The sequence below is a fragment of the Staphylococcus simiae genome (assembly GCF_017357005.1).
Lineage (GTDB): Bacteria > Bacillota > Bacilli > Staphylococcales > Staphylococcaceae > Staphylococcus > Staphylococcus simiae_A.
The window spans coordinates 2,018,502-2,076,172 of record NZ_CP071589.1; the positions used below are offsets into that span (position 1 = coordinate 2,018,502).

At 32.3% G+C, this 57,671-nt stretch carries 47 protein-coding genes (1 of these 47 only partly in view); 11 read left to right on the top strand and 36 right to left on the bottom strand.

Annotated features, from left to right (window positions below):
• The 11 genes from J3R86_RS09310 to fdaB all read right to left on the bottom strand — a co-directional run.
• Nucleotides 1-108, bottom strand: the 5' end (the start) of a protein-coding gene (locus tag J3R86_RS09310) for a low molecular weight protein arginine phosphatase (protein WP_207517057.1). It extends 327 nt beyond the left edge of the window; 108 of the gene's 435 nt are visible here — the first part of the coding sequence; its start codon is at nt 106-108; its stop codon lies off the left edge, out of view.
• Nucleotides 105-1,151, bottom strand: a complete 1,047-nt coding sequence (locus tag J3R86_RS09315; protein ID WP_207517058.1) for an L-threonylcarbamoyladenylate synthase — start codon at nt 1,149-1,151, stop codon at nt 105-107. Before J3R86_RS09315 ends, J3R86_RS09310 begins: the two co-directional genes overlap by 4 nt.
• 254 nt (nt 1,152-1,405) lie before the next feature.
• The gene (gene prmC, locus J3R86_RS09320) at nt 1,406-2,242 is read right to left on the bottom strand and encodes a peptide chain release factor N(5)-glutamine methyltransferase (RefSeq protein WP_207517059.1); all 837 of its coding nucleotides are present in this window, start codon (nt 2,240-2,242) and stop codon (nt 1,406-1,408) included.
• Nucleotides 2,229-3,305, bottom strand: coding sequence for a peptide chain release factor 1 (prfA, locus tag J3R86_RS09325; RefSeq protein ID WP_207517060.1), 1,077 nt, complete (start codon nt 3,303-3,305; stop codon nt 2,229-2,231). Before prfA ends, prmC begins: the two co-directional genes overlap by 14 nt.
• Nucleotides 3,305-3,904 carry a thymidine kinase gene (locus J3R86_RS09330; RefSeq protein WP_207517061.1) on the bottom strand — a complete coding sequence of 200 codons (600 nt, stop codon included), beginning with the start codon at nt 3,902-3,904 and terminating at the stop codon, nt 3,305-3,307. The genes prfA and J3R86_RS09330 overlap by 1 nt, the downstream gene beginning before the upstream one ends.
• A 276-nt stretch (nt 3,905-4,180) precedes the next feature.
• Nucleotides 4,181-4,435, bottom strand: a complete 255-nt coding sequence (locus J3R86_RS09335) for a type B 50S ribosomal protein L31 (protein WP_207517062.1) — start codon at nt 4,433-4,435, stop codon at nt 4,181-4,183.
• A 117-nt stretch (nt 4,436-4,552) separates the two neighbouring features.
• Nucleotides 4,553-5,869, bottom strand: a complete 1,317-nt coding sequence (gene rho, locus J3R86_RS09340) for a transcription termination factor Rho (RefSeq protein WP_207517063.1) — start codon at nt 5,867-5,869, stop codon at nt 4,553-4,555.
• Between the two features lie 306 nt (nt 5,870-6,175).
• Nucleotides 6,176-7,603: an aldehyde dehydrogenase family protein gene (locus J3R86_RS09345; RefSeq protein WP_207517064.1), complete on the bottom strand. Its 1,428-nt coding sequence runs from the start codon at nt 7,601-7,603 to the stop codon at nt 6,176-6,178.
• A gap of 220 nt (nt 7,604-7,823) precedes the next feature.
• A complete protein-coding gene (locus J3R86_RS09350) occupies nt 7,824-8,165 on the bottom strand; it encodes a winged helix-turn-helix transcriptional regulator (RefSeq protein WP_207517065.1) in 342 nt (113 codons plus the stop codon).
• A gap of 90 nt (nt 8,166-8,255) precedes the next feature.
• Complete coding sequence (locus tag J3R86_RS09355) at nt 8,256-9,515, bottom strand: UDP-N-acetylglucosamine 1-carboxyvinyltransferase (protein ID WP_207517066.1); 1,260 nt, start codon at nt 9,513-9,515, stop codon at nt 8,256-8,258.
• 554 nt (nt 9,516-10,069) lie between these two features.
• Nucleotides 10,070-10,930 carry a class IIb fructose-bisphosphate aldolase FdaB gene (gene fdaB / locus J3R86_RS09360; RefSeq protein ID WP_002464752.1) on the bottom strand — a complete coding sequence of 287 codons (861 nt, stop codon included), beginning with the start codon at nt 10,928-10,930 and terminating at the stop codon, nt 10,070-10,072.
• Between the two features lie 218 nt (nt 10,931-11,148).
• On the opposite strand from fdaB, the gene J3R86_RS09365 reads away from it, so the two are divergent.
• Nucleotides 11,149-11,670, top strand: coding sequence for a DUF2529 domain-containing protein (locus J3R86_RS09365; RefSeq protein WP_207517067.1), 522 nt, complete (start codon nt 11,149-11,151; stop codon nt 11,668-11,670).
• A gap of 209 nt (nt 11,671-11,879) precedes the next feature.
• Here J3R86_RS09365 and J3R86_RS09370 read toward each other — a convergent pair whose 3' ends face one another.
• From J3R86_RS09370 to J3R86_RS09380, 3 genes are all read right to left on the bottom strand, one after another.
• Nucleotides 11,880-13,490, bottom strand: coding sequence for a CTP synthase (locus tag J3R86_RS09370; protein WP_207517068.1), 1,611 nt, complete (start codon nt 13,488-13,490; stop codon nt 11,880-11,882).
• Between the two features lie 337 nt (nt 13,491-13,827).
• Complete coding sequence (gene rpoE / locus J3R86_RS09375) at nt 13,828-14,361, bottom strand: DNA-directed RNA polymerase subunit delta (RefSeq protein ID WP_207517069.1); 534 nt, start codon at nt 14,359-14,361, stop codon at nt 13,828-13,830.
• Between the two features lie 111 nt (nt 14,362-14,472).
• Nucleotides 14,473-15,333 (bottom strand): GNAT family N-acetyltransferase, encoded by an 861-nt coding sequence (locus tag J3R86_RS09380; RefSeq protein WP_207518544.1) that lies wholly within the window; start codon nt 15,331-15,333, stop codon nt 14,473-14,475.
• A 361-nt stretch (nt 15,334-15,694) separates the two neighbouring features.
• On the opposite strand from J3R86_RS09380, the gene coaW reads away from it, so the two are divergent.
• A complete protein-coding gene (coaW, locus tag J3R86_RS09385; RefSeq protein WP_207517070.1) occupies nt 15,695-16,498 on the top strand; it encodes a type II pantothenate kinase in 804 nt (267 codons plus the stop codon).
• A 77-nt stretch (nt 16,499-16,575) separates the two neighbouring features.
• On the opposite strand, the gene J3R86_RS09390 is transcribed toward coaW, so the two are convergent.
• From J3R86_RS09390 to J3R86_RS09400, 3 genes are all read right to left on the bottom strand, one after another.
• On the bottom strand, nt 16,576-17,247 hold the full coding sequence (locus J3R86_RS09390; RefSeq protein WP_207517071.1) for a DUF2750 domain-containing protein: 672 nt from the start codon (nt 17,245-17,247) through the stop codon (nt 16,576-16,578).
• 212 nt (nt 17,248-17,459) lie between these two features.
• Nucleotides 17,460-18,656 carry an L-aspartate--L-methionine ligase LdmS gene (gene ldmS, locus J3R86_RS09395; RefSeq protein WP_207517072.1) on the bottom strand — a complete coding sequence of 399 codons (1,197 nt, stop codon included), beginning with the start codon at nt 18,654-18,656 and terminating at the stop codon, nt 17,460-17,462.
• Entirely contained in the window at nt 18,656-19,840 is a 1,185-nt protein-coding gene (locus J3R86_RS09400; protein ID WP_207517073.1) for a M20 family metallopeptidase, read from the bottom strand. The genes ldmS and J3R86_RS09400 overlap by 1 nt, the downstream gene beginning before the upstream one ends.
• A gap of 259 nt (nt 19,841-20,099) precedes the next feature.
• Here J3R86_RS09400 and J3R86_RS09405 point away from each other — a divergent pair, with 259 nt between their 5' ends.
• Nucleotides 20,100-20,561, top strand: coding sequence for an S-ribosylhomocysteine lyase (locus J3R86_RS09405; RefSeq protein ID WP_207517074.1), 462 nt, complete (start codon nt 20,100-20,102; stop codon nt 20,559-20,561).
• 554 nt (nt 20,562-21,115) lie between these two features.
• Here the strand turns inward: J3R86_RS09405 and J3R86_RS09410 are convergent.
• From J3R86_RS09410 to deoC, 4 genes are all read right to left on the bottom strand, one after another.
• Nucleotides 21,116-21,466 (bottom strand): DoxX family protein, encoded by a 351-nt coding sequence (locus J3R86_RS09410; protein WP_207517075.1) that lies wholly within the window; start codon nt 21,464-21,466, stop codon nt 21,116-21,118.
• Nucleotide 21,467: 1 nt separating this feature from the next.
• A complete protein-coding gene (gene deoB / locus J3R86_RS09415; protein ID WP_207517076.1) occupies nt 21,468-22,652 on the bottom strand; it encodes a phosphopentomutase in 1,185 nt (394 codons plus the stop codon).
• A 12-nt stretch (nt 22,653-22,664) separates the two neighbouring features.
• Nucleotides 22,665-23,966 (bottom strand): pyrimidine-nucleoside phosphorylase, encoded by a 1,302-nt coding sequence (locus tag J3R86_RS09420; RefSeq protein ID WP_207517077.1) that lies wholly within the window; start codon nt 23,964-23,966, stop codon nt 22,665-22,667.
• A gap of 224 nt (nt 23,967-24,190) precedes the next feature.
• Nucleotides 24,191-24,853, bottom strand: a complete 663-nt coding sequence (deoC, locus tag J3R86_RS09425) for a deoxyribose-phosphate aldolase (RefSeq protein ID WP_207517078.1) — start codon at nt 24,851-24,853, stop codon at nt 24,191-24,193.
• Between the two features lie 296 nt (nt 24,854-25,149).
• Here deoC and deoD point away from each other — a divergent pair, with 296 nt between their 5' ends.
• The gene (gene deoD, locus J3R86_RS09430; protein WP_207517079.1) at nt 25,150-25,860 is read left to right on the top strand and encodes a purine-nucleoside phosphorylase; all 711 of its coding nucleotides are present in this window, start codon (nt 25,150-25,152) and stop codon (nt 25,858-25,860) included.
• A 343-nt stretch (nt 25,861-26,203) separates the two neighbouring features.
• Here deoD and J3R86_RS09435 read toward each other — a convergent pair whose 3' ends face one another.
• The 6 genes from J3R86_RS09435 to J3R86_RS09460 all read right to left on the bottom strand — a co-directional run bounded on the left by J3R86_RS09435 (nt 26,204) and on the right by J3R86_RS09460 (nt 31,674).
• Complete coding sequence (locus J3R86_RS09435; RefSeq protein ID WP_207517080.1) at nt 26,204-26,650, bottom strand: Dps family protein; 447 nt, start codon at nt 26,648-26,650, stop codon at nt 26,204-26,206.
• 211 nt (nt 26,651-26,861) lie between these two features.
• Nucleotides 26,862-27,275: a thiol-disulfide oxidoreductase DCC family protein gene (locus tag J3R86_RS09440; protein WP_207517081.1), complete on the bottom strand. Its 414-nt coding sequence runs from the start codon at nt 27,273-27,275 to the stop codon at nt 26,862-26,864.
• Between the two features lie 305 nt (nt 27,276-27,580).
• Nucleotides 27,581-28,954, bottom strand: a complete 1,374-nt coding sequence (locus J3R86_RS09445; protein WP_207517082.1) for an EVE domain-containing protein — start codon at nt 28,952-28,954, stop codon at nt 27,581-27,583.
• Nucleotides 28,955-29,231: 277 nt separating this feature from the next.
• Nucleotides 29,232-29,462 (bottom strand): calponin homology domain-containing protein, encoded by a 231-nt coding sequence (locus tag J3R86_RS09450; RefSeq protein WP_207517083.1) that lies wholly within the window; start codon nt 29,460-29,462, stop codon nt 29,232-29,234.
• A gap of 31 nt (nt 29,463-29,493) precedes the next feature.
• Nucleotides 29,494-30,432, bottom strand: coding sequence for a type I phosphomannose isomerase catalytic subunit (locus J3R86_RS09455; RefSeq protein ID WP_207518545.1), 939 nt, complete (start codon nt 30,430-30,432; stop codon nt 29,494-29,496).
• 588 nt (nt 30,433-31,020) lie between these two features.
• Nucleotides 31,021-31,674: an SDR family oxidoreductase gene (locus J3R86_RS09460; RefSeq protein ID WP_207517084.1), complete on the bottom strand. Its 654-nt coding sequence runs from the start codon at nt 31,672-31,674 to the stop codon at nt 31,021-31,023.
• A 138-nt stretch (nt 31,675-31,812) separates the two neighbouring features.
• On the opposite strand from J3R86_RS09460, the gene J3R86_RS09465 reads away from it, so the two are divergent.
• Both J3R86_RS09465 and czrB read left to right on the top strand, forming a co-directional pair.
• On the top strand, nt 31,813-32,133 hold the full coding sequence (locus J3R86_RS09465; protein WP_207517085.1) for an ArsR/SmtB family transcription factor: 321 nt from the start codon (nt 31,813-31,815) through the stop codon (nt 32,131-32,133).
• Nucleotide 32,134: 1 nt separating this feature from the next.
• Entirely contained in the window at nt 32,135-33,124 is a 990-nt protein-coding gene (gene czrB, locus J3R86_RS09470; protein ID WP_207517086.1) for a cation diffusion facilitator family transporter, read from the top strand.
• Between the two features lie 161 nt (nt 33,125-33,285).
• Here czrB and J3R86_RS09475 read toward each other — a convergent pair whose 3' ends face one another.
• Nucleotides 33,286-34,020, bottom strand: a complete 735-nt coding sequence (locus J3R86_RS09475) for a metallophosphoesterase family protein (protein WP_207517087.1) — start codon at nt 34,018-34,020, stop codon at nt 33,286-33,288.
• A 129-nt stretch (nt 34,021-34,149) separates the two neighbouring features.
• Here J3R86_RS09475 and J3R86_RS09480 point away from each other — a divergent pair, with 129 nt between their 5' ends.
• Nucleotides 34,150-35,271 carry a YtxH domain-containing protein gene (locus J3R86_RS09480; RefSeq protein WP_207517088.1) on the top strand — a complete coding sequence of 374 codons (1,122 nt, stop codon included), beginning with the start codon at nt 34,150-34,152 and terminating at the stop codon, nt 35,269-35,271.
• A gap of 178 nt (nt 35,272-35,449) precedes the next feature.
• Here the strand turns inward: J3R86_RS09480 and J3R86_RS09485 are convergent, their stop codons facing one another.
• The 3 genes from J3R86_RS09485 to glmS form a co-directional block, all read right to left on the bottom strand.
• The gene (locus tag J3R86_RS09485; protein ID WP_207517089.1) at nt 35,450-36,307 is read right to left on the bottom strand and encodes an HAD family hydrolase; all 858 of its coding nucleotides are present in this window, start codon (nt 36,305-36,307) and stop codon (nt 35,450-35,452) included.
• A gap of 67 nt (nt 36,308-36,374) precedes the next feature.
• Nucleotides 36,375-37,157 carry an ABC transporter ATP-binding protein gene (locus J3R86_RS09490; protein ID WP_207517090.1) on the bottom strand — a complete coding sequence of 261 codons (783 nt, stop codon included), beginning with the start codon at nt 37,155-37,157 and terminating at the stop codon, nt 36,375-36,377.
• 1,025 nt (nt 37,158-38,182) lie between these two features.
• Nucleotides 38,183-39,988, bottom strand: a complete 1,806-nt coding sequence (gene glmS, locus J3R86_RS09495) for a glutamine--fructose-6-phosphate transaminase (isomerizing) (protein ID WP_207517091.1) — start codon at nt 39,986-39,988, stop codon at nt 38,183-38,185.
• Between the two features lie 679 nt (nt 39,989-40,667).
• Here glmS and J3R86_RS09500 point away from each other — a divergent pair.
• Genes J3R86_RS09500 through J3R86_RS09515 form a run of 4 tightly spaced genes read left to right on the top strand, consistent with a single transcriptional unit; the run spans nt 40,668 to nt 45,818 of the window.
• Complete coding sequence (locus J3R86_RS09500) at nt 40,668-42,209, top strand: PTS mannitol transporter subunit IIBC (protein ID WP_207517092.1); 1,542 nt, start codon at nt 40,668-40,670, stop codon at nt 42,207-42,209.
• Between the two features lie 30 nt (nt 42,210-42,239).
• Nucleotides 42,240-44,267 carry a BglG family transcription antiterminator gene (locus tag J3R86_RS09505; RefSeq protein ID WP_207517093.1) on the top strand — a complete coding sequence of 676 codons (2,028 nt, stop codon included), beginning with the start codon at nt 42,240-42,242 and terminating at the stop codon, nt 44,265-44,267.
• Nucleotides 44,268-44,280: 13 nt separating this feature from the next.
• A complete protein-coding gene (locus J3R86_RS09510) occupies nt 44,281-44,715 on the top strand; it encodes a PTS mannitol transporter subunit IIA (RefSeq protein WP_207517094.1) in 435 nt (144 codons plus the stop codon).
• The gene (locus J3R86_RS09515) at nt 44,715-45,818 is read left to right on the top strand and encodes a mannitol-1-phosphate 5-dehydrogenase (RefSeq protein ID WP_207517095.1); all 1,104 of its coding nucleotides are present in this window, start codon (nt 44,715-44,717) and stop codon (nt 45,816-45,818) included. The genes J3R86_RS09510 and J3R86_RS09515 overlap by 1 nt, the downstream gene beginning before the upstream one ends.
• Before the next feature lie 224 nt (nt 45,819-46,042).
• Here the strand turns inward: J3R86_RS09515 and J3R86_RS09520 are convergent, their stop codons facing one another.
• The 5 genes from J3R86_RS09520 to rocF all read right to left on the bottom strand — a co-directional run bounded on the left by J3R86_RS09520 (nt 46,043) and on the right by rocF (nt 57,634).
• The gene (locus J3R86_RS09520) at nt 46,043-53,071 is read right to left on the bottom strand and encodes a SasC/FmtB family protein (RefSeq protein ID WP_207517096.1); all 7,029 of its coding nucleotides are present in this window, start codon (nt 53,069-53,071) and stop codon (nt 46,043-46,045) included.
• A gap of 367 nt (nt 53,072-53,438) precedes the next feature.
• On the bottom strand, nt 53,439-54,794 hold the full coding sequence (glmM, locus tag J3R86_RS09525; RefSeq protein WP_207517097.1) for a phosphoglucosamine mutase: 1,356 nt from the start codon (nt 54,792-54,794) through the stop codon (nt 53,439-53,441).
• Nucleotides 54,795-54,823: 29 nt separating this feature from the next.
• The gene (locus tag J3R86_RS09530; RefSeq protein ID WP_207517098.1) at nt 54,824-55,756 is read right to left on the bottom strand and encodes a CdaR family protein; all 933 of its coding nucleotides are present in this window, start codon (nt 55,754-55,756) and stop codon (nt 54,824-54,826) included.
• 1 nt (nt 55,757) lies between these two features.
• On the bottom strand, nt 55,758-56,567 hold the full coding sequence (gene cdaA / locus J3R86_RS09535) for a diadenylate cyclase CdaA (RefSeq protein ID WP_207517099.1): 810 nt from the start codon (nt 56,565-56,567) through the stop codon (nt 55,758-55,760).
• Between the two features lie 158 nt (nt 56,568-56,725).
• Nucleotides 56,726-57,634: an arginase gene (gene rocF, locus J3R86_RS09540; protein ID WP_207517100.1), complete on the bottom strand. Its 909-nt coding sequence runs from the start codon at nt 57,632-57,634 to the stop codon at nt 56,726-56,728.
• Nucleotides 57,635-57,671: the final 37 nt, after the last annotated feature.

Sequence of the window (57,671 nt, forward strand, 5' to 3'; positions counted from 1 at the left end):
AAATATGCCTCTAGATTCAAATTGATGCTCTGGAATTGTCGTTTGTGCCATACTTTCTGCTAAAGGACTACGGCAAGTATTTCCTGTACAGACAAAAATAATTTTCATATTGCTCTTCCTTCTACACTTTGATTACCAGCAGCTTTAGATATTCTATTGACAATAGCTTCTGTTTGATCATTCAATTCAAAACTATAAATATAAGCTTCTTTTATATCATCATTCTTATCGATGTCATGCAATATACTATACAATCTATGATTTGCTAAGCGTATATCTTGATCATTTTTACACAGTTCAATAAACTTGGCTTCTTTAGGTAAAAATTGTTGTTTATCTTTAGGTACTATAAAAGCTACTGCTGAGAAATCTGTCATCGGTGATTGTGCAATAGATGTCAAATTCGTGATCATCTTTAATGACGTCTCAGGTGAATAATGTTTGTATTTCATTCCAGGTGCTATTGGTTGTGATGTATTATTATAATTTGATTCAACTACACTGTTAGGTATCACTTGTTCAATCATCGTTGTAGTAATTGAACCGGGACGAGCAATTTTAAATGGAAACGATGTACAATCTAAAACTGTACTTTCTAATCCTTCTTCACTTTGATTAGCTTGAATTATGCCATCTATTCTACCATTCAAATCATGATATACATGTTCAAAAGTCGTTGGCGAAGGTCTACCACTTAGGTTAGCACTTGGAGCAGCCAAAGGTTCATTAATCGCTTGTAAAATTTGTCTACCAACTGAATGACTCGGCATTCTAACAGCTACAGACTCAAGTCCACCAGTCACTTTTGAACATAGGTAACCTTCTTTTAACGGTAAAATAAATGATATAGGTCCTGGCCAAAATGCTGTCATCAATTCAATGACTCTAGGATCAATGTTATAAGTAAAATCATGTAATTGTTTCATGTCATGTATATGTACAATAAGCGGGTTATCGGATGGTCTACCTTTTGCTTCATATATTTTGCTCACAGCTTGCTCATCTTTGGCATTAGCTGCTAAGCCATAGACTGTTTCAGTTGGCAAACCTATCAATCCACCTTGTTCAACAACGCTTTTAATCTCCTTAATATCTGGGTGTTGCGTTACATCATTATGAAATGCTCTCATATCCCATATTTTTGTTTTCATACATAACCACACCTTTCTTTTCAATCATAATATAATACAAAGAGGTTAAGACAATAAAGTTTACGATTCAATACAAACAATATACAACAATGTTGTTAAAATTATTTGTTATACAAGTATACTCACAGAAACATACAGTAATAGTTACTAATTTAAAATACTGTAAAGAGCTACTTTTATTGCGAATCTAGCTACCAGCGCACTGTATAGTGTACCAGAGCTTAACTTTTGTCCCAACCTCTTATTAATCATCATTACCATTTAAATGACACAATTCTATCGTGACCATTAATATCTTGCACTATATGCACATCTTTATCAGGATACTTCTGCAGAATTATATTTTTTAAAGTAGTTCCTTGTTGGTAACCTATTTCAAAGACCACCACGCCATTTGTCTTCATGACTAGTGGCAAATCATCGATTATTGATTCATAAACAGCATAACCATTATGTTCAGCGAATAGTGCTTGGTGTGGTTCGAACTTTGTGACAGTGCTCTCCATGGATGACATTTCACTTTTAGCAATATACGGTGGATTAGATATCAAACCATCGAGTTTAATATCTTCTGCAATTAATGGTTTTAGGGCATCTCCATGTAAAAATTGAATGTCCACTTTATGCTTTTCTGCATTACATCGTGCAATTTGGAGCGCATCTAAACTTAAATCAGTTGCTATAATTTGCAAATCAGGTTGCTCTTTAGCCATTGAAACTGCTAATGCTCCACTACCTGTCCCTATATCTGCCACAGTTTGTCCATTCTTCAAATTTTTTAAAAAATGTACCATAACTTCTTCTGTTTCAGGTCTTGGAATCAAACAATTACTATTCACTTCAAAATCTCTACCATAAAAACTAGCAAAACCAACAATGTATTGAATTGGTTCGCCAATAAGCATTCTTTGCAAAGCTAAATCAAATTTCATGATATCGGTTTTAGACATCTCATCATACATATGAACGACAAAATCTGTTCTAGTCCAATGAAATACATCTAGTAATAACCACTCTGCTCGTGTTTGTTCATACCCTTTTTGCTGCGCTAAATGTATCGCTTCATCTAATTTATCTTTATAATTCACCATTATTTAGTTCTTTCAACTTCTCAGTTTGTTCAGATAAAGTTAATGCATCTATAATTTCTTCTAAATGACCTTCCATAATTTGATTTAATTTTTGTAAAGTTAAACCAATACGGTGATCAGTTACACGACTTTGAGGATAGTTATATGTACGAATACGTTCTGAACGATCACCAGTACCTACAGCTGATTTACGTTGAGAAGCATACTTTTGTTGTTCTTCTTGAACTTTCATATCATATAATCTTGCTTTCAATACTTTCATTGCTTTTTCTCTGTTTTGAATTTGTGACTTTTCAGAAGAAGTAGCAATAACACCTGTTGGTAAATGGGTAATACGCACAGCTGAGTCTGTAGTGTTAACGTGTTGTCCGCCGGCACCACTTGAACGATAAGTATCAATTTTTAAGTCTTCATTTCTAATTTCAATTTCAACATCTTCAACTTCTGGTAATACAGCAACAGTAGCTGTAGAAGTATGGATTCTACCACCTGATTCTGTTTCTGGGACGCGTTGAACGCGATGTGCACCATTTTCAAATTTCAATTTACTATAAGCACCATGTCCAGAAACTTGGAAACTGATTTCTTTATAACCACCGTGATCACTTTCAGAGGCTTCCACGATTTCTGTTTTAAACCCTTGAGATTCAGCATATTTTGAATACATGCGCATAAGATCACCAGCAAAAATAGCAGCTTCATCGCCACCTGCTGCAGCTCTAATTTCTACAATAACGTCTTTGTCATCATTAGGATCTTTAGGAATTAATAAGAATTTCAGTTCTTCTTCAATTGATGGAATTTCATCTTTTAAAGCACTACTCTCTTCTTTTAACATTGCTATTTCTTCTTTATCATCTGTTTCATTTAACATATCTTCAATATCTACTAATTCTTCTTTTTTAGCTTTATAACTTCGATATACATCAACTGTTTTTTGTAAATCTGCTTGTTCTTTTGAATATTTACGTAATTTATCTGAATCATTTACAACATCTGGATCACTTAATAATTCATTTAATTGTTCATATCTCTCTTCTACTATATCTAACTGATCAAACATTATAATTCCTCCTTATTGTTGTCACTAGGTGCTACTATATGATGTGCACGACAACGTGGCTCATAACTTTCATTGGCACCAACTAAGATAATTGGATCATCTATTTTCGCTGGTTTACCATCTATCAATCTTTGCGTTCTACTTGAAGACGAACCACAAACTGCACAAACTGCTTGTAATTTTGTTACTTGTTCACTAACAGCCATCATTTTAGGCATTGGTTCAAAAGGCTCTCCTCTAAAATCCATGTCTAGTCCTGCAACTATTACTCGATGTCCATCTGACGACAATCTTTCAGCAATATTTACTATTTCATCATCAAAAAATTGTACCTCGTCTATCCCTATTACATCAACATCTGATAAATCATGCATCATTATTTCACGTGCACTAGATATATTAATCGCTTCAATGGCATTACCATTATGAGAGACCACTTTTTCTTTATGATAACGATCATCTATGGCCGGTTTAAAGACCACAACTTTTTGTTTAGCGTAAATGCCTCTTCTTAATCGTCTAATTAATTCTTCTGATTTACCACTAAACATACTTCCTGTGATACATTCAATCCAACCAGAATGGTAAGTTTCATACATTGCGAGTTCCACCTTTTTTCAAAACATAATCGTCTTATTATATCATATTTCAAATATTCATAAATGGCTTTTTACTAAATATCATTTGCAATATTTCTATATATTTATTATGTATATTTCTAATCAAATAATGTTCTCTACCAAATTGGACTGATACATAATTATTTACTTTTTATAAATCAGTCCTAGAAATGAGAGAACCATAAAAAAATAATAACCATAAAAAAACTGCCTACGTACCTATAATAGGTTGTAGACAGATCAAAATCCATATAATTAGTTGTCTGATTTAAGACCGAATTTTTTGTTGAAACGTTCCACACGTCCATCCGCAGCAGCGAATTTTTGACGTCCTGTGTAGAATGGATGTGAATCAGATGAGATATCTAAGCGAATAACTGGATATTCTTTGCCATCTTCCCATTCCATCATTTCAGAAGTCGTTTTTGTAGAACCACTTAAGAATTTAAAGTTTGTTGTAGTATCTAAAAAGATTACTTGATGATACTCAGGATGAATTCCTTGTTTCATTATTTTCAGCTCCTTTGCCCTGAACCATCTGGAACAGAGTTATTTGTGAGTTTTTACCCGATACTGTGTAATTATAATGGTAATTAATATAAAACGCAAGTCATTATCTAATGTTTCTTAAATTATTGGTCGACCAGTTTTTGTACTTTCTTCTGCAGATTTTTGTAATTGTTTAAAGAAGTCTGCGTTATTTTTAGAGCGTTTAAGTTTACGAATAAATCTTTCTGTAAAATCAGTCGAATCAGTAAATAAATTACGTAATTGCCATAATGTATCTAGTTCAGCCTTAGTAATTAATAATTCTTCTTTACGTGTTGAGCTTCTACCGATATCAATTGCTGGGAATATACGACGTTCTGATAATTTACGATCTAAATGTAATTCCATATTACCTGTACCTTTAAACTCTTCGTAAATCATATCGTCCATTCGTGAGCCTGTTTCTACTAGGGCAGTCGCTAAAATAGTTAAACTACCACCAGCTTCGATATTTCTTGCTGCACCAAAGAATGCTTTAGGTTTGTGTAAAGAGGCAGGATCCAAACCACCTGATAAAGTTCGACCACTTGGTGGTATAACTAAGTTGTATGCTCTAGCTAACCTAGTTATTGAATCCATTAAAATAATAACGTCTTCTCCAATTTCAACAAGTCTTTTTGCTCGTTCAAGTAATAATTCTGCAACTTTGACATGGTGTTCAGGTGGTTCATCAAACGTTGAATGTACAACTTCTGCAGATTCCACTGAACGTTCAATGTCTGTTACCTCTTCAGGACGCTCGCCGACTAATAAAATGAACAACTTAGCATCTGGTTTATTAATACTTATCGCATTAGCAATTTCTTTTAATAGTGACGTTTTACCTGCTTTTGGTGGTGCTACAATTAAACCACGTTGTCCTAAACCAATCGGTGTCACTAAGTCCATAATTCTCGTTGAATAGCTTGTTGAGTCAGTTTCTAATAATATTCTTTCATCTGGATATAGCGGTGTTAACGCTTGGAAATGAGGTCGTCTTTTTACTTCTTCTGCATTATGATCATTAACAAAATCTACTTGTAATAATCCATAATATTTTTCATTATCCTTAGGTTTTCTTACTTTCCCCGTTACTTTATCACCACGTTTGATTTCGAAACGACGAATTTGACTAGCGGAGATATAAATATCTTTTTCACCTTTAGAATAATTTACTGTACGTAAAAAACCATAACCATCTGGTTGGATATCGTCTAAAATACCTTCCATATAGTAGTTACCGTCTTTTTCCATTTGAGCTTCCATAATGGCTAACACGAGTTCTTTTTTATTTAATTTACTATAATTTGATAACTTAAGTGTCTTTGCTTTTTGAGTGAGTTCCTTAGTAGTGTAATTCTTGTACAGTTCGTGGAATGATTCATACTGAGGAGATGTACGTTCTCTTTCAGGCATATATTTTACACCCATTTCATTATTTTTTAGTTGGTAAGTAGTAAGATAAGCTTCAGTAAAATAGCACAATTCACCATTTTATAATATTTAGCTTAATCTGTTATAAATACATCAATAACTATAGCAAATTTTCATTTTAATTACAAAATAATTTTCAAAAGCCAAATAATTATAAGTAAATAATGAATTTCTGAATTATAGTTAGTTACTAGTAAAAAAGTAAGCTATCGAAAGATTACTTTTATCTTTCAATAGCTTGATATTGTAAAATTCATTCAAATATCTTATGACTACGTTAACGATATCCTATTTGTAGTACCCAGCAATTGATTTAACTTCTAGGAATTCTTCGATACCATAGTCGCCCCATTCGCGTCCTAAGCCAGATTGTTTATATCCGCCAAATGGTAAGTCAGGTTTTCTACCTGCCTCATTAATTTCAACTGTCCCTGCTTCAATTGAGCGTGCTACCTTACGTAATGTTTCTTGATCATTACCGATGACATAACCTGCTAAGCCATATTTTGTATCATTGGCAATCGCAATTGCTTCATCTACATCGTTATATGTGATAACTGACATTACAGGGCCAAAAATTTCTTCTTGAGCGATAGTCATATGATTATCTACATTGATAAAGATTGTTGGTCTAGCAAAATATCCTTTTTCAAGTCCTTCTGGTTTACCAGGACCACCATAGAATAATTCAGCACCTTCTTGGATACCTTTATCTATATAACTTTGAACTTGATCAAATTGTTTTTTACTAATGATTGGACCAACTTGAGTTCCTTCTTGTCGTGGATCGCCAACACGTACTTGGCTAAATTGTTGTTTTAATTCAGTTAAAAATTCTTCTTTAATACTATTTGGCACTAACACACGTGTACCAGCTGTACAAACTTGACCTGTATTATTAACAACTTTACCAGTTGTCGCTTTAGCAGCTTCTTTAATATCTACATCATCTAAAACGATATATGGAGATTTTCCACCTAATTCAAGTGATACTTTTTTAAAATCAGTAGCTGCTTTTTCCATAATTTTAGAACCTGTTGGACCTGAACCTGTGAATGACATCATGCGTACTTTTGGATGTTCACTTAATGGATTACCAACACCTTCACCGTCACCATTAACTAAGTTAAATACACCTTTAGGCACTCCAACTTTATCAAAGATTTCAGCTAATATAACTGCTGCAAATGGTGTTTCTTCTGAAGGTTTTAAGACGACAGGACTACCAGAAGCAAATGCTGCCGCTAATTTTAATGATGTTTGATTTGTAGGGAAGTTCCAAGGTGTGACTAAACCTGATACACCAATTCCTTCTTTAACAACTAAATCATCTCCACGACGTTCTTCAAAATTAAATGTATCTAAGGCATCTCTTGCTGCTGCAAAATGATTTAATCCCATTTGATAATGAACACGTTCAGACATTTCAAGTGGCGCACCTAATTCATCTGTAATAGCTTGAACGATATCATCTTTTCTATTTTCATACTCTTTGACAATTTTATCTAATAATTGTTGTCTTTCTTTCACTGACGTATGACGGAATTCTAAATAGACATTATGTGCCGCCTCTACTGCATCGTCAACATCTTGTTTATTACCTTTAGCAACTTTGCCAATTACTTCTTCATTCGCTGGATTAATGACGTCGATTGTGTCATTACTATGACTATCGACCCATTCACCATTAATATATTGTTTAGTATAATTTCTCATTTGTCTTTCACTCCTCAAGAATGATTTACTTTCTGTTTAACCATTATGCTGTTTATTCAAACATCATGGTCATTATCATACGTTTAATCTCTTGATATTGAAAATAATATGACTTATCAAAATCATAACAGTTATATTTGCACTTAGTTATTTTTCATAATAAAAAAAGTTACTTCCGATTCATATTACTGAGTCGAAAATAACTTTCAAATTTATAGCATTACTTAGCAGTTTCTTCTTGTGTTGCAGATAAATCCACATAATTTTGTGCCCATTCTTCAATAGGATGCAATGCTTGCGCAAGTGCCTGCCCTTTTTCAGTTAAGACATAGATAATTGCTACAGGACTTGTTGAAATGATTCTTTTTTCAACTAACTGCCAATCTGCTAATTCTGATAATTTGATACTAAGCGCACGTGGCGTAATCGTTTTTAAATCTCTCTTCATATCGGAAAAGTGTGCTGAATTGTCATTACATCTTGAGAGATAATTAATGATTAATCCATTCCAACTTCTACCAAGTATTTTGAAAGTTTCTTCAAGATACGGACATACTTCCATCATCTTCACCTCTCATACAAAATTGAAATAGAATGTAATATGACATTCTTGTTTGAAGTATATTTATTATACCACAAAACACACGCTTATTTATACTGTTTCAGTCCAAATATCTGCACCAAGTGATTTTAAATGTTCAACAATGTCAGTGTAACCACGATAAATATGATTAACGTTGTATATAGTAGTGATACCTTCAGCAATTAAACCAGCAATAATAAGACAAGCACCTGCTCTTAAATCACTAGCGTATACTTCTGCACCTTTAAGAGATGAAGGTTTAATTGTAGCAGTGCCTTCGTCTACTTCAATATTAGCTCCCATACGTTGTAATTCATCTACATGCTTAAAACGTTCTGGATATATCGTATCTGTGACAAATGACGGACCATCAGCCATAAATAATAATGGTGTTATAGGTTGCTGTAAATCAGTCGCAAAACCTGGATAAACTAAAGTTTTAACGTCAACATAATGATAAGGTGTGCTTTTTTTGATGATAACTCGTTCATCTTCTACATCTATTTTAACACCTAACTCAACAAGTTTAGCTATTAGTGTTTCAACATGTTTAGGAACAATATTATTTAACACCATTTCTTCACCACTTGCAGCTGCTATACACATATATGTCCCTGCTTCAATACGATCAGGTATAACTTGATATTCAGAACCGTGTAACTTCTCAACACCAGTAATTTTGATTGTTGACGTACCAGCACCTTTGATATTAGCACCCATACTAGTTAAGAAGTTTGCTACATCAACAACTTCTGGTTCTTTAGCAGCATTTTCTATTACTGTTTGTCCAGTGGCATGTACAGCAGCTAACATAATATTAATTGTTGCACCTACACTTACCATATCTAAAAAGATATGTGCACCTTTTAACTCTTTCGCTTCAATTTTCATCGATGTTTCACTAGATTCATCTATTTCTGCACCCAATGCTTTAAATCCTTTAATATGCTGATCTATAGGACGTGGCCCAAGTGGACAGCCACCTGGTAAGCCTATAACACATTTCTTAAAGCGACCTAACATCGCACCCATCATATAGTAAGAAGCTCTTAATGATTCGACTTTATTATTAGGTAGAGGTGCATTCTCAATTTCAGTGGTATCTACATTTAATTCAGTACCATTTAGCTCTGTTTTGATATTTAAATCTTCTAGTAAACTTACCAATGTCTCAACATCAGAGATTTGTGGCAAACCTTGCACTTTAACTTGTCCATGAGCTAATAATGTTGCAGGTATAATTGCTACGGCACTATTTTTGGCACCACTAATATTTACTTCCCCATTAAGAGTACGTCCACCTCTTATTTTAATAACCTCTTGAGCCATATCATTTTCTCCTTTGTCCGTTACTTTTTAAATTTTTGCATTATTAGCATTATAAATTAATTGCGCTTTGTTTGTAAAATACTTTATTTTGAACTACAAATTTAACAATAATTTATATAGTAATAAATATCATATTTTTAATATATGGTTTAATCTCATTTATTGCCATAGTCTTTAGACTGATATTTAATAATAAATACATAAAAGCCTTAAATTATTAGTAATTCTATATTCCCAGCTAATATTATTCACAATAATTATATCATAAAAAAATTATAGTATCGTAAATTGTGATAAAGAAAAGGTGATTATGGCTACTTTGCTAGACAATACGCCAATTAATGTGTCGCTAATTTCATTTTTTGAAGCAATACTAATTCAAAAATGTTTGGAATATTAATAATAAAATGAATCAAAAAAAGGAAAAAGGCATTAAAATATATCAACTTGATACATTTTAATGCCTAAAATTTATTTAAGAAATAATTATCTTAATATTTTTGCAATGTAATGAATGATTGATCATCCAATACATTTATAATATTTAAAAGTGATTATTTAGCACGGTTAGAAGTACCGAACTCTTTAATTTTACCTTTAACTGTTTCTTTGATCGCTTCGCGAGCTGGTCCTAAGTATTTACGTGGGTCATAAACAACTTTGTCGTTGTCTAAAACTTCACGAACTGCTTTAGCTGAAGCAATTTGGTTTTCAGTGTTTACGTTAATTTTAGCTGTACCAAATGGAATAGCTTTTTGGATGTCTTTAGTTGGGATACCAGTACCACCATGTAATACTAATGGTAAACCAGTTGAAGCACCGATTTCTTCCATTTCTTTAAATCCTAATTTTGGTTCACCTTTGTAAGGTCCGTGTACTGAACCTAAAGCTGGAGCTAATGCGTCAATGCCAGTTTTTTCAACTAACTCTTGACATTCTTTAGGATCTGCATAAATAACGCCGTCAGCAACTACGTCATCTTCTTGTCCACCAACAGTACCTAACTCAGCTTCAACAGAAACACCTTTATCGTGTGCGTAATCAACTACTTTCTTAGTAGTTGCTACGTTTTCTTCGAATGGGCTGTGTGAAGCATCAATCATAACTGATGTGAAACCAGCGTCGATTGCTTCTTTACATTTGTCAAAACTTGAACCATGGTCTAAATGAATAGCTACAGGTACAGTAATGTTTAAGTCATGCATTAAACCTTCTACCATTTTAACAACTGTGTAGAAACCACTCATATAACGAGCAGCACCTTCAGAAACACCTAAAATTACAGGTGCATTTTCTTCTTGTGAAGCTTCTAAAATTGCTTGTGTGAATTCTAAGTTATTAATATTGTATTGTCCTACTGCATAACCATTTTCTTTTGCATCAATTAACATTTCTTTCATTGAAACTAAAGGCATGAAAGTTCCTCCTTGAGTGCTTGTGCACGTATTTTTCAAAGTAATTATAACAAAGATTATGCATGATTGCATTTAAATATACAATAATAAATTTGCATTTTTCAAAAAATGCGATAGCTATAATAAATGCAAACGTATACATTATTATAAAATTTAAGTCGTTGCATTATAAGTTTCCATTATTTACAATTATTGAGTAAACAGAACGGAGGATATAAATGTCAAAAATTTTACACACACAACTTATTGGTATTTTTAATAGACTAGAAGATCAGTCCTTAGAAATTCAAATGGCAGCACAATGTTTAATGCAAGCAATTGGCGGAGAAGGCTATGTTTACATCAAAGGTTATGATGATTTACAATTTTTCGAAACATTTATATTACACAGTCATGAAAAAATGGACTCAAGTCGCACACTAAGAGATATTGAACACTTTAATACTATAGATTCGACGGATCGCGTATTACTATTTGCCCCAGAGTATACTGATGACGTTGCTAATGATTTGCAGCAACTCGTCGAACAAGATATTGACGTCGTATTAATTTGTAATAAACCTAAGTCTGATAACTTCCCTGACCATTTAGTTCATTTTATTAATTTATCTACACCAAGACCAATCGTTTATACAGAAGATTACGACAAAATTGTTCAACCTCATGCTATAGCATTAAATTATATTTATTACGATATTTATACACAAATGTTTGAAATGACTAGAGATTTAGAACTTTGAAATACTCTCTATTGATGTTATAACATCATGATAAAAAACTTGGCTCATTATTATTAAATATTGGTTCTCTCCCAAATTGGCCTGATATATAATTATTTTAAATTATTTACTTTTTATTTATCAGTCCTAAAAAAAGAGAACCTAAATATTAAAGACCGACTTCATCACTATTGTATAACGATGAAGTCGGTCTATTTTTCTAAAATATATTATTTAGATTGTTGGTGTTTTAATGATGCTTCAATAAATGCTTTAAAAATTGGGTGTGGACGGTTTGGTCTTGATAAAAATTCTGGGTGGAATTGACAAGCAACAAAGAAGTCGTTAGCAGGAATTTCTATCATTTCTACAAGACGTCCATCTGGGCTTGTACCAGAAATAACCATACCGTTTGCTTCTAATTGTTCTCTATAGTCATTGTTAAATTCATAACGATGACGATGTCTTTCTTCTATTTCAGCTTTACCATAAATATCTTGTGCTAAAGTGTCTTCTTTAATTGAACATGGATATAAACCTAAGCGTAACGTTCCACCTAAATCTTCGATGTCTTTTTGTTCAGGAAGTAAGTCAATGATTGGATATGGTGTTGCTGGATCTAATTCTGCTGAATGCGCACCTTCATATCCTAAGACATTTCTAGCAAACTCAACAGTTGCTAATTGCATACCAAGACAAATACCAAAGTATGGTACATTGTTTTCTCTAGCATACTTGATTGCACTGATTTTACCTTCACTAGCACGGTAACCAAATCCACCAGGTACTAAAATGCCATCCACATCAGCTAAATATTCTGCTACATTTTCATCAGTAACATTACTTGAATCAATCCATCGTACTTCAATATCCTTAGCAAATGGATAACCAGCATGTTTTAATGATTCAACTACTGATAAATATGCATCTTGTAAGCTAACATATTTACCTACAAGTCCAATAGTAATTTTACCATCTAGATTATTAACAATATCTAATAAATGTTTCCACTCATCAAGTTGTGTATCGTATTTAGCGTTAAGTTGTAAACGTTTAATAACTATATCATCCATATTTTGTTGGCTTAATTGTAACGGAATTTCATATAGTGAATCTGCATCGCGACATTCAATAACACTTTCTTTATTAATATCACAGAATAATGCAATTTTATCTTTAAGATCTTGAGTCATTTCATACTCAGTTCTAACCACGATTAAATCTGGCTGAATACCTAAACCTCTTAATTCTTTAACACTATGTTGTGTTGGTTTAGTCTTCATTTCACCAGCAGCTTTAATATATGGTAATAATGTACAATGCACGTACATGACATTCTCTTTACCTAAATCACTGCGTATTTGACGAATCGCTTCAATAAACGGTAAAGATTCAATATCCCCAGTTGTCCCACCAATTTCAGTAATGACAACATCAGCATTTGTACTCTCGCCCGCTAATAACAAACGTTCTTTAATCTCATTTGTAATATGAGGAATTACTTGAACTGTTCCACCTAAATAATCACCACGTCGTTCTTTTTTCAATACGTGTGAGTATACTTTTCCAGCTGTAACATTTGAAAATTTATTTAAATTAATATCGATAAATCTTTCGTAATGACCTAAGTCTAAATCTGTTTCTGCACCATCATCAGTAACAAATACTTCACCGTGTTGATAAGGACTCATTGTTCCTGGGTCAACATTTAAATATGGATCGAATTTTTGAATTGTTACATTTAGACCTCTATCTTTTAATAATCTACCTAGAGAAGATGCTGTGATTCCTTTCCCTAGAGATGAAACTACGCCACCTGTTACAAAAATAAATTTTGTCATATCCTGACCTCCTAATTATTAAAGGGAATGCTTCCTCATCAATTGTAAAAATCATGTATTTCAGTTATTATCATTAAACTCAATACAATACTATGTAATGGTTAATCATATTAATAGCACGTTTAACTCACATTATAAATTAAACAGCATATATTGAAATTCATCACAATACAATCTTAGCTTCTGAGTTATCATAGAATGATTTACTCATTTAAATAAAAAAACGCTCCCTCTCACAAATATTGTAAGGGGAGCGTATAAATTTTATACACGTGTCCTATTTAAAGGAGCCCGAATAAAATTTTATCATCTTTCGCTTAAAAGTCAATTATTAAATTTAATCGTTAAAATCTTCTTCGTCTTCAAACGCTTCTTCATCTTCTTCTAATTCATCTTCATCGTCTTCTTCAATAACGATATCTGCATGATTAATTTCTTCTTCAACAGGCTCATCTTCTGGATCATTTAATGTTTCTTGATCATCAGTTTCAGCTGGGATATCATCATCGTCATCTAATTCATCTTCACCTAATAATTTAAGATTTTGATCTTCTTCGTCATCATCATCTAAAATATCAAATTTTTGAATTGTAGGCGCTATTTTTTCTTCAATATCGTCAACTGAATACCAATCACGTAATCCCCATAAATTTTCACCAACATTTAAGAAACGGCCATCCGTATTTAAGTCAGTATAAAATTGTACGACACGTGTTTCGATATCTTCATATTCATAATCACCTAACGCTCTAAACTCATCGATGATATCATATAAGTTCATTGTTTCGCCTTTATCATTTAATAAAGTATAAGCCATATCGATAAATGATTTCTCATCAACCATTTCTTTTGTATAATCTTGAATTTTCATTGCCCAATACTTCCTTTCAAAGGATATTATCTTAATTTATACGTTTTAATTCATTTATATATAGTAACAAAACTAAATTATAAATGACAATATGATATTTCGCAATCACTGTTAATAATTTAAATACTTTTCATAAACGACATAGTCTTCAGTTTGTTCTATTTCAACAAAATTACTATTAATACATAATGCTTTAAATTCATTATTCTGTCCAAATAAAATCATAGACATAACTGTTAAGTTATCATAATTTTTTCGTAAATATGTAGGTAGTTGACGCAAGGCGCTTGAACCTATACCGTTAAAACGATATGTTTTATCTACTTCAATAGCTTCAATATTCATACGTGAACCATCTTGTTTAAGTGCAATGAAACCCACCTTGTTGTCGTCGATAATTAAGTTGATAATATGTACATTCGTTATATCTGACCGACTTTCTTCAACTAATCGTAAAGAAGACACATGTTTAGAATCTAAATCTAAATAATATAACCTTTCTTTTCCAATTGGGCCTTCCTCTTTGGTTGCTGTATGCATGAATCCGCCACGTTCATATAAATTCCACGCGTTATCATTTTCAGCATCGACAACCAAATATAAATGATTAAAATCTGGAAATAATTGTTGTACATATTGTGGTAACGACATCATAATTTTTGTACCATAACCATATCCTTGAAAACGTTCATTAATTGATAATGAACGAATATAAACTACATTTTCAGGTGTATCATACCCCTCATGTTGATAATATTGATGTAGCACGAAGAAACCTACAACATCACCTTGATCATTTATAGCAACATTAGCTATTCTATCTGGATCTTGTAATGCATCGTCAATTACCGTTTTGGGTAGCGACGAATATATTTGTTGTCTGTCATTTAATTCAAACGCATTAATTTGAGCACGATACTGTTCATCAAATGCTTTTAAAGTTATACCTTCAAAATGTAATGTTTTATCCATATTCATTGTAATATCCCCTATCGTTTCAATTGTTTAAAACCCCATTTAATTGTAACCATCTTAATAAAATATTACTATTACTTACCCATATTCTCGAGCCTTTATACACCATTAAAAGTTGCGCCTGAGACAAAAAGCATTTTACATTTAATTTAAAGTGTTTGGCAGTAACTGTCTGGTTTTCAAAGCGTTGATAAATCACCATTCTGAAAACCTAGTCAGTCTTGCCGGGGTGGGATGACGAAATAAATTTATTTCTATCTCACTCCCAACTTCTATGCTAAATTGTCAACTTCCTCTTGTAATTTAGCTATTTTACTATACTATTATTTAAGAATATAAATAATAAGGTGGGAATAGTATGAAAGTTGGCATTGATGCTGGAGGTACGTTAATCAAGATCGTTCAAGAGCAAGATAACCAACGTTTTTATAGTACTGAATTAACTAAAGATATAGATAAAGTTATTGAATGGCTAAACCAACAAACTATTGAACAAATAAGTCTAACTGGTGGCAATGCTGGAATAATTGCTGAAAATATATCTCAGCCTAGTCAAATTCATGTTGAATTCGATGCAGCATCTAAAGGTTTAAGTATGTTACTTAAAGATCAAGGTCATGATATATCACAATACATATTTGCCAATGTCGGAACTGGTACGTCATTACATTATTTTGATGGTCACGAACAACGACGTGTTGGTGGTATTGGAACTGGTGGCGGTATGATTCAAGGTTTAGGTTACTTATTAACACAATTGACTGATTACACTGAACTGACTAACCTTGCGCAACATGGCGATAGAAATACCATTGATTTAAAAGTAAAACATATTTATAAAGATACGGAACCACCTATTCCTGGTGATTTAACCGCTGCAAATTTTGGTAATGTATTACATCATTTAGATGCTGATTTTAATGCAAGTAATAAACTGGCATCAGTTATCGGAGTTGTTGGCGAGGTTATCACTACTATGGCGATTACCGTCGCACGCGAGTTTAATACTGATAATATTGTCTATATTGGTTCATCGTTTAACAATAATCAATTATTACGCGAAGTAGTAGAAGATTATACAGTCTTAAGAGGATGCAAACCATTTTATATTGAGCATGGTGCATTTTCTGGCGCAATTGGGGCTTTATATTTAAATCAATAAAATCTAAGTGCATAGTAAAAACCATGACTAAACGATATACTTACGAAACATCGAGTCATGGTTTTATTTTTATAATATTAAAATGTTAGTTCATTAGAAAGTTTTTGAGCTGAAATAACTGTACCTACTACACCTGATTTCAAATCAATAGCAACTGCTTTATTATCATCTCGTAATTCATCTAACCAGTCGCTAAATACAGAACCTTCTATTGTGATTAAGTCACACTCTTCAAAATCTTCATCACGAACTTTTGCTGCTCTATTCTTAATACTCCATACTGGCATTATATATGGTTTTTCATTTTCATCATCATTTTCACTAATAAGAATAAATTGCTTATACCCTTTTTTAGTTAAACCATATACTTCATCATATTTAGCAACATCTTGTACAAATTCTTTGATACGAATTTTATCTAATTCAGTCATTAATTCTTGTGTTACATTAACAACATTTACTAATATTCCATCATCTTCTGAAGTATGATTTATCAGTACTTTATCTTGATCATCAAACAAATCATCTAGCTCGTAAGTCGCGAAACGATCGACATCCATTCTTACTACTTTATCAAATGGAACTTGTTCATTTGTCAGGTAAGATGTTGCCATTTCTTCATCTGTCCATACAGCAACATAAGATACACCTTCGTAATCTAAACGGACTAGTCGCTTATTTTTAGAGGCAAAATAGATATATTCATTTATTAATATATCTCTAAAAAACGAATACGTTTTATATGACATCATAGACCCTCACTTTTTTATAATCATTACTTCAAATACTAAATGACACAATCTTTATAGTCAATGTTATGTTAAAACATTTATTTCCATTATCATAATATTGAACATTACAAAAAAATGACGGCTAGCACGATAATAACTTTTAAAAAATGTGTCAATATAAAATCGAGTAGCCAATCACCGTAATGAATAACGTATGATTGGCTTTATAGTTAGTTGTTATTTGTGATATCTGCTAAAAATTGTTGTTCTTTGCGAATAATCTCATCTTTAGAGTCACCGTGCCAAATACATCCAAATCTCGAATTGACTTTATCTTTACCATACCAATCACCATCATAATATGATAAAGGATATAATACGCCCTGCTTAATGTAACGTAAAATGGTTTGGAAAAAGTGTTCATTATCACCTTGAGAATGGTAACTATAAAATTTTTGATACCCTTGTTTTAATTCTTTAGATAACAATAACATGCTTGTTGAACCATTTTGTCTAAAATTTAAATCAATAGCATAGACGTTATCATTGTCATCTAACAATAAATCAAAACCTGCTATACCAAAAAAGCCATGATTAACACCGATTTCCATAATATGTCTTCCTGCTTCAATCACATGTTGTGGTACTTCTTGCGCATTTTCATTACCATTATAAAAACCATAACGATCTGTTAATTGTGTCGCAGAACCGATATATTGAATACCTATTTCTTCTGAATAAGCAAACTGTACACAATAATTTTGTCGTTCATTAATTTTTTGTTCAATTATTAGTGACTCTGTTTCATCAGTTGCTTCTTGTATACGTTGAGTAGCTTTAGCTAAATCTTCGTCATTATAACAAATCATCACGCCATAACCACCAGCAGTTGGCAAATCATCCCCTGGTTTAATAACAAATGGATAATCCCAATGCTTAATACGTTGTTCGAAATCTTCAATGGCTACGATTTCTCTATTAGGAAGATACTTGCCATCAGTCCATTCTGGAATTCGCGCTTTATTATTTAATGCTACAAAGACATCCTTATCAAGCGCATAATACTTTTTATTTAAAATCGTTTCGTCATGTATATATTGAAAATATAATTTTTTATGTTGTTCGTATGCTAATTTTTGAATCAACTGCTCATATGATTGTTGATTATTAAATGTATATATCTGTTGTGGTACTTCTTTATTTATCGCCTTAAATAGTATGTCAAGTTTATCTGTAACACTTGCTTCATGAACAATGACAGGAAACTGATTGGCAATTAGTAATTCTCTGCCAGTCAAAAAGTTAGATTGATGTTCATCTGGTTTTAACCATGGATTAGATATATATGATGGTCTTGATGAATAAACAACATCTTCATTATATAAATCACTTAGAGTTAATAAAGGCTCATAAATTGTATTAGTCATTACTTCCCATTCCCTTTCACATGTGCATGCTCATCTTTTATTTCTTTTAATAATTGCGGGTGCTCAATTAGCTCCAAACTCATTAACACCATTATCTTTGCACCATTGATTAAAGCTTGATCACCATGTACACTAGCTGCTGCTTCTCTAAAACGGTGTGTATGTCCAACTAAATTTCTAGAACCTATTTTAATATGTGGATGTATAGTCGGAACGATGTGACTAACATTACCCGTATCTGTAGAGCCATAACCAAAATCATCATCAATGACTGCTTCTCCAATCTCTACAGCATATTTTTCAAATAAATCATCAAGTTTAGGTGCTTTGATAAATTCATTTACGCCATTTTGAATTGGTCCAAATTCATAATCACAACCTGTTTGTATTGCTGCTCCTTTAGCAATTTGCTTAACTTTTTCAGTTAAGATATCTAATTCCTTTCTCGTCATTGCACGTGTATAAAAACGTGCATGAGTATAATCAGGAATAATGTTTGCAGCTTGACCACCATCAAGTATGACACCATGAACACGTTGATCTTTTTTAATATGTTGTCTTAATTGTGCTACGCCATTGAAATAACTGATCATGGCATCAAGGGCATTTAAAGCTTCATCCGCATTTTCAGAGGCATGAGCACTTTTACCATAAAATTTAACGTCTAGAACATCTACAGCCAAAGTATTAATGGTCTTATATGTTTCATTGCCCGGATGTATCATTAAAGCAACATCAATTTGATCAATAATGCCAGCTTTAACATAAGATGCTTTAGCACTACCATTTTCCCCACCTTCTTCAGCTGGGCAACCAAGTACGACAATTTTCCCTCCTATACGATCAATCACTTGTTTTAATGCAATCCCTGCTAAGACACTTGCAGTACCAATAATATTATGTCCGCACGCATGTCCTAAACCTGGTAATGCATCGTATTCAGCAAGAAATCCGATTGCTGGACCTGGTTTATCTGCTTCATATGTTGCAATAAACCCTGTCGCATGACCCGCAATATCTGTTTCAATATCAAAATTGTTATCTTTAAGTTGATCAATTAAAATACGTGAAGCAAATATTTCTTCGTTACCTAACTCTGGTCGTTCATGTATTCTATGACTTATTTCAATATACTTATATTTATTTGTCTCTATATAATCTAATAGTTGTTGTTTTATTTCCATTTTATAAAATCTCCCTTTTCCGCCCTATATATCATTAAATCAATATGTCATTGAGTTGTTTAAAATTAATTATTACTTATTCTATCGGTTTTGTTCATAGATGTCATCTAATTTTTCGTTTATTTACTAAATTTTCTAACAATTCAAAAGACTAAGGTACTTTTTAAGTATTCAAATTGTAAATTTAGGAAGCTATTGATACAATCAACATATTATCAATACTTTAGTTTATTGCTTATTTATATAGGAGGAATTAACAATGACAAAAATGAACGTCGAAAGTTTTAACTTGGATCACACGAAAGTCGTTGCACCATTTATTCGCTTGGCAGGAACAATGGAAGGTTTAAATGGGGATATGATTCATAAATATGATATTCGTTTCAAACAACCAAATAAAGAACATATGGAAATGCCTGGATTACATTCTTTAGAACATTTAATGGCAGAAAATATTAGAAATCATAGTGACAAAGTTGTTGATTTAAGCCCAATGGGATGTCAAACAGGTTTCTATGTTTCATTTATTAATCATGATGACTATGAAGATGTCTTAAATATCGTTGAAGCAACACTAAAAGATGTCTTAAATGCAACAGAAGTACCAGCATGTAATGAAGTACAATGTGGATGGGCAGCTAGCCACTCATTAGAAGGTGCCAAAGAAATCGCACAAGCATTTTTAGATAAACGCAATGAATGGAACAAAGTATATGGTTAGAGCTAGTTAGATTTACAATCTTTACTAGCTCTTATGCAGTTGCACGAATAGTGTCAACTGTAATCCTTTAGTTTTGATTTTTAATCAATAGAACTTCTTATGCAATTGTTAGAGTTTCTGCTATCTTGGTAGCTAGAAACTCTTATGCAGTTTATTATGAATTAATAAACTGTAAACCTTTTTCAAACCAATTGTAATCCTTTATTTTTGATTTTTAATCTTTAGTAGCTCTTATGCAGTTGCACGAATAGTGTCAACTGTAATCCTTTAGTTTTGATTTTTAATCAATAGAACTTCTTGGGAGTGAGATAGAAATAAATTTTAAAAATTTATTTCGTAATATCACCCCGGCAAGACTGACTAGGTTTGTAAAACGTTGAATTGTCAACGTTTTATAATCCAGACAGTTACTGCCAATTGTTAGAGTTTCTGCTATCTTGGTAGCTAGAAAATCTTGCGGCTAGGACAAAAAGCATTTTTCACAGCAACCAATTATATTCCATAAAAATAACGCAGAAGTTGAAACATTCAAGTTTCGACCTCTGCGTTTAATTTTATAATTTCTTAATGATACTCATAAGTACAAATTGTAATGGTAGTCTTGCGTATAGTTGCCATGTTGGCAATTGTTTATCTCCTAAAGGCAACTTTTTAACTGCCATATAAATATTAGCTGGAAATACTGCTAATAAGAATAAATTTATAGCTGTTTTTAACCATTGTGCTGGGCGCTTAACTAATAATGCGATACCAAAGAAAATTTCAAAAACACCAGTTACTAAAACTGCAGTTTTTCTTAAAGGTAAGCTCTTGGGGATAATATTTCTAAATTTCGGCTCACTTGTAAAGTGTAACACCCCTATCGCACTAAAACTTATACCTAATAAATATCTTAGTAATTTCAACTTATTCATCTCCAATTTCTTTTAAATAACTTTTACCATATTGTGGTAGCTCTACGTTGAAATTATCTGCGATTGTTGCACCAATTGAACTAAATGTTGTATCACCTTCTAATGCATGTCCACCTTTAAATTTCGGACTATACATTAACACCGGTATATATTCTCTAGTATGATCTGTGCCATCAGCGGTTGGATCATTACCATGATCTGCTGTAATTATGACTAAGTCGTCTTCTTGTAAATGACTAAATAATTCTGGTAAACGTTCATCAAAATCTTTGATTGCTTGAGCGTAACCTGGTTTATCACGACGATGGCCATATAATGCATCGAAATCAACAAGATTTAAGAAACTAATACCATTAAAATCTTGTTGTACAACTTTAATAAGTTGATCCATACCATCCATATTACTCTTAGTACGAATCGCTTCCGTCACACCTTCGCCATCATAAATATCATTAATTTTACCAATAGCAATCACATCATAACCCGCATCTTTCAAACTATTCATTACTGTTTTACCGAAAGGTTTCAAAGCATAATCATGTCGATTAGATGTTCTTGTGAAGTTACCAGGCTCACCAACATATGGTCGTGCAATAATACGACCAATTAAATATTTAGGATCTTTAGTTAATTCGCGAACCTTTTCACAAATATCATATAATTCTTCTAAAGGAATAATATCTTCATGTGCAGCAATTTGCAATACAGGATCTGCACTAGTGTAGACGATTAAATCACCAGTTTTCATTTGATGTTCGCCCCACTCATCAATAATTTGAGTTCCAGAAGCAGGTCTATTGGCAACTACTTTACGACCAGTCATATCTTCAATTTCTTTAACTAATTCGTCTGGAAAACCATCAGGATAGACTTTAAATGGTTGCATAATGTTTAAGCCCATAATTTCCCAATGTCCCGTCATCGTATCCTTACCTACCGAAGCTTCACTTAATTTAGTATAAAATGCTTGTGGTTGATCTACAGCTGAAATAACAGGTAGATCGTCAATATTGCCTAATCCTAAGTTCTCAAGGTTAGGTAATGATTGTTCAAAGCCTTCTAACGTATGTCTTAAAGTATGTGCGCCTTCATCATTAAAATCAGCAGCATCAGGGCCTTCGCCAATACCTACCGAATCCATAACAATAAGGTGAATTCTTTTAAATGGTTTAGTCATTTTCTCCAACTCCTAGTCAGTAATTATTTTATGAATTAATGTTGGTGAAACATTGTTATTTGAGATAGTAATACTTTCATCTAATTTTTGTAATACATCATCAACATTTTGTCGATTACTATGAATCGTCAATAAAGATTCTCCTTGTTCTACTTTATCCCCAATCTTCTTATTTAAAACAATTCCAACAGCTAAATCAATATCATCTTCCTTAGTAAGACGTCCTGCACCTAGCATCATTGATGCCACACCAATATTATTAGAAATTAATTGTGTAACATATCCTGATTGCTGCGCCTGATATTCAATTTGATATGTTGCTTGAGGTAACTTTTCAGGATGATCTACAATGGTAGCATCTCCACCTTGGTTGATAATAAATTGCTTGAATTTGTCTAAAGCTGCACCAGATTGAATTGCTTGTTGCAGTTTTGCTCTTGCTTCATCCAATGTTTCAGCTTGTTGCGCTAAGACAACCATCTGTGAACCTAATGTTAACACCAATTCAGTTAAATCTTTAGGACCATTACCTTTCAATGTATCAATGGCTTCTTGCAATTCAAGTGCATTGCCAATGGCACGTCCAAGTGGTTGATCCATATCCGAAATAATCGCCATCGTTTTTCTACCTACATTATTACCGATACGAACCATTGCATGTGCTAGTGCTTCAGAATCTGCCAACGTTTTCATAAAGGCACCACTGCCAGTTTTAACATCTAGAACAATAGCATCTGCACCAGCAGCAATTTTTTTACTCATTATAGAGGAAGCTATTAATGGTATTGAATTAACTGTTCCTGTCACATCTCTTAAGGCATATAATTTTTTATCCGCCGGTGTTAAATTTCCTGATTGTCCTACAACCGCTACTTTATTATCGTTAACTAATTTTACAAAGGTATCTTCATCTATTTCAACATGAAAACCATCGATAGATTCTAGTTTATCAATCGTTCCACCTGTATGACCAAGACCTCGACCACTCATTTTTGCTACAGGTACACCAACAGCAGCAACTAATGGTGCTAAAACTAATGTTGTTGTATCACCAACGCCTCCAGTAGAATGTTTATCTACTTTAATACCGTTAATAGCACTTAAATCAATGACATCACCAGAATTTACCATCGCCATTGTTAGAGCAGCTCGTTCATCATCATTCATATCTTGAAAATATATTGCCATTGCTAAACTTGATGCCTGATAATCAGGTATATCCCCATTAACATACCCTTCAATAAAAAAGTTAATTTCTTCTGTTGTTAAAGCGTGACCGTCTCTTTTCTTTTCAATTATGTCTATCATTCTCATAACTATCATCCTTTGTTATAGATTTTAAGAGCTGTAATCGACTATCAAGATATGATGACATTTATCAACTCGCCATATAACAATAGCCTCAGATGTTTCCCGATCATTCCCAGTTATTGAATTGCTATCTCTTTGAAATTCCAACTAATCAATTAAGTATGATGTTCTATGAACAATTTCATTCTATTACAGTTATGTTTAGCTATTTCGTCTAAAGTCTAATTTTAGTAATCTGTATCACTATTTAACCCTTGTATAATTTGAACGCCTGCACTGGCACCAATTCGTGTTGCACCGCTTGCTACCATTTTATTAAAATCATCTAAATTACGTACACCACCAGACGCCTTAACTTCTAACGCATCACCAACTGTGTCTTTCATTAATTTTACGTCTTCAGGTGTGGCACCTCCACCAGCAAATCCTGTTGATGTTTTCACAAAATGAGCACCTGCTTCTTTAGTTAGTTCACTAGCTTTGACAATTTCATCTTTCGTTAGTAATACTGTTTCAATAATTACTTTAACCGTATGATTGTCAGCAGCTTCTACTACTGCGCGAATATCATTTTTGACATCATCATAGCGTTGATCTTTTAAAGCTCCGATATTCATAACCATATCGATTTCATTTGCTCCATTATTAATAGCATCTTTCGTTTCAAACACTTTAGTCGCTGTCGTTGATGCTCCTAGTGGAAATCCTATAACTGTACATACTAGTACATCTGTATCCGCAAGTTGTTTAGCTGCATTAGCTACATGCGTTGGATTAACACATACGGATTTAAAATGATACGTTGTCGCCTCGTCAATAATACGATTAATTTGTTCAGTCGTTGCTTCTGGCTTTAATAATGTATGGTCAATATATTTAGCATATTCCATAGAAAAGCCCTCCTTTATATTTGATTACAAAAATATATTTGTTTTACTCTATTAATTAATCATTCCCCATAACAATGATTACATATATGTGTCATAAGCTGAAGTTACCCTTAAGCCACAATGTCACTCAGCGTTATTTGTCCATATTTAACACACTTCACTTAAATACAGTTAATTAACTAACTAATCATTAATATATTTTTATAATTCTTTAATTCTATAGTACAAAAATTCGCAAAAAAGTGAAACTAATGTTATCTTAAAATTATTAATGAGTATTAAGGAGAAGATTACATATGACAAATGGAACACCACATATCCAACCTAATGGAACAAAAATTGCTAAAACAGTGTTAATGCCTGGAGATCCTTTACGTGCTAAATACATTGCTGATCATTTTTTAGAAAATGTTGAACAATTTAACGATGTTAGAAACATGCTAGGCTATACTGGAACATATAAAGGTAAAGAAGTCTCAGTCATGGGATCTGGTATGGGAATCCCTAGTATTGGTATATACTCATACGAACTTTATAATTTCTTTGATGTTGATACCATTATCCGTATCGGTTCTTGTGGCGCATTACAAGAAAATGTTAACTTATATGATGTCATTATTGCTCAAGCAGCTTCAACTAATTCTAACTATGTCGATCAATATAATATTCCAGGACATTTCGCACCAATTGCTGATTTTGACTTAATGACAAAAGCTAAAAATGTTGCTGATCAAATTGGCGCAACTTCTCATGTTGGTAACGTCTTATCATCTGATACATTTTATAATGCAGATTCAACATTCAATGATAACTGGAAAAAAATGGGGATCTTAGGAATTGAAATGGAATCTGCTGGTTTATATTTAAATGCAATTCATGCAGGTAAAAAAGCTTTAGGTATCTTTACTGTAAGCGATCATATTTTACGTGACGAAGCAACAACACCTGAAGAACGTCAAAATTCTTTCACACAAATGATGGAAATTGCATTAGAAATCGCTGAATAAATTAAATTTAATGCCGATGATAAATGTAGCTATTACTGCATATCATGGTTCTCTCCCAAATTGGCCTGATACATAATTATTTTTTAAGCCTCACTTTCCTAGGGTGCTGTCTCAGCCTGTAGTCTTCGACTAGCACTGCTCCCTCAGGAGTCTCGGCTTCAAAACAATTTATATACTAAATTATTCATTTTTTATTTATCAGTACTGAAAAATAGAGAACCCATATCATCGGCATTTTTCAACTAAAAAAGGATACATACGTATTACAGAAATTAGACTTTAATCTAACAATGTAATACGTCATGTATCCTCTATTTATTATTATAAAGTTTCAATTGCTAACTTAGTTACCTAAGTATGATTGTAACATCCAGTTATGTTTATCAACTGATGTTTGCATACCGATGAACATATCTTCAGACACATCATCACCAGCATTACCAGCTGTTTCAATTGCTGTTTCTAATTGTTTAGAAATATTAGAGAAGTCTTTAGATAATTCTTCAACCATTTGTTCAGCAGTATAACCTTTACCTGCTTCTTTAACGATTGATTGTTCTAAACTTTCTGTTAGTGTACCTACTGGATTACCACCTACAGCAAGAATTCTTTCAGCTAAATCATCTACGTATTGACTTGCTTCATTATACAACTCTTCAAATTTAACATGTAGTGAGAAGAAGTTAGGTCCTTTAACATACCAATGGAAATTGTGTAATTTCGTATAAGCTACTGTCCAGTTTGCTACTTGTTGGTTTAAATCTTTTACTACATCTTGTTGGTTACTCATTATATCATTCGCTCCTTAAAATTAATTTTTCTCTTTGTTTACAATAATTATTATATTATAATAATTCTAATCTGTAAAGTGGTTTTTCATAATTATATTTTTCAACCATTAAAATTCTGTCAAAATGGTGAATTTAGCACAAAAATAATACTGTTCACTAAACACTATATTTAATATTATACACCACATTATCAATTAGCAAGTAATTTTATCAATTAGTTAACTTATATTTCACATTATCATCTAGGAAAAATGATTTATCATAAGTTGTCGGCGGTTGCCAAATCGTCTTCCACATTTTATCTCTATTGTTAGCAAATAAACGATACCCTAAATTTCTCAGCGGTTTAGGTACTAACCACAACAGTATTCCTAACAATTTATTATAATTTGGTAATGTTAACAGTAAGTGAATAATCGCTTGTGATTCATATAATAACGTGTCACCTTGTTGAACTATGACACTGTTTTTATTTATAGCTTGTGGGTGTTGCTCAAAAAACTGCTGTCCAATCTTACCTTTAATCGTGGCAAATTCAATATCCTTTGGTAAGCCATGTCTTATAAGCCAAATAACATAATTGTAGCAATAAATACAGTTGCCATCATAATAAACAATCGTCATCACTATCCACTCCTTTGTGAACCTAATATATACTTTGCCTTCTTTTATTAAAACTAAACAATTATTCACATTTATCTCTTAAAAGTCATTCATTTGTCATAATGTTGAATATAAATTTATATCTATCTTTTCTACTAATTTGGGTTCTCTAACAAATCGGACTGATACATAATTAAATTTTCATTTTAAATTATTTATTTTTTATCTATCAGTCCTAAAAAATAGAGAACCCTAATTTGATGTACTAAAAGGGCAATAAAGACTTGTTAACCAAATCTTTATTGCCCTTGTCTCTGTATGATGAATTAGTCGTGTTGATTAACTTTGACGATACGTGTATATTTTAAAAATTGAGTTGAGTATTTCTTTTTAATTTCATCAAGACTATCATACGTCACACCTACAATATGCCAGTTAGGATTAAAGTGATAAAACGAATCTTTTTGTCTTGACCACTTAATCATATTACCGTCTTTATTATATCTAGGTAATGTTACTTCGTATCCCTCTAATACATTAATATAGGTTTGGAATATATCAGGATCAATACGATTAAAATTATCAATGACTAAATAACTTTTATCTTTTTTAGGCATAAGTTGTGTTATAAAGCCTTCACGATAATATAACGCTCCCGCTTCATTTGGTAAATACTTACCATAAAGCATATCCTCTGAAAAATCAGGATGTCCAGTAGTTATAACCGGATTAGCATTCGCTTTTTGTAACAAATCTTGCGCTGCTTTTAAGCCTTCTTCTTTATCATCAACAACTAATAAGATAAATGGTTTCACTGTTTCTTCTTGTTCATCATCAAGTACATTTGTTTTTTTCACCATTTCAAACGGTGATTTCAAACCATTATGACTCATATCCAAGATAGCGTCGTATTGTGCTTGCGACATACTAGCAATGGCTTGTTTGGCATTTTCTTGTAAAAAATATAAATTTTTTAATTTAGGATGCTTATTTAAAGCACTTAATGTGATAGGCGTAATATTTTTGTCATAATAAACCTCTATTGCAGTACTGTTGGTTCTACCTGGAATGGGTGGTTTTTCATGAATATGCTTTGATACTTCCCCAATACCAACGACAGATTGGTCTTTCTTTTTGTTGTAAAAAATAATATTGTCGCCTTCTTCAAGTTGCGTATAAAAATGATAACCATTGCGTTTTATACCATTATAAGTATGTGTAAATATTGTGTAATGATTACCTGGTTCAAATTCTTCTGTTTCAGATAAAAAGAAGTAGCGTGGAATTTTAATGTCTCCACGACCTAATCCACTAATCAGATGAAATTCATCTTCAGTAATTTGATTAAATAGCGTTTCTTTCATATTATTCATACGGAATTCTAACGCTTCACTACGTTTTAAATAATCTGTAGTTAGTGATTTTAATTGTTCGTCAAAGCGAAATTGTACACGTATCTTATTTTGTGCACCTGTCTCCACACTAATAATTTCACCACAACCAAGTAGTCCTGTATCAGTTTGCACTTGATAAAAGATGACTTGATCACCAACTTTAGCTTTCTTAAACGCTCTAAAACCTTGAGATGGATTAAAATGTGCACCTGATTCAAACAATGTTGTTTGACCTACCAAAGGTTCATTATGATTCCAACGGTTATATCCACAATTCAACCAAAAGTAATTTGTTTCCTCTGTCATCTTCATACTCCTTATCTCACTAATTGTTATATTATCAATACAATTTTACCTGTTTAATTAGTCCATTTTTATGTTCTTTAATAAATTTTTCATCAATAAGTATATTGTCTTATTTCCTGTTTCAATCAATTATAATAAACGTTGCAATAAAAACAGTTATCAATATTTTAACATATTTATTTTGCGATAAAACTAAAAAAAGACATCTCTGATGATACACAATTTGTATAACGAGATGTCAATGTTGCTATAATATCCAAATATGTCCTTATGCTGTTTATGCTGGTGTCATAAATGTTCCACACATAGGTAAAAGATTAATCAATATACCACCAAATTTTAGCGACGAACTAATATTTTTATCTTTAAATGTTAGAATCGTACTTATTACACCTATGATTGATACGAAACGCGGCACCCACATGGATGGGTATTGTGGCATATGTAAAAAGACACCCAATCCTGATATAACACCACAAATTAACGCTATATATAAAAACTGTTTCACTTAAAAATCTCTCCCAGATAGTATATGTTGTCTAAATATAACTTATCATTAACGTAAAGTCACCTTCAAAAACACTATCTAAATCTTCTGAGGTTAAAATAAAACTTGTTCCCATCATTAATTTAAAGATAGCACCATCAACAATAACTTGACCTTCACCTTCTAAAACAGTGACTAAGCAAAATTCTCTAGGTTTCATATAGTTCAAGGTTCCAGAAACTTCCCACTTTACTAAAGTAAAGAAATCGTTAGACACGATATGTGTGCATTTGTGATTTTCTATAATTTCCGTTTCAGGCACAATATTAGGTAGAGGTGCATTATATTCGATAACATCTAAAGCCTTCTCTATTTCTAATGGTCTATCAACTTGGTATTGGGCTTGACGATTGTAATCATAAACTCGATATGTGATATCTGATGACTGCATTGTCTCATAGGCTAGAATCCCGGCCGTTAATGTATGCACACTACCTGCTGGTATAAAGTAAAAGTCTCCAGGCTTTACATCAATATATCTTAAGCCTTCTTCCACTGTTTGTGCTTCAATATGTGCTTCAAATTGTTCTCTAGATTGTAATTCAGTACCAATTACAATTTGTGCCCCTTCTGTTGCATCAATAATATACCAACATTCTGATTTCCCATATTGCCCATGTTCATGTTCATAAGCATAAGAATCATCAGGATGTACATGTACGGATAATGATTCTTGTGCATCAACAATTTTAGTTAATAATGGAAAATCTTTACTAGGAAAATCTCCAAATAATTCTCGATGTTCTGCCCATACTTGATCAAGTGATTGACCTTGGTAAGGTTCATTTGTGATGATACTTTTCCCATTGGGATGTGCAGACACACACCAACATTCACCTATATGATCATGGCTTAAAGTATAACCAAATTCTCCCAAACGTTGGCCACCCCAAGGCTTTTCTTTTAAAATTGGTTGTAAAAATAACGGCATTGTCATACCTACACTGCACATATCATTTTCTATATTTTAATTCTTCAGTTCATACTCCCTCAATAACATCTTTTAAATCATGTCACTGCGTAACTCTATATGTATATCAATCGTAATCTATTAACTATATGTGATTGTATCATATTTTTAACGATACAAGATAAAGATCGTTTATTTTTAATCATTAATGTAAACATTTACATTGTTATAATAATGAACTTTAAGCTTTGGTTAACCGATACGATTTCTAGTGCAATTTATTATAACAACCATTAACCAACTTTGATAGTTGTATCATATTTAGTGCAAATATTGATAATTGTCAGGCTCCTTTTATTGTAAACTCCTTTTATTGTAAAAAATAAAACAATTGTTTTATTTAAATTTTATTATTACTCATACAAATATAGTTCCTCCCAAATTAGACTGATACACCATTGTTCACTTTTTATTTATCCGTCCTAAAAATTAGAGAACCACAAGTATCCGTCATTGGCTTATAATATTTAAAATACGCTCAACAAATTAGATAATGTACTAACTTGTTGAGCGCATGCTAGATTTTTTTAATGATAATAACTAATGTTACTATTTATATTTTGCTAAAGCTTCTTTGACAGTTGAATCTCCACTAATCACTTGGAATTCTTGATTTTTAAAACCGTCTGATAGCACAACTTCTTTTAAAACAGTTGCCACATCTTCTCTTGGTATAGAACCTACACCTTCAAAATATAAATCTGTTTCAACTTTACCTGTTCCTGCATCATTCGTTAATGCACCTGGATGAACGATAGTATATGTTAAACCAGAACGTCTTAAATAGTCATCTGCATAGTGCTTAGCAATTGTGTATGGTTTTAAAGCTCCACTTGCATCAAAAGCTTGGCGTCTAGAATCATAAGTAGATACCATGATATATTGTTGAACATTAGCTTCTTTACTGGCAATCATAGATTTAACAGCTCCATCTAAATCGATAATAATGGTTTTATCATCACCAGTACTTGCTCCTGAACCAACTGAGAAAATAACTTTATCAAAACCTTTGAAAGTCTCAGTTAACGTTTCAATTGAATCATTTTCAACATCAACTAATACTGCATTAATATTTTGAGCTTGTAAATCTTTTAGTTGTTCAGCTTTTCTAATACCTGCAGTAAACGATGCGTTGTCTTCAACAAGCTGTTGCACTAAATAAGAACCTACGCCACCATTTGCGCCAATAACTAATGTATTCATCTTTACATCCTCCTTTTGTATGTCATTACAACACATACCACCTGTGATAACAAATAAACAGCATACCCATTGACATGACAGTCATTTCATATTAAATTAATATATGAACACATATTCATATGAAAGGATTGTCATATTTTGAAACAACATGATAACTCTACATACAATGAAACATTAGAGCGTGTCACAGATATATTCAAAGCATTAGGTGATTTGAATCGCTTACGTATTATGGAATTATTATCACAAGGTGAAGCAAGTGTCGGCCATATTTCTCATACTTTGAATTTATCTCAATCAAATGTGTCACATCAGTTGAAACTGTTAAAAAGCGTCCAATTAGTTACTTCTAAAAGGCAAGGACAATCTATGATATATTCATTAGACGACCAACATGTTGCAACGATGTTAAAACAAGCAATTGACCATGCAAATCATCCAAAAGAAGGTGTTAAATAAGATGTCACATTCACATCATCATCATGACCACCATAGTCATGTTACAACAAATAATAAAAAAGTATTATTCTTATCATTTTTAATTATTGGTATATATATGATTGTAGAAATTGTTGGGGGCTTTTTATCCAATAGTTTAGCACTATTATCAGATGGTATTCATATGTTTAGTGATACCTTTTCACTGGGTGTAGCACTGATTGCATTTATTTATGCTGAAAAAAATGCTACTACAACTAAGACCTATGGCTACAAACGTTTTGAAATATTAGCTGCATTATTTAATGGTGTGGCACTTTTCATCATTAGTGCATTAATCGTCATTGAAGCAATTAAACGTTTCTTTGCACCATCACACGTTCAATCTCAAGAAATGATGATTATTAGCATTATTGGTTTAATCGTTAATATTGTGGTGGCTTACTTAATGTTTAAAGGTGGAGATACTTCCCATAATTTAAATATGCGAGGCGCCTTTTTACATGTTATTGGTGACCTGTTAGGTTCTATAGGTGCTATTGTGGCAGCTATTTTAATCTGGGCTTTTGGTTGGACCATTGCTGACCCTATTGCTAGTATTTTGGTTTCAGTTATTATTTTAAAAAGCGCATGGGGTATTACTAAATCTTCTATTAATATTTTGATGGAAGGAACACCAAATGATGTCAATTTAACCGAAGTCATTAATGCAGTTACAAAAGATCATCGTGTTCATAGTGTCCATGATTATCATGTATGGACGATTTCAAATGATATGAATGCATTAAGTTGTCATGCTGTTGTTGATCGTTCATTGACAATGGAAGCGTGTGAACAATTATTAGAATCGATCGAACATGATTTATTACATCTCAATATTCATCATATGACCATACAATTAGAAACACCTAATCATAAACATGATGAATCTACATTATGTTCAGGTGGACATCAGCATTTACACGAACATCACGAAGACGATAATCATAAACACGCATCACATCACCATTAATCAAATAAAAATAGTCCTAGCAATGAAATTAATTCAGACGATTGCTAGGGCTATTTTTTGATATGCAATTACTACATTGTAATCTTTATCATGTATTTTCAACCAATACTTACTTGTTGGCAATGATAATCAAAGACAGTATTTCATCGGTAACAAGGTAGTTACATAAATTTATCAAAAATTAATTCTGTCGCTGGAACCTTTTTCTCTTTAAAACCTTTAATAAACTCTTCATCATCGTATTGTAATTTAACACGTTCAATATTAATACCGTGTTCGCTAATTGTGACGATACCATAAACTGTATTGGCACCATTATTTAGCCCTACTGAACCAGGATTAAAATAGATTGTTGATTTATCATCAAACAGATGCAATCTATGATTATGGCCAAAAACAATGAGATCCGCTTCTTTATCCGCAAAGAGTTCAGACATTGCTTGTTCTTCGTCTTTTGCTATAGGACTAAATGGTACTTGATCAATTGGCTCTTCCAACATATCATTAGTAATTTCATAATGAATAAATAGTACCTTTTTACCACAAATATCTTCTTCTATATATCTAGGTAAGTCATTTAATACATCATAATATTCTTCATCCAGATGAGATTCAATCCAGTGATGATGCTCATAAAATTTATCATATAAATCTTTAGGATATGGCGTACCATTTACAACCGACATAATTGCCTCATCATGATTTCCTGCTATCATTACCATATCTTGTCTTTCAAATATCATATCTAATACTTTATTCGTTTCGTGACCGATACCGATATTATCTCCTAAATTATAAATTTTATCGATATCTCCACGTCGATCTATATCATCTAACACGCGTTCTAGTGCATCTGCATTTCCATGAATATCAGTTATAATTGCAAATTTGCGCATGACATATCCCCCACTTTTATAGTAATTTTAGCATATTGTAACATTTCAATCGTCTTTTTATAAGATATTGATATGAAAATAAAAGGATTTTTGATATTGTATTTATATGAAGAAAAGGAGTGCATATCATTGTTCACATATTATAAATCCGCATTTAAAAATGCAAAACCACAAAATTTAATCACACTGATATTTACAATTATTGCATTTGCGGTTGTATATATTGCATCTGCATTTGTCAGACAACTATTGACTAACGCAATTATGCCATTAAGTTTATACGCTCAATTCGGACAACAAGTCCCACCAGTAATGTATATTCAAATTGCTATTATCCTGTTAATTGCAGTACTATTAACTTTATTTATTGGTTATCAACTTATTGTTGGTGCCATTAATGTCATGACAAGAGCTATCAAAAAAGACAAAGTTCATTTTACAGACTTATTCTTTAGCTTTAAAAAAGGTCGTTATTTAAAAAGTGTTGTCTTAGCATTATTAACGACAGTTATTTTTATCGTATTAATGATCGTAACATCATTATTAGGTATGTTATACGGTAAGATTGTTAGTCCTTTATTTACGCAATTACAACAAAGTTTAACAACAAATGATCATCAATTAGCTATTTTAGTGACAGTTCAAATCCTTGTTTTATTGATTACATCATTTATTACTTCAATCTTTGTCTGGGCTACATTAATCGCAATGATTAATTACACAGTTGCTTTTATTGAAAATCCTAGTCAAAAAGTAATGGCAAGTTTTAAAGATGGCTTTAAAGGTATTAAAAATGGTCAAAAAACATGGTTCAAATTCTTTATTGGTGTACTATTAGTCAACTTAATTATTCTTATCATTAATAGACCATTATATTTACTACTACTAGTAGCTACTCAAAACGCATCACAATCATTCGCGCAAATTCTATTAACTACTGTTAAGATTATTACTCTTATCATAAGTATCATCTTATATTATGTTATCATGATGGGTATCATACAGTACTTTGTTAATCGTGGTCATAATGATAAAACGACAAATACTAGTGCTAAAGAAACTAAACATCCAGGTACAACTCAACCATCTAGTAAAAAAGTAACGAACTCTAAGGTAGAAAATAAAATTAATGATACAGTAGATAACAATCAAGATAATAAAGTTAAACAGTCAGTTGATAATAATACAGAAAAGGTTAAAGATGATGTATCATCAACAAAAGATGACATTATCGACAATCATAAACAGTAATTAAGTCAACGATAGTCTGGTTCGTATCATTTTAATTGATCAATCAGATGTTAATTAAAAATCCAGCTCACGCTTAAAATTAAGTGTGAGCTGGATTTTTTGGTTCTCTCCCAAATTGGACTGATACATAAAAATAGGAACCTATTTTTATTGTGTTCTATGAGGTTGATTTGGTGGCTTAGTTATCTAAAAAGTGATGTGCTAGATATTTGGCAGCACCGTCTTCTTCATTCGTATATGTCGTCACATCTTTAGTTAATGTTTGAATTTCTGGGCGTGCATTTTTCATAGCAACAGTATAATGTCCAAATTTAAACATGGCTCTATCATTATCACTGTCACCTATAACTAAAGTTTCATTTTGATGAATTCCAAAATAATCTATCATTTCTTTAATACCTGTACCCTTATCTGTATTAAAGGCCATTGTTTCAGCATTAAATCGTGATGAATTTGATACGCTTATATTTAACAGTACATGATTTTGCTGTAATTCATCCCGGAAATTCGTGATTTTATCTAAATTAGGATTAAATAAATATATTTTAGAATATTCTCCTTCAGGGAATTGATCCACCCATTTAAGTTTTGAACTTAAAGATTCCTTTCTAGCTGCCCATTCACTATGACTTACATTATTAATTGGTTCATCACTACTGATCATTGCTCGCATCCATGTTTCATCTTGTTTTAAAGCCATTCTATGACCTTCAAATGGAAATACCTCATAATAAATCTGCTGTTGTTCTGCCAAGTCAATAATTTGGTTAATTTGTTGCACTGTTAATTCATGTTTAAAAATGTTGTTACCATTTACTTCTCCAGTAGTACCATTTGAGCTAACAATACCATCAACGTCAAAACCTTCAGGTACTAATTGATAAATTTCTGTATACGAACGTCCTGTAGCTAAAAATACTTTCATTCCTTGTTGTCTCAATTGATTAATAACATCTCGTGTATATTCGGTTGCTCGGTTATCTTCATGTAAAATGGTACCATCCATATCTAAAAATATTGCTTTTACGTTATCCATGTTCTCCTCCATTATCAAAGTAATCTTATCTAAATTTTGTCATTAACGGTCAACTTTTGCAAAACTTTTAATCATCTAAAAAGAGTGCGTATCTATGATTCCATGATTTTACCGTGACATTTTGATTGAAAAATTGTGACATCGTTGTAGATGTTAATACGTCTGTTGTTTTGCCTTGCATAAAACATTGTCCATCTTTTAATAACATCATATGATCAAATTGCTGATTAATTTCTTCAATAAAATGTGTCACATAAATCATCGCTAATTGTGGCTGTGCTTGGCATAATGTATTGATTATCTTTAGTAATTCTTCACGTGAGATAAAATCTAAACCTGATGCTGGTTCGTCTAAAATAAGTATCTTAGGTTGTCCCATCAATGCTCTAGCAATCATCACACGTTGTTTTTCTCCAGTTGATAAATAACCGAGATATTGATTTTCAAAGTCTGACATTCCTACGTGTTGAAGCCATTGTCTAGCTTCGTTGATCAAATCATTAGTTACTTCTTTATAGACGCCAATTGATTTAAAAGCACCGCTAATAACAACATCAATAACAATTTCACCTTCTTGAAATTTTTCCATTAAGCTATTGGAGACATAACCAATTTGTTGACGGACTGAATCAGCGGAATATCCAACTTTTCCTGGCGTCATATTAAATAATGTTAATTGACCTTGAGTGATTGAGTCATAAGCATTCAAGATATTTAACAATGTTGTTTTACCTGCACCATTTAAGCCATATAATATCCATTTATCCCCTTCTTCAATTTGCCAATTGATATCATGTAATATTTCTTTACCTTGTTTCATTCGTCCTACATGACTTAATTGAATTAACATACTTCCACCCCTTATTTCGTTACTATATAAATGTTTATCACTAATACAATTTAGAAGTGTTAATAATTTTGAAATTGTGAAAATGATTCCTTTTCATCATTATAGTTTAATTCTGTTATATCTAATAGTATTAAAAACATTTTGAAGCGGCTAGTTATGACGTAACAGTAACACATGATGTTAACTATGCATTCATGCTATTTAGTGTATTTCTAGACATCAACAGTATAATATCGTCTTACTTTCACTTCCTAGTTTATTACATGCTAACCACTGTGCTTATCGTTATACAGTCACTCTCATCTGTGCAACTGCATAAGAAGTTCTAGATGATTTAAAATCATGTTCTTTGGTTTACAGTTGCTTTAGACAACTGCATAAGAAGTTCTAGATGATTTAAAATCATATTCTTTGGTTTACAGTTGCTTTAGGCAACTGCATAAGAAGTTCTAGATAATTTAAAATCATGTTCTTTGGTTTACAGTTGCTTTGGGCAACTGCATAAGAAGTTCTAGATGATTTAAAATCATGTTCTTAGGTTTACAGTTGCTTTGGGCAACTGCATAAGAAGTTCTAGATGATTTAAAATCATGTTCTTTGGTTTACAGTTGCTTTAGACAACTGCATAAGAAGTTCTAGATGATTATAAATCAGTTCTTTGGTTTACAGTTGCTTTGGGCAACTGCATAAGAAGTTCTAGATGATTATAAATCATATTTTTAGGTTTACAGTTGCTTTAGGCAACTGCATAAGAAGTTCTAGATGATTTAAAATCATGTTCTTTGGTTTACAGTTGCTTTAGACAACTGCATAAGAAGTTCTAGATGATTATAAATCAGTTCTTTGGTTTACAGTTGCTTTGGGCAACTGCATAAGAAGTTCTAGATGATTATAAATCATATTTTTAGGTTTACAGTTGCTTTAGGCAACTGCATAAGAAGTTCTAATGATTTAATTGTCATTAAATCATAGAACTTCTAAAAAAAAGAGTGGTCATAAAGACCACTCAACACATACTTATTTGATTATTCAACTGTAACTGATTTTGCTAGGTTACGTGGTTTATCAACATCTAAGTCTCTGTGTAATGCTGCATAATATGCAATTAATTGTTGTGACACTACTGATACTAATGGTGTTAATAATTCATGTACATGTGGGATTACATATGTGTCTCCCTCTTTTTCAAGACCTTCCATTGAAATAATACATGGATGAGCACCACGTGCAACAACTTCTTTAACATTACCACGAATTGATAAGTTAACATTTTCTTGAGTTGATAATGCAATGACAGGTGTTCCTTCTTCAATAAGTGCGATTGTACCATGTTTCAATTCACCACCAGCAAAACCTTCTGCTTGGATATATGAAATTTCTTTAAGTTTTAATGCACCTTCTAAACTTACGTTATAGTCGATTGTACGACCAATGAAGAAAGCATTTGGTGTTGTTGCTAAGAAATCAGTAGCAATTTGTTCCATAATTGGTGCGTCATCTACAATTGCTTCAATTGCAGTAGTCACTTTTGCCAATTCTCTTAATAAATCAATGTCAGCTTCTTGTCCATGCTCTTTAGCAACAATTTGTGACAAGATTGATAATACAGCTATTTGAGCAGTATAAGCTTTAGTTGAAGCTACTGCGATTTCTGGTCCGGCATGTAATAATAACGTATGGTCTGCTTCACGTGAAAGTGTAGATCCAGCAACGTTAGTAATTGTTAATGATTTATGACCTAATTTATTTGTTTCTACTAATACAGCACGGCTATCTGCAGTTTCTCCTGATTGAGAAATATAGATGAATAAAGGCTTTTCAGATAATAAAGGCATATTATAAACAAACTCAGAAGCAACATGTACTTCAGTTGGTACACCCGCCCATTTTTCTAAAAATTCTTTACCAACTAATCCTGCGTGGTAGCTTGTACCTGCAGCAATAATATAAATACGGTCTGCTTCAGCAACATCTTTGATAATATCTTTGTCAATTTTCAAGTTACCTTCTGCATCTTGATATTCTTGAATAATACGACGCATGACAGCTGGTTGTTCATGAATTTCTTTTAACATATAGTGATCATAAACACCTTTTTCAGCATCTGCAGCATCAATTTCAGCAATGTAAGAATCACGATCTAATAAATTACCTTCTGCATCTTTGATAATAACTTCATCTTTTTTAACAATAACAATTTCATGGTCATGAATTTCTTTATATTCATTTGTTACTTGTAACATAGCTAATGCATCTGAAGCGATAACATTAAATCCTTCACCAACACCTAATAATAATGGTGATTTGTTTTTAGCAACATAAATTGTTTCTTTGTCTTCTGCATCTAATAAACCAAGTGCATATGAACCATGTAATAATGATACAACTTTTGTAAATGCTTCTTCAGTTGATAACCCTTCATTAGAGAAGTATTCAATCAATTGAACAATCACTTCTGTATCTGTTTCAGAAACAAATGACACACCTTGTAAGTATTCGCTTCTTAATTCTTCATAGTTTTCAATTACACCATTATGAACTAATGTAAAACGTCCATTAGAAGATTGATGTGGATGTGAGTTTTCATGATTTGGTACACCATGAGTTGCCCAACGAGTGTGACCGATTCCAACTGGTCCGTCAATATCGTTGCCATCTGCAACTTTACGCAATTCTGCGATACGACCTTTTTCTTTAAATACAGTTGTTCCATCATCGTTGACAACAGCGATACCAGCTGAATCATAACCTCTATATTCTAATTTTTCTAAACCTTTTAATAATAGTTCTTTGGCATTATCATAGCCAATATATCCAACAATTCCACACATAATATTACTTTCCTCCGTATTGAAATAACGTTAGTAAGTTATGATTTATTGCCGCTAATTTAGATTGACAATCTGCTATCATAAAATAAAGTTCGGGCTTAAATTCTATATCTTTGCCACGTCAAACTAAGCGTATTAATCAATGCATTTTGCAAAGAAGATACACTTTTTACTAAACGTCTTTCATTTTTTATTTTAAATTTTAATGGCGATCTTATTAACTTTGTCCATTAAGTCACCCTAATGTTTTAATTAATAAGCTAACGAATGAGCCACATCCGGGATAGCATCCGCCGATCTATTCGATCACTATCCTCCTCGTCTACAAAATATACATATCAATCTATAATAATCTTTACCCTGATTGATTATTAATCTTCAATTGTATATGTCACTTTGCACAGGCGCTTTAACTGTATTACTAACTTTCCTCCTTTCTATTAATCATTATTGTACAACTTTGAATTATTATTTTGCAAATATTTTCACAATAAAAAACTTATTTTTTTATTAATACAGCATATAAATAGATTTATTGCTAGTTTCTTCTATAATATATATGTATATTGAATAATTGTCACAAATATTATGCCAAAGTTGATTTTTGTTTATATTGAGTAATATGTAATTAGATATTAAACTATTATTTAGTTAGATATACAAAAAAAGAGGTGTAAATATGTCACAAAGTGAAGAAAATAAAGGCTTAGGCCGTAAAGTTCAAGCCTTTGGATCTTTCTTAAGTAGTATGATCATGCCGAACATCGGTGCGTTCATCGCTTGGGGATTCATCGCAGCAATATTTATAGATAATGGTTGGTTCCCTAATAAGGAATTATCAACTTTAGCAGGACCAATGATTACTTATTTAATTCCATTATTAATCGCATTTAGTGGTGGACGTTTAATTCACGATTTACGTGGTGGTATCATTGCAGCAACGGCTACTATGGGGGTCATCGTTGCGCTTCCTGATACACCAATGTTACTTGGTGCTATGATTATGGGACCACTTGTAGGTTGGTTAATGAAAAAAACTGACCAATTTATTCAACCAAGAACACCACAAGGCTTTGAAATGTTATTCAATAACTTCTCAGCAGGTATCTTAGGTTTCATCATGACAATTTTTGGGTTTAAAGTATTAGCACCTATTATGCAATTCATCATGCACATCTTATCTGTTGCAGTTGAAGCATTAGTACATGCACACTTACTTCCATTAGTTAGCATTTTAGTAGAGCCAGCAAAAATTGTATTCTTAAATAACGCAATCAACCACGGTGTATTCACACCACTTGGTGCTGATCAAGCTGCATCAGCTGGTCAATCTATTCTTTATACAATTGAATCTAACCCTGGACCAGGTTTAGGTGTCTTACTTGCTTACATGATTTTTGGTAAAGGTACAGCAAAAGCAACATCATATGGCGCTGGTATTATCCACTTCTTAGGTGGTATTCATGAAATTTACTTCCCATATGTATTGATGCGTCCTATGCTATTCCTTTCAGTTATTTTAGGTGGTATGACTGGTGTAGCAACTTATCAAGCAACTGGTTTTGGATTTAAAAGTCCTGCATCACCAGGTTCATTTATCGTTTATTGTATTAACGCGCCTAAAGGTGAATTCTTACACATGTTATTAGGTGTTGTTTTAGCAACATTAGTATCATTTGCAGTTTCTGCATTAATTATGAAATTCACTAAAGAACCTAAACAAGACTTAGAAACAGCAACAGCTCAAATGGAAAGTACTAAAGGTAAAAAATCTAGCGTATCTTCAAAATTAGTTTCTTCAGATAATGAAGCGCAAGCAAATGAAGAAGATAAAGCAACTGATTCTCAAAGCACTTCTACCGAAGAAGATTCTGATGCATTATTAGATAATTATAATACTGAAGATGTTGATGCACATGATTACAGCAACATTGACCATGTTATTTTTGCTTGTGATGCTGGTATGGGTTCAAGTGCCATGGGTGCAAGTATGTTACGTAATAAATTCAAAAAAGCTGGTATTCAAGATATTAATGTTACCAATACCGCTATTAACCAATTACCAAAAGATGCTCAATTAGTTATTACTCAAAAGAAATTAACTGATCGTGCTATCAAACAAACACCTAATGCGATTCATATCTCAGTTGATAATTTCTTAAATTCGCCTAGATACGAAGAGTTATTGGAAAACTTGAAAAAAGACGAAGACCAAAAATAATTAAATAAAGTATAAATGGAGGATACCGCCATGTTATTGAGTACACGTGAAAAAGAAATGATTGAATTATTGATTAAATATCACGGTCAATATGTCACTATACACGACATTGCTCAACAACTTGCGGTGTCCTCTCGTACTATTCATAGAGAGCTTAAAAGTGTCGAGCATTTTCTTACTTCCTTTTCATTAGAATTGGAAAGAGCTAATAAAAAAGGATTACGCATTGCAGGAACTGAAGACAATATACAGCAATTGAAGCAAAGTGTAACGAATCAACAAACTGTTGATTTATCTATTGAAGAACAAAAAGTAATTATCTTGTATGCTTTAATTCAATCAAAAGGTCCGGTAAAACAGTATAGTCTTGCTCAAGAGATTGGTGTTTCAAATCAAACTTTAGCTAAACTATTAGATGACTTAGAACTTGATTTAAATAGTTACCAATTATCACTTTCTCGTAAACGTGGTGAAGGTATCTTTTTAGAAGGTACAGAGTCTAAAAAAAGAGAGTTTTTAAGTCAATTAATGGTTAATAATCTAAATAGTACTAGTGTTTATTCAGTGATTGAAAATCATTTCGTTTATCAATCACTCAATCAATCACAACAACAATTTGTAGATTTAGAGCGTATTTTTAATGTAGAGCGTATTTTAATGGATTATTTAAGTGCTTTACCCTACTCATTGACTGAATCGAGCTATTTAACTTTAACAGTGCATATTGTACTAAGTATTAGTCGTATGAAAAATGATGAATATGTTGCTTTAAATGATACGATTTATAATACAGTTAAAGATACTTTTGAGCATAAAGTCGCAAGTGATATTGCCGAACGACTTGAAGCGATTTATGATGTTCATTTTAACCAAGCTGAAATTACTTTTATAACTATCCATTTACGTGGTGCTAAAAGAAAACATGTCAGTGAACAACTGTTAGACAACTCGAACGACCATCACAAAATTGAAGCCTTTGTTAATATGGTTTCATCTATTTCTGGAACAACATTTGACGATATTGATACTTTAATCGAAGGTTTATCATTGCATATTAATCCAGCAATCAATCGTTTAGAATCAAATATTGAAACATACAATCCCTTAACCGATATGATTAAGTTCAAATATCCAAGGCTTTTTGAAAATGTGCATAAAGCCTTAAATCATATTTGGCCGGATTTAATTTTTCCAGAAAGTGAAATTGCCTTTATTGTATTACATTTTGGCGGTTCAATTAAAAACCAAGGTAATCGTTTCTTAAATATTTTAGTCGTTTGTAGTAGTGGTATGGGTACTAGCCGTTTGTTAGCTACAAGATTAGAACAAGTTTTCAGCGAAATTGAACGTATTACTCAAGCTTCAGTCAGTGATTTGAATAATTTAAATTTAACATCATTTGATGGTATTATATCAACTGTTAATTTAGATATCACTTTGCCTTACTTAACTGTTAATCCATTATTACCTGATAGTGATATTCCCTATGTTGCCAGCTTTTTAAATACTCAAGTATCTCAACATAGTCATCCTATCGGACAAGAAGAAGCTACAGTACAACATCCAGGTCAAATTATTGATGATATGCGTGCAGGTTTAGAATTAGTTGATTCAGTGAAAATAGAATATAACACCGTTAAAGATTGGCATCATTATATTTCTGATTATTTATATAATCATCACATTATAGAAGATCAACAGTCATTCGCTGAACTATTACAGCAACGTTTTGCAGATAATCCAGGTTGGCTATTGCACCCCTATCCAGTGCTACTGCCACACTTAAAAAATGATTTAATCAAAAAACCTATTATTTTTATTACTATATTAGATGAGCCGCTGGCGTTGCATAATATTCAAAATGACAAATTTGAAATTAAATATCTTATTTGTATGTTCATTCCTGATAATGGCTTTATGGCTACTTTAATCAATGACTTTTCAGAAGTTTTAAGTATGGAATTAGAAAACATTGATAAATTTATGCAAAAACCACAGGAATTTGAAACAATACTAAGAAACAAATTTTTAAATCATATTAAAAAACAATTTATTTAGGAGAGTATTAAACATGAGTGAATTATTTAGTAATGACAATATCTTTTTAAACGTTAACGTAGCAAACCAAAACGAAGCTATCGAAAAAGCAGGACAAGCATTAGTTGATAGTGGTGCAGTTACTGAAAGTTATATTCAAGCTATGAAAGATCGTGAACAAGTAGTTACAACATTTATGGGTAACGGCTTAGCAATCCCTCACGGTACTGACGAAGCAAAATCAAGTGTATTACAATCTGGTTTAACTTTATTACAAATCCCAGAAGGCGTTGATTGGGATGGCGAAGAAGTTAAAGTTGTTGTTGGTATCGCTGGTAAAGATGGTGAGCATTTAGACCTACTTTCTAAAATTGCTATTACTTTTAGTGAAGAAGAAAATGTTGACCGTATTGTTAATGCAAAATCTGCAGACGAAATCAAACAAGTATTTGAGGAGGCAGATGCATAATGAAAGCAGTACATTTTGGTGCTGGTAATATTGGTCGAGGATTTATTGGCTATATTCTAGCAGATAATAATATTAAAGTTACTTTCGCTGATGTCAATGCTGAAATTATTGAAGCGTTACAAGAACAACATGAATATGATGTTATCTTAGCAGATGAAGCAAAAACAACTACACGTGTTAATAATGTAGATGCTATTAATTCTGCACAACCGTCAGAAGAATTAAAACAAGCAATCCTTGAAGCAGATATTATCACTACAGCTGTTGGTGTTAATATTTTACCAATTATTGCAAAATCATTTGCACCATACTTAAAAGAGAAAAAGAATCACGTAAATATTGTTGCTTGTGAAAATGCAATTATGGCAACTGATACACTTAAAAAAGCCATTCTTGATATCACTGGTCCATTAGGTGATAACATCCATTTCGCCAACTCTGCTGTAGATAGAATTGTGCCATTACAAAAAAATGACAATATTTTAGACGTGATGGTTGAACCTTTCTATGAATGGGTTATTGAAAAAGATGCATGGTATGGGGAAGAATTAGAACATATTAAATATGTTGAAGATTTAACGCCTTATATTGAACGTAAATTATTAACTGTTAATACTGGACATGCCTACTTAGCTTATGCAGGTCAATTTGAAGGTAAAGCGACGATTTTAGATGCAGTGGAAGATAGTTCAATTGAAGCAGGTTTACGTCGTGTATTAGCTGAAACTAGTAAATATATTACAGACCAATTTGATTTCACTGAACAAGAACAAGCTGCTTATGTTGAAAAAATTATCGGTCGATTTAACAATCCTTACTTATCAGATGAAGTGACACGTGTAGGTCGTGGAACATTGCGTAAAATTGGTCCTAAAGATAGAATTATTAAACCGTTAACTTATCTGTACAACAACGATTTAGAACGTACAGGTTTATTAAATACTGCAGCATTATTATTAAAATATGATGATAAAGCTGATCAAGAAACAGTTGAGAAAAATAATTATATTAGTGAACATGGTCAAAAAGCTTTCTTAAAAGAATATGCTAAAGTTGATGATGCTCTTGCTGATGAAATTATTGAAGCATACAACAATTTATAATAAAAAAACTTGAGACATTGTCTTCCTGAGGATCGTGATTATGATACTTTGGAAGACTTTTTTTGTCTCAAGTTAATCTAAGTTTGATTATGGTTTGATTGATATTGTAGCGTGAGTGACACATCTTCGAAGCTTAATGTTGAATGAACAAGCCTAGTCTAGATATCTTTAACTATAAGTTCTATTTTTGTACTATTAAACTATTTAATCATTCAATTGTAGATTTACTCTTCTGATTGTTCGTCTCTTTTTGTAAATCTTCTTATTAAGAACGCCATTCCAGCACCAAGTGCTAACTCTGCATAAGGTAAATCGTCAGTATATGTCACACCAGTTTTAGGCAATTCTTTTTTCCCTGGTTTCACTTTAGAAGTTTTGTGTTTAGTTTCTGTTTTGTCAGTAGTTTTGCTGCCTGTAGTATCTTGTTTGCCACCTGTGTTTTTGCCAGTTTTGCCAGGTTCTCCGTTTCCTTTGTTGCCTTTGTCATCTTTATCTTTATCTTTATCTTTATCTTTGTCTTTGACTTTGACTTTGTCTTTATCTTTGTCTTTATCTTTGTCTTTGTCTTTATCTTTGTCTTTGTCTTTATCTTTGTCTTTATCTGTTGGTTTTACTTCTGTAGTGTCAGTCGGTTTATTTGTAGGTGTATTAGCTGGTTGTTCAACACTACTATTATTTGGTTGATCTGTTCCATTATTATCCGGTGTTGCATTTGGATCTGGTTTATCTGTTGGTGTTGCACTTGCATTTGGATCTGGTTTGTCTGTTGGTGTTGTACTTGCATTTGAATCCGGTTTATCTGTTGGTGTATTAGCCGGTTGTTCAACACCACTATTATTTGGTTGTGCATTTCCGTTATTATTTGATGCCACAGCTCCAATATTATTTGGTTGCGCGTTTCCGTTATTATTTGATGCCACAGCTCCACTATTATTTGGTTGCGCGTTTCCGTTATTATTTGGTGCGACAGCTCCATTATCATTTGGCGTTGGGTTAGCATTATTATTTGGTTGTGCCCCATTATTAGTTTCATCAAATGGAATGATTGCTTCAATTGAATGAATTGTCGCATTTTGAAGTTCTGTAACTTCGGCATCTGTTTTAGCTTTAGCTAGATCTTTTGTAAATCTTTCTCCGCTTCTAGCTAAATCCTGCAATGCTGTTTGTTTTGATTGTTCAGAAACGTTTGGCGTATTCTTAATATCTTCTTTTTGTCTCTCAATTGCTTGATTCACTTCATTTGTAGCATCTTGTTTAGCGTGGTAGTCAAAGTTTTGTTTCGTGATTTCTGCTTTAGCCTCGTCTTTAACTTTGTCCACACCAGCATTAGTAGTTTGTGCATTAATATTATCTGTTGCTGTAGATAAAATTCCTTCTAACGCATTTGTATAAGCTTCTTTTTCATCGGTTGTGGCATTGTCATTATTGTTAGCTGTTGCTTCTAATTGATCAAGTAATGATTCAAGTTCATCAATAGCTTGTTGTTTATGTGTATCTTCTACTTGAATATTATCTAATGCTACAAGTCCATCTTGTTCAGCTTTATCAACTGCATCATCTGTTGTTGCTGCATTAATTTTAGCTAGTGCATCATCACTATACTGTTTCACTAATGCTAATGATGAAGCTTTTTCTTCATCAGTCAAAGCATCATTATCATTTATTTCTGCTTTAATTTCGTCAGCTTTTGTATTGATTGCTTTTGTCGCATCAACTTTATTGATAGTTGCTAATTGAATAGCTGCAATGGCTGCTTTACCTTGTGATAATGCTTCATCTACATCGCTATCGTCTGCTGCATTATTAATTTTTTCTAATGTATCTTGAACAATAGCTTCTACATCATTAGCTGCTTTTTGTTTTTCTTCTTGAGTAGCATTATCGTTATCTAAAATTTGATCATTCTTTTGATCGGCAGCATTGTAAAGATCATCAGTTGCAGTTTGCTTTTTAGTGAATTGTGGTTCGAAAGCATTAATATTAGTAATACCTTCATCTTTTTGAGTTGCAACATCTTCTGCAGTTGTCGCTTGATTAATTTTTTGAATATCTTGTTGTTTTAAATTATCTAGTTGTTGTTTCGCTTGATTTACTTCACTTGCAGTGCTATTAATTGCCGCTTCAATATCTGCAACTTTTTGATTATAAGCATTTTCAATATCTGCAATAGCATCTGCTTTAATGGTGCTAAGTGTTTTAACAGCTTGTATTTGGTTAGTGGCATCTGCAACAATAGCATCCACATCAGCATTTGCTTGTGCTTGATTAATTTTTTCTTTAGCTCCGTTTAACAAGTCGGTAACTTGTTGTTTAGCCTTTGCAATGTCTTCTGCTGATGCATTTGCAGTTTGATCTAATTCAGAATTTTTATTATTAGCAACTGTATCTAATGAATTCTTAGCAGTTGCCTTTTTCGTTACAGTTGGTTGTACTGCATTGATTTCTTGATTAATAGCATCTTTCGCTGCATTCACTTCTTGCGTTGAGTTTGCTGCATTAATTTTGTTTATACCATCAACATATATTTGACTTGCACGTTTAGCAGCTTCATTTGCTTCTTCTGTTGTAATATCAGCTGTTTTTGATATTTGATCTGCTTTATGTTCTAATGTATGTCTAATCTCATCTTTTGCTGCAGTTTTAATATCATGTGCCGCATTAATATTATCTAAATCTTGCAATCCTTGATCTTTGGCTGCATTCACTTCTTCAACTGAATGTGCATTAGTAATTGATTGGATAATAGTTGCTTGTTGTCCATCTAGTTGTTGTGTTGCTGTAGCTTTTTCTTCTGTTGTGGCATTAGAGTCATTTTGAATTTCTACACGCTTTCTATTAACTCGATTATTAATTTCTGTCTTAGCATAATCTTTAATTGTCGTATCTGCATTAATACCATTAATATTGTTAATTGCTTCATCTTTGGCAGCACTAACTTCTTGAGCAGTAGCTGCATTTTGAATTGCTAAATCACCTTGTTCTTTAGCCTGATTAATTAATTCTGTAGCTGCTTCTTTTTCTTCTGTTGTTGCTGAATTATCAGCTTCAATAGTTTGTTGTCTTGTTGTTGCTGCTTGTGCTAAATCATTTTTTGCTGTTGTTTTAGTTGTTGTTGCTGGTTGAACAGCTGAAATGTCTGCTAATCCAGTTGTCTTAGCAGTGTCAACACCAGCATCTGTTGTTGCTGCATCAATATCATTATTAGCTTTTGTTACAGCTTGTTGTAACTGTTGAAGTGCTGCTTCTTTTTCTTCTGTTGTGGCATCAGCATTATTATTGATTTCTGCTGTTTGACTATTTTGTTGTTGCGTAATTTCTGCTAATGCATCACGTTTCTTACGTACTTGTGGTTGCAAGTTATTAATTGCGTCTGTAGCACTTTGTTGAGCTGCATCTACTTGCGCATTTGTTGTTGCTTGGTCTATTGCTGCTTTACCTTTAGTTACTTCGCCATCAACTAATGCTTCTCCTGCAGTTTTTTCTTCTGTTGTGGCATCAGCTAAACCTTGAATTTGTTGTTTTTTAGTGTTTGCTTGATTATCTAATGCAGTTCTTGCGTCATTTTTCTTAGTAACAGTAGGTTGTACTTGAGCAATCGCAGTTTCACCATTTGTTTTAGCAGTTTCTACATCTGTTTGTGATGCTGCATTATCAATTGCCGTATCAGCTTGTTGTACTGCGGCATCAACTTGTTGGTCTGCTGCATCTCTTTCTTCTGCAGTGATGTCAGCTGTAGCTGCAATTTGAGCTTTACGTTCATCTGCTTTAGTTTGAATAGCTTGTTTAGCTGTAGATTTAGTCGTTGTTGCTGGTTGAATAGCAGTGATTTTAGCAATTTCTGCAGCTTTAACATTATTTACATCTTGATTTGATTGTGCTGCATCAATGGCATTATCTGCAGTTGTTTTCTCAGTTTGTAGTTGTTGGACTGCTGCTGCTTTTTCTTCTGTTGTTGCTGCATTATTATTTTGAATAGCTGTTTGTTGTTCTTGTACTTTTTGATCAATATCAGCTTTAGCATTTGTTTTAACTTGATGCTCTGCTTGAATACCATTGACATTTTGAAGTTGTGCAGTTTTTGCTGCGTCTACATCTGCTTGTGCTGCAGCTTGTTCGATTGCTTCATTTGCCTCTGTTACAGCTTGTTGAACTTTTGCTTTTGCTGCGTCTTTTTCATCTGTTGTTGCTGCATTATCTTGATCAATATCATTATTTTTTTGTGTTGCTGCTTGTTGAATGGCAGTCTTAGCTGCTTCTTTATATTGAGTTGCAGGTTGTACTTGATTAATTTCATTTATACCATTTGTTTTAGCTGTTTCAACTTCAGCATTTGATTGCGCCTGGTCAATGTTAGTATCAGCTTGTTGCTTTTTATTATCTAAGTCAGCAATTGCAGTGTTTTTCTCTTCAGTTGTGGCATTTTGATTATCTGATATTTCTTGTTTATGTGTAGTATAAGCTTCATTAACAGCAGTTTTAGCATTTTGTTTCGCATTTATAGCTGGTGTACTACTATTGATTGCTTGGATACCATTATTTTTAGCTGTTTCAACTTCTTGATCCGTTTGTGCTTCAGTAATAGCTTCAAGCGCTGCTTGTTTAGCTTGTTCTACTTCTTCATTCGCCGCTGTAATTTCATCTGTTGTAGCATTTTGAGCAGTAGCATTATTATTACTTTGTATTTGTTGTGTTGCTGCTTGATCTATAGCATTTTTGGCATTCGTTTTGATAGTCGTTGCAGCCGTAATTGCTTTGATTTTCGCAAGTTCTGCTTCTTTAGTATTGTCAACATCTTGTCTCGTTGTTGGCGTTTCAATAGCTTTAAGTGCTGCTTCTTTTGCTTTCTCAATTTCAGCAATAGCTATAGCTTTTTCACTATCAGTAGATTCTTGACTATTATTAACAACTTCTTGTTGATTTGTAGCAGCTTCATTGATTGCATCGATTGCATTCGTTCTAACATATGAATCTGGTACCACATTATTAATATTATTTATTGTATTATCTTTTAAATTCTCAACTGCTTCGTTAGTATTCGTACTATTAAGCGTAGTTAACGCATTGACTTCTAAATTACCAATTGTTGCATAAGCAACGTCTTTTTCTTCTTGAACAGGTGCAGTTAATTTTTTAATTTCTTGTTTACGTTTAGCAACTGCTTTGATAATAGCATTTTTAGCAGCTGGTTTGACTGTTGGCACTGCAACATCTGCAGCTAAAGCATTTAACCCTGTATCTTTGGCAGTTGTTACACCTGCAGCAGTCGTTTGTTGGTCAATTTGGTTGATAGCTGCTTGTTTGTCATTATTAATTTTAGATGTAATATCTGCAATTTCTTCTTGAGTCAATTGATTATTTTGACTATTTGTCGTAATCATTTGTTGTGCTTTATTATCTAATTCAGTAATTGCAGGTTGTTTTTCAACTAATTTATCTTTTAATTCTTGTACTAATTGATCAATTGCTGCTTGTGATTTACGTTGATCTAAAGGTACATTATTTTGTTCCTCATTTAACACTTGAGTAGCTTGTTCTTTAAGCTTGTTATATTCAGCGATAGAACCAGCTGTATATTGTGTCGCATCTATTGCTTGGTCTACTTGAGCTTGTAGTGCTTCTTTATTCATGACTACATCAGTTGTATAAGGATCAGTTACTAAAGTTACTACAGGGCTATTCGCAGCATTCATTAGGACATCTGCAGCTGTTTGATACGTTAATTTATCATTAAAATGAATTTGTTGTGGTGTTGGAACATTATCAATATTAACTTTATAAGTTAATTTAAGTGACTTATCAGGGAATAATACTTCTTTAGTATGTGTATTGTTCTCTGTTCTTACACCTTTACTCGTAAAAGTAACAGTATTAGTTGTCTTATCGTATTGTTCAGTCATTGGTAATAGTTTAGTACTATCATTATTACCAAGAGGGAATGATGTTGATAATGAATTAGCTACATATGATACGCCTTGAGGTAAAGTAACAGAATATACAAATTGACCATCTTTTAATGAAGCACCGTAATTACCATTATTTCCAATTTCAGCATTGATGACATAGTCTTTTTGATTTGTTGCAGTTGGATTTAATTCTCTTTGTTTCACATATAAATGTGATCCTGAATGCAATCCTACATTATCAATAAATGAATAATATTTATAGCCATCTTTATTTGTTGTAATTCTAGATGCATCAGCTACTGCAGCATTATCTGGTAAAAATTGTAACGCTAAATGATCAACATCTACTGGAACTTTAAATAAATGTGATACGCCTCTAGTTCCAACATTAACTTTCGCTAATTCTTTATCATTTTTAGCATCTTTAATAACAAAATTAGTACTACCTTGTTTACTATTTGTTTGCATAGTTGTAAAATCTACAACTAATTCAGAACCTGGTTTAACATTAATCTCTTTGGAGATACCGTTAAAATCTCCATGATCATTATTATTGTCAGCTTTTACCCTTCCTAGAACTAATACATTACCAGATGCTTGATAGTTTTGCGGACTATGTTTATCAAACATATCACTTCTTCTAAGATTTGAATTCACAAATCCGACTTTACCATGATCAACTAAAGTATAACCTTCTACATTATCTTTAATTGTAACTGTAGGATTATTTCTGTCTTTATCCGTAACAATAGAAGGATCATCAAATGTTAATACTGTGTTGATGCTACCTTGGCCAGTATTATTTTCATTCGGATCTTGTTGTTGAACTTTAGGTGGTACTGGTGGTGCTGGAGCTGTTGGTTGTACGGCATTAGGTGCAGCTCCTGGATTTGCAGCAGCTGCTACATTATTTGGTGCTGCTGGATTTGCTCCTACATCACGTTTACGACGTTTTAGGACTTTATCGTGATCACCTTGAGCTGCTAATCTTAAGTTTTGAGTGTCATTTTGTCCTGTTGTTGTATTAACAGCATTATCATTTTTATTAGTTTGTGCTACTTGGTTCCCACCATTAGATACAGAAGTATTATTACCATTGTTATTTAATGATTGATTAGTAGTAGCAGTTGACGATTGCACAGTACTTGGTGATGTTACATTTCCTGCTTGTGTCCCATTTACTGGTTGGACAGTTACCGTATTATCTAATTGATTAGTGTTTGATGGTTGTTCAGCTGCAGATGCATGAGATGTATTAGCAGTTATAAAGGTTACTGTTGCAATTAATGTTGAAAATATACCAACATTAAATTTTCTGATACTAAATTTTTGTTCTCTGAATAGATTCATTAAGTCATCCTCCTAGTTGTGAAATTCTCGTTGTCAATGATGTGCTTAATCAATTAGGTAATGATAAATAGATTGCGTGTCAGAAAAAATATAATAACAGAACAATACTATTTATTTCTTATTAATTTTATCATCAATATATATTGAATACTAGTGTATCTTATATTAAATAATGATGACTTATATGAATTTTTTATTACTGCTTCGTTAACTATTTTTTTCATCTTTAAATACAAAAAAGCGGAACAAAAATCAATAGCTAAATTGATTTTTATTCCACTTATGTTATAGAAAACTTTGACTCAAAAATAATATGTTTCATTTGCTATACTCGTATTACTTAACATTCAAACATGATTTATCTGTATTAATTTTCTAGTCCCATTTTCTCTTTAACTACATCTGCAATTTGTTGCGCATATCTTTCTGCATCTTCATCTGTAGCTGCTTCTACCATTACTCTTACCAATGGCTCTGTTCCAGAAGGTCTAACTAAAATTCTACCTTCTCCATTCATTTCAACTTCTACCTTAGTCATTACTTCTTTAACATCTACATTTTCTTCAACACGATATTTGTCCGTTACTCTAACATTGATTAAAGATTGCGGATATTTTTTCATTTGTGCAGCTAATTCACTTAAAGTTTTACCTGTTAATTTAATCACTGATGCTAAATGAATACCAGTTAATAGACCATCACCAGTAGTATTGTAATCCATCATAACGATATGACCAGATTGTTCACCACCAAGATTGTAATTGCCACGGCGCATTTCTTCAACGACATATCTATCGCCAACTTTAGTTTTATTAGATTTGATACCTTCACGTTCTAAAGCTTTATAAAATCCTAAATTACTCATGACAGTTGACACAATCATGTCATTATTTAGTTCTTGGTTTTTATGCATTTCTTGACCAATAATAAACATAATTTGGTCTCCATCAACAATTTGACCTTTTTCATCAACAGCTATGATTCTATCTCCATCGCCATCAAATGCTAAACCAAAATCACTACCTGTTTCTAATACTTTTTCAGCTAATTTTTCAGGATGTGTTGAGCCACATTGTTCATTAATATTATAACCATCAGGGTTACAGCCAATTGTTTCAGTATCTGCTTCTAGATCTCCAAATAAAAATGGCGCTAATGATGATGTAGAACCGTTGGCACCATCTAGGACTATTTTTAAACCTTCAAAATTAACATCAACTGTTGATTTTAAATAACTTAAATATTTTTGTGCACCTTCAAAATAATCTGAATAATGTACAATTTCATTGCCTACTGGTCTAGGTAGTTCTGGATTTTCTTGATCTAATAATTCTTCTATTTCATGTTCTTGTTCATCTGATAATTTAAATCCATCTGAACCAAAAAATTTAATTCCATTATCAGCAACTGGATTATGTGATGCAGAAATCATAACTCCTAATTCTGCACCCATTTCTTTTGTTAAATATGCTACGCCTGGTGTAGATATGATACCTAAACGCATAACTTCAGCACCAATTGAAATTAAGCCAGCTATTAATGCTGATTCAAGCATTTCACCTGAAACACGTGTATCTCTACCTACAAGAACACGAGGGTGTTTTTCGCCTTTATTGTGTGCTAATACATAGCCACCATATCTACCTAATTTGAATGCTAATTCTGGTGTTAATTCTTGGTTAGCTACTCCTCTTACTCCATCTGTTCCAAAATATTTTCCCATTGTCTTTACTCTCCTTTAGAATATTCGACTTATTTAACGTTAATATAAGCTTTTGTTTCACTTGGATCTGCTTTCGACACATTATCCGGTAATTTTATACGTACTGTTTTTTCAGTAGATTCTGATATACCATCTAAGTCTACTTCTGCATCTATTTCACTTATATTTTGTAAATCATCACGACTACCATAAATTTCAATTTCTTTATCATCTAAATCTATAGAACTTAATTCTTTACCATCAGCTAAACTACCTTTTTGTTTAACATGTAGCTTAACTTTTTTGCTAAAAGGTTCAACTAAAACTTTCAAATTAACCTCATTGGGTTGAATCGATACATTTATTTTATTTAAATTTTTATCTAATGCTATTATTTCTGCATTATCTTTTGTATCACTATTAATATCTTTATGGTTTTTAAATGTTGCTTTTAAATATGCAATATCTTGCAATTGTTGTTTACCACCAGTAACTTTAACAGTTTGTGGTGAAACTTCCTGTTTCTTAATTGTATAAAGTGGATCAATATCATCTGTACTAACATCAGGTTGAACAGTCATATTTTTAGTAACCTTATCCTCTAAAGTAATATTGGCTACTTTAGGTTTTACAGAGTAGCGTATTTCATCTCCTAAACCTTTAACCTGATATTTTTCTTGATATTTACCTGCTTTAGCATTTGATAAATCTACAGTTACTCTTAAGTCTTCAGGGTTTTCTACCTTGATGATTTTTGATTGTGGACCTGATATTGTTACATCAACTGTTTCAGGTGCCTTAGTTAAATGAAGTTCTTTGGTATTATATAAAATTTCAACTGGCACATCTTGAATTGTCTTATTCGTTTTTTGAGATATATTACCGGTATTAAAAATATTACCAAAGACATTATTAGCAGATAAAAAGAAAAATAGTGCTAATAGCAAGGCTATAAAACGCAAGCCCCATTTACTTTCTAACATATTACTTCACACCTTTCTTTTGAAAGTGTGTACCAAACCAATGTTCAGCAAGCAACTCTTCAAATACTTCATTAGAAACTTCTCGTCGTAATTTACCATCAAATGTAACAGAAATATCTCCAGTTTCTTCAGAGACTATAACTGTAAACGCATCTGATACTTCTGAAATACCAACTGCTGCTCTATGTCTAGTACCTAAACTTTTAGAAATTTTAGCACTATCAGATAATGGTAAATAACTTGCTGCTGCTGCAATTTTTGTACCTTGAATAATCATTGCACCATCATGTAGTGGGGTATTAGGAATAAATACATTAATCAATAATTCTTGAGAAATATTTGAATCCATTGCTATACCTGTTTCAATATAATCTTGTAAACCAGTTTCCTTTTCAAAGACAATTAAAGCACCTATGCGTCTCTTAGCCATGTACTGTATAGCTTTAGAGACAGACTGAATTAATTTTTCTTCATCCTTATTATAAGTATTTGTTGTATATCTCTTTAAGAAACTTCCTCTACCTAACTGTTCTAATGCCCTTCTAATTTCTGGTTGGAATATAACTATCAAAGCTAATACTCCCCATTGTATGACTATATCAAACAGTTTTGATGTCGCATTTAGATTTAAAATAATACTAACTTGTTGGCCTATAACAATTACTAAAATACCTTTAAGTAATTGTATTGCTTTAGTTCCCTTAAAAACAGTAATGAGAAGATAAAGTACATACCAAACGATAAGTAAATCAAGTACAGTTGTTACAATTTTTAAAGTACTAAGATTTTGAAAAAAATTGGAAAAATCCATAACATCTCCTCCGGGTAATATTTTTCCATAATATCTATTATACCAATGATTTATATCACTGTCATACGAACACATTTTAAAAATTAAAATTTTATTAATTTAACAATTTAAAAAAACGCTTAAAGTCATATATCATAACTTTAAACGTTTTTAATTTATTATAATAATGTTTCTCCAAAAAATGTACCTAATAATGATACAGCTTGTTCCGCAGTATAATTATTCTGGTCAATCAAAGGATTAACTTCAACTATATCCATAGATGTTACTAATTTAGATTGATGTAGTAACTCTAAAGCAAAATGACTTTCTCTATATGTAAGTCCACCCATGACTCTAGTTCCTGTTCCAGGCGTTTCCATTGGATCAAGGGCATCAACATCTAATGACAAATGTAATCCATCAATATTACGGGATTTTAAATATTCTAAAGCATTGTCAATGACTGCTTGTATACCTAATTTATCAATATCTGCCATTGTAAATGTTTTTATATTTTTATCTTTAATAAATTGTCTTTCTCCATAATCTAAATCTCTCATTCCGATAAGAACGATATTATCTGTTTTAACTTTAACACCATAGCCGTTTATATTTACTAGTTCATCAGGTCCTTCACCTGTAAGTATTCTTAAAGGCATACCATGAACATTTCCAGATGGTGATTCTTCAGGTACATTTAAATCACCATGAGCATCATACCAAATGACACCAAGGTTATTATAATGTTTACTGACACCTGAGATAGAGCCAATCGCTATAGAATGATCTCCACCTAAAATTAACGGAAATCTATTATTTTCTATGGACTCTGATACTTTATTATTTAAGTTATTAGTAACTTCTATAATTTCTTGAAAATTTCGCATACCTGTTTGGTGACTTTGAAACTTTTCAACATCAACTAGAGGAACCTCAATATCCCCTTTATCTTCAATATCCAAATCTAATTGTTTTAAGCGCGATAATAATCCAGCGTATCTTATTGCTGCTGGACCTAAATCAACTCCAAGCTTTCTTTGGCCAAAAGTTGATGGTACACCAATGATATCTATAGCTTTTATCATAATAAACACCTCAAATAATATGTATATAATATTAGAT

Coding starts and splice junctions, on each gene's coding strand:
- J3R86_RS09315 (WP_207517058.1), bottom strand. CDS start 1,151: ATGAAAACAAAAATATGGGATATGAGAGCATTTCATAATGATGTAACG.
- prmC (WP_207517059.1), bottom strand. CDS start 2,242: ATGGTGAATTATAAAGATAAATTAGATGAAGCGATACATTTAGCGCAG.
- prfA (WP_207517060.1), bottom strand. CDS start 3,305: ATGTTTGATCAGTTAGATATAGTAGAAGAGAGATATGAACAATTAAAT.
- J3R86_RS09330 (WP_207517061.1), bottom strand. CDS start 3,904: ATGTATGAAACTTACCATTCTGGTTGGATTGAATGTATCACAGGAAGT.
- J3R86_RS09335 (WP_207517062.1), bottom strand. CDS start 4,435: ATGAAACAAGGAATTCATCCTGAGTATCATCAAGTAATCTTTTTAGAT.
- rho (WP_207517063.1), bottom strand. CDS start 5,869: ATGCCTGAAAGAGAACGTACATCTCCTCAGTATGAATCATTCCACGAA.
- J3R86_RS09345 (WP_207517064.1), bottom strand. CDS start 7,603: ATGAGAAATTATACTAAACAATATATTAATGGTGAATGGGTCGATAGT.
- J3R86_RS09350 (WP_207517065.1), bottom strand. CDS start 8,165: ATGGAAGTATGTCCGTATCTTGAAGAAACTTTCAAAATACTTGGTAGA.
- J3R86_RS09355 (WP_207517066.1), bottom strand. CDS start 9,515: ATGGCTCAAGAGGTTATTAAAATAAGAGGTGGACGTACTCTTAATGGG.
- fdaB (WP_002464752.1), bottom strand. CDS start 10,930: ATGCCTTTAGTTTCAATGAAAGAAATGTTAATTGATGCAAAAGAAAAT.
- J3R86_RS09365 (WP_207517067.1), top strand. CDS start 11,149: ATGTCAAAAATTTTACACACACAACTTATTGGTATTTTTAATAGACTA.
- J3R86_RS09370 (WP_207517068.1), bottom strand. CDS start 13,490: ATGACAAAATTTATTTTTGTAACAGGTGGCGTAGTTTCATCTCTAGGG.
- rpoE (WP_207517069.1), bottom strand. CDS start 14,361: ATGAAAATTCAAGATTATACAAAAGAAATGGTTGATGAGAAATCATTT.
- J3R86_RS09380 (WP_207518544.1), bottom strand. CDS start 15,333: ATGGATAAAACATTACATTTTGAAGGTATAACTTTAAAAGCATTTGAT.
- coaW (WP_207517070.1), top strand. CDS start 15,695: ATGAAAGTTGGCATTGATGCTGGAGGTACGTTAATCAAGATCGTTCAA.
- J3R86_RS09390 (WP_207517071.1), bottom strand. CDS start 17,247: ATGTCATATAAAACGTATTCGTTTTTTAGAGATATATTAATAAATGAA.
- ldmS (WP_207517072.1), bottom strand. CDS start 18,656: ATGACTAATACAATTTATGAGCCTTTATTAACTCTAAGTGATTTATAT.
- J3R86_RS09400 (WP_207517073.1), bottom strand. CDS start 19,840: ATGGAAATAAAACAACAACTATTAGATTATATAGAGACAAATAAATAT.
- J3R86_RS09405 (WP_207517074.1), top strand. CDS start 20,100: ATGACAAAAATGAACGTCGAAAGTTTTAACTTGGATCACACGAAAGTC.
- deoB (WP_207517076.1), bottom strand. CDS start 22,652: ATGACTAAACCATTTAAAAGAATTCACCTTATTGTTATGGATTCGGTA.
- J3R86_RS09420 (WP_207517077.1), bottom strand. CDS start 23,966: ATGAGAATGATAGACATAATTGAAAAGAAAAGAGACGGTCACGCTTTA.
- deoC (WP_207517078.1), bottom strand. CDS start 24,853: ATGGAATATGCTAAATATATTGACCATACATTATTAAAGCCAGAAGCA.
- deoD (WP_207517079.1), top strand. CDS start 25,150: ATGACAAATGGAACACCACATATCCAACCTAATGGAACAAAAATTGCT.
- J3R86_RS09435 (WP_207517080.1), bottom strand. CDS start 26,650: ATGAGTAACCAACAAGATGTAGTAAAAGATTTAAACCAACAAGTAGCA.
- J3R86_RS09440 (WP_207517081.1), bottom strand. CDS start 27,275: ATGACGATTGTTTATTATGATGGCAACTGTATTTATTGCTACAATTAT.
- J3R86_RS09445 (WP_207517082.1), bottom strand. CDS start 28,954: ATGACAGAGGAAACAAATTACTTTTGGTTGAATTGTGGATATAACCGT.
- J3R86_RS09455 (WP_207518545.1), bottom strand. CDS start 30,432: ATGCCGTTATTTTTACAACCAATTTTAAAAGAAAAGCCTTGGGGTGGC.
- J3R86_RS09460 (WP_207517084.1), bottom strand. CDS start 31,674: ATGAATACATTAGTTATTGGCGCAAATGGTGGCGTAGGTTCTTATTTA.
- czrB (WP_207517086.1), top strand. CDS start 32,135: ATGTCACATTCACATCATCATCATGACCACCATAGTCATGTTACAACA.
- J3R86_RS09475 (WP_207517087.1), bottom strand. CDS start 34,020: ATGCGCAAATTTGCAATTATAACTGATATTCATGGAAATGCAGATGCA.
- J3R86_RS09485 (WP_207517089.1), bottom strand. CDS start 36,307: ATGGATAACGTAAAAGCAATATTTTTAGATATGGATGGTACCATTTTA.
- J3R86_RS09490 (WP_207517090.1), bottom strand. CDS start 37,157: ATGTTAATTCAATTAAGTCATGTAGGACGAATGAAACAAGGTAAAGAA.
- glmS (WP_207517091.1), bottom strand. CDS start 39,988: ATGTGTGGAATTGTTGGATATATTGGCTATGATAATGCCAAAGAACTA.
- J3R86_RS09500 (WP_207517092.1), top strand. CDS start 40,668: ATGTCACAAAGTGAAGAAAATAAAGGCTTAGGCCGTAAAGTTCAAGCC.
- J3R86_RS09505 (WP_207517093.1), top strand. CDS start 42,240: ATGTTATTGAGTACACGTGAAAAAGAAATGATTGAATTATTGATTAAA.
- J3R86_RS09510 (WP_207517094.1), top strand. CDS start 44,281: ATGAGTGAATTATTTAGTAATGACAATATCTTTTTAAACGTTAACGTA.
- J3R86_RS09515 (WP_207517095.1), top strand. CDS start 44,715: ATGAAAGCAGTACATTTTGGTGCTGGTAATATTGGTCGAGGATTTATT.
- J3R86_RS09520 (WP_207517096.1), bottom strand. CDS start 53,071: ATGAATCTATTCAGAGAACAAAAATTTAGTATCAGAAAATTTAATGTT.
- glmM (WP_207517097.1), bottom strand. CDS start 54,794: ATGGGAAAATATTTTGGAACAGATGGAGTAAGAGGAGTAGCTAACCAA.
- J3R86_RS09530 (WP_207517098.1), bottom strand. CDS start 55,756: ATGTTAGAAAGTAAATGGGGCTTGCGTTTTATAGCCTTGCTATTAGCA.
- cdaA (WP_207517099.1), bottom strand. CDS start 56,567: ATGGATTTTTCCAATTTTTTTCAAAATCTTAGTACTTTAAAAATTGTA.
- rocF (WP_207517100.1), bottom strand. CDS start 57,634: ATGATAAAAGCTATAGATATCATTGGTGTACCATCAACTTTTGGCCAA.